Below are 43,829 nucleotides of genomic sequence, written 5' to 3' on the forward strand. Positions count from 1 at the left end.
CCAGAACGGGGCTGCCAAAAGCGAAAAACAACCACCCGGTGAGAGTGGCCTGGGAAGAGTTCGGGGGAGGCTGCGCCCAATCATGATCCGGCCATGCAGTCAGATCTGGCAGGTCAGAGCGCTCGGAATCGGCATGACGGGCTTGCCGGCCATTAACGAACAGGAGAGAAATCTCGTTTTCCGGGAAGGTCTCGCGCAGCGCGTGAAGGGCATGATGAGAGAACCGGGCGTCTTCTCCGCCAGGCTCTTGTGCAGTGTCTGCGCCGACACGCTCCCGCACTTCCATGTTGAACGCCCCCCGGCATGTCAGGCCGCCTGCCCATCAGGGCAGGCCAGGCGTCTCAGGCATCATGCAATGAGCCCGCTCGGTCCCTGAAGTTCATAGCGCCTGAAGCGTGAATGCGTAAACAGTCAATTAAGACGGGCTCAGACCGATGCCGTCAAACCTCCGTCAACCATCAGGATATGGCCATTCACGAAGCTTGACGCCTCCGAGGAGAGGAACACCGCTGCGCCTACAAGTTCACTGGCCTTGCCCCAGCGTGCCGCCGGTGTGCGCTTGCACAGCCATGAGGAAAATTCGGGATCGGCCACGAGCGCCGCATTCATCTCTGTCTCGAAATAGCCAGGGGCCAGACCGTTAATCTGCAATCCATGGCGTGCCCAATCCGTTGCCATGCCCTTGGTCAGCATCTTCACGGCACCCTTTGTTGCGGTATAGGGCGCAATCCCCGGGCGGGCGAGCTCACTCTGGACCGAGCAGATATTGACGATTTTGCCGCTCTGACGCGCAATCATGCCGCGCGAGACAGCCTGAGCCACGAAAAACACCGCATTCAGGTTTGTCGAGATCAGCCTGTCCCATTCCGCACGCGGGAACTGATCGAGCGGCGCGCGGGACTGGATGCCCGCGTTATTGATCAGGATATCGATCGGGCCTTCCTTCTCGATTGCCTCGACACCTGCCAGAACCTGATCCTGATCGGTGACATCGAACACGCTGCCACGGGTCGCGATCCCTTCGGCCTCGAGCCGTGCACGGGCTGAGTCGAGATGGGCGGCATTGCGGCCGTTGAGAATGATCTCGGCGCCGAAGCTGCCCAGGCCCTGAGCCAGTGTAAAGCCGATACCGCGCGAGGCGCCGGTGATCAGCGCGCGCTTGCCATGAAGCGAAAACAGGGAGGGGTCGGACATTGAGACTTCCTTCAGCGCGTGGACGGGGACGAAGAGCGCCAGGACGTTCTCTCCCTCATCCAGGGAAGTTTCCAGGGGCGGCTCATATGCTGGGCATGCTAACAGGCTGATCACACCTGCCCAGCCGACATTTTCGTGTGGTTTCTTACAAGCGCGCCTCGCGGCGATGGGCCTCGCCACCGTGAAACCTCGTCGAGCGCCCGATCCGGTGGTTTTTGGCAGGATCACAGCAGAGTCGTCTCTGATAAGGCCCGGATCTTGGCGCAGCCCTGAGCACACGCCATACAGAAGGCATGACTCAGGAAGCGACCTATCTCCCCATTGCCCTGCGCCTTGACGATGCGCGTGCCCTTGTTGTGGGAGGCGGGCAGGTCGCGGGCAACAAGTTGCGCCTGTTGCTGGAGCGCTGTCCTGATATCACGGTCTGCGGCGTTTTGAGCGATCCGGAGATTCTGCAGGCTGTCGAGACAGGCCGCATTCAGCATGACACGCGCCCGCTCGATCTCACTCTAATTCGCACTCTGCTTCCTGACATGCGCCTCGTTTTTGCCGCGACCGAGGATGAAGATTTCAACCGCGAGGTCGCGGCAGAGGCGCGCAAGGCCGGGGTGAATATCTGCGTGGTCGATGATCCTGCGCCCTCCACCTTCATCACCCCGGCGATCATCGACCGCACACCCGTGCAGATTGCGATCTCGACCAATGGTGCGGCACCGGTGCTTGCCCGCCGGCTGCGGACACAGATCGAAGCGCTGCTGCCGGACGGGTTGTCCCGTCTGGCGCGCTTCATGCAGGCCCAGCGCGGCTGGATACGCCAGGCCCAGCCCGACACACAGATTCGTCGTCGTGCCTGGGAGAACTTTGTAGATGGGATCGGGGCCGAGCGTGCCCTGCGCGGTGAGGATGAGGCTGCGACGGCAAGTCTCGAGGCAACGCTGAAGGGCGTGCCCAGAGAGGGCGAGGTCTGGCTCGTAGGGGCCGGGCCGGGCGATCCTGATCTGCTGACACTGGCCGCACTACGTCTCATGCAGAATGCGGATACCGTGCTTTATGACCAGCTCGTGCCGGCCGCGATCATGGACCGTGTGCGGCGTGATGCCGAACGCGTCTTTGTGGGCAAGAAACGCAGCAACCACTCCCTGCCGCAGGATGGCATCAACGAGGAACTGATCCGTCGCGCGAAAGCAGGTCAGCGCGTGCTGCGCCTGAAGGGCGGCGACCCTTTCATCTTCGGCCGTGGCGGCGAGGAAATGGAGGCGCTGGTCGATGCCGGGATTACGGTGCGTGTCATTCCCGGTATCACGGCGGCGAGTGGGTGCGGCGCGGCGGCGGGTATTCCACTCACCCATCGTGACTGCGCACAAAGCTGCGTGTTCGTGACCGGCCATGCACGCGCCGATGGCACGCTCAATCTCGACTGGCCGAGCCTCGCCAAGAAAGGCCAGACCCTGGCCATCTATATGGGCCTCGCCCCCATGGCGGATCTGTGTGCCCAGCTACAGGCCCATGGCCTGCCGCCCGACTGGCCTGCTGCGGTGATCGAGCATGGGACACGTCATGACCAGCGCGTGCATGTGGCAACGCTTGCCACGCTGCCGGCGTTGATCCTCGAGCGTCGCGTCGCGAGCCCCGCCCTGACGCTGGTCGGTGAGGTGGTGACGCATCGCCGTTCAATTCACCATCAAGAAACGTGAAGTTCGTAGATTGCCCATTGCACGTTGCGGTTCGAGGTATTATGTCGGGTCCCACGGCGCAATAAGCGATTTCCTAATGTGGATTATCCAGTCATGGCCCTGACACAGGCAGAACGGCATATCCTCGAACAGACCCCGGAAGCCTCCATTCTGGTGCGCTCCATGGAGCTGCTTGCCGGTCGCATGGCGCTGGTCTCGTCTTTTGGTGCGGAGTCCGCGCTACTCCTGGCGATGATCGCGGATATCGATACCGATTTCCCCATCTTCTTCCTCGATACGCGGCGTCATTTTCCTGAAACCCTGGCCTATCGCGATACGCTGATCGATCATCTCGGCCTGACGGGTGTGATCAACATTGCGCCAACCGCCAAGGCCCTGCAGGACCGCGACCCGCAGGACATGCTCGCTGATTTCGACCCCGATGCCTGTTGTGCGCTGCGCAAGGTCGAGCCCATGGACGCCGCATTGAACGATTACGATGCGTGGATAACGGGGCGCAAACGCGGCCAGGCCGCCACACGCGCGGCGATGAAGCTGGTTGAGCCGCTCGAAGACGGGCGCGCCAAGATCAATCCCCTTGCATCCTGGACACGCGAGCGCATCGAGGCGGAAATGACCCGCCGCGTCTTGCCGCGTCACCCCCTGACCAGTCTCGGCTTCGCCTCCATCGGCTGTGCGCCTTGCACGCGCGCCGTAGCCGAAGGCGAAGACCCAAGAGCCGGACGCTGGGCCGGACAGACCAAAACCGAATGCGGCATTCACCTGCCTGCGCGATAACGGAGCATAAAATGAGTTTGGTGCCCCCCAGCCCAGCTACCACCCTGGCCACCCCGCGCGCCATGGACGATCTCGACCAGCTCGAGGCGCAGAGCATCTTCATTCTGCGGGAGGCCTATCGCAAGCTGCGTCCGCTCTCTCTGCTCTGGTCTCTGGGCAAGGACAGCAATGTCATGGTCTGGCTGGCGCGCAAGGCCTTCATGGGGCGTGTGCCGTTCCCGGTCATGCATGTCGATACGGGCAAGAAATTCCCCGAAATGTATGCGTTCCGCGAGGAATACACCAAGAAGTGGAATCTCGATCTGATGCTTGGCGACTGCCCGCCGGTCGAGGAGATCGATCCGTCGCTCCCGCCTGCGGCGCGCTCTGCCGCGCGCAAGACCGCCGGACTGGCCAGCCTGATCGAGAAGCACAAGCTTCGCGGCGTTATCGCCGGTATCCGTCGTGACGAGCAGGCAACGCGCGCCAAGGAGCGTGTGTTCAGCCCGCGTGGTGCCGGGCATCGCTGGGATGTGCGCAACCAGCCGCCGGAATTCTGGGACCAGTACGCCACCCCTTATGAGGATGGCATGCATATCCGTGTGCATCCGCTGCTTTCATGGCGTGAAATCGATATCTGGCGCTATATAGAGCGCGAGAACATTCCCCTGGTCGATCTGTATTTCGCCAAGAACGGCAAGCGCTATCGCTCATTGGGCGATCAGGACATCACGAGCCCCATCGACAGCAATGCCTCGACTCTGGCCGAGGTGATTGCCGAGCTCGAAAGCAGCAAGACCTCCGAGCGCGCCGGTCGCGCCATGGATCATGAATCCGAAGACGCTTTCGAGCGTCTGCGCGTTGCGGGCTATCTCTGAGTTATGGGCGACAACATGACAACCAACGACCTTCCCGCCTCGCTGCGCGCGGCTGCTACCCCCATCGTGATTGTGGGCCATGTCGACCATGGCAAATCGACCCTGATCGGTCGTCTGCTCTATGACACGGATAGTCTGCAGGACGGCAAGCTGGCCCAGATCGTAGAAAGCAGCCGCAAGCGCGGTCTGGCTGTGGAGTGGAGCTTCCTGCTCGACTCGCTTCAGATTGAACGCGACCAGGGCGTGACGGTCGATTCCACGCGCATCCCCTTCCATCTGGGCGGGCGTGAATTCGTCATTGTCGACGCACCGGGCCACCGCCAGTTTCTGCGCAACATGATCACGGGCGCTGCCGATGCCGAGGCCGCCGTCCTGGTGGTGGACGCGCTTGAAGGCGCGCAGGAGCAGACGCGCCGCCATGCCATGTTGCTGCGTCTCATCGGCATTCGCCATGTGATCGTGCTGCTCAACAAATCCGATCTGCTCGATTTCGATCAGGCCAGGATTGGCCAGGCTGAAGCCGATGTGCGCGACCTGCTTGGCCGCCTGGAAATCACGGTTGAGGCTTTTGTGCCGGCTTCCGCGCGTGATGGCGATAATATCGCCACGCGCTCTGAGCGCGCGCCCTGGTATACCGGCCCGACGCTGGTTGAGGCGCTGGCTTCCGTGCCCGCTCCGGCGTCGCGCCTTGCGCTCGATTTCCGCATGCCTGTCCAGGATGTCTATCGCTTCGATGACGTGCGCTATGTCGCAGGACGTATCGAGCGCGGTGTCATCCGTGCAGGCGACCGGATCATGATCGGCTCGCAGGGGCAGCAGGCGACCGTGGCAGAGATCTGCCGCTGGCATGCGCCGGAAAATCCGGTGGCGGGAGCCGGAGAGTCGATCGCCCTGCGCCTTGAGCCCGATTTGGTGCCTGATCGTGGTGATCTGCTCTTTCCGGCGCAAGAGACGGGCGCGGCTCCTATTCGCACTGCGCGCCTGCGTACGCGTCTGTTCTGGCTGCGTGGCGAGCCGCTGCGCGTTGGCGAGAGCTTTACCCTGCGTCTGGCAACGGCCGAACATGACGTCACGGTCGCCTCGATCGACGCCGTGGTGAATCTTGACGATCTGACGTTGTCGCCCGGCGATGAGGTTCCGCCCGACGGCTTCGCCGAGATCACGCTCGTGGCGTCCCACGCCATTCTCTTCGACCCGTTCTCGCCCGGTTACAGCGATGGCAGGGGTGTCCTGGTCGATCGTTTCCAGCGCATTGTGGGCGGAGCGCCGCTTCTGGGCGTGGCAGAACTGCCAGATGGCGCCCATGCCATTCATCCGACGGCCAGCAAGGTCACCTCGGGCCAGCGTCGCGCGCTGCATGGCCATGATGGAGGCGTCTTCTGGCTCACGGGCCTGCCCGGCTCGGGCAAGAGCACTATCGCCCGTGCGGTGGAGAGCGAGCTTGTCGCAGAGGGACTGCGCACGACTGTACTCGATGGCGATACGCTGCGTGCCGGTCTGTGCAGTGATCTCGGCTTCTCTCCCGAGGATCGTCGAGAGAATATCCGCCGCACCGCACACGTGGCGCGCCTTCTCGCTGAAAGCGGTCAGGCCGTGATCGTCGCACTCGTGTCACCCCTGATCGAGGATCGCGCCCTTGCAGCCCAGATCATAGGAGAGGGATTCCACGAGGTGCATGTGGATACGGCTCTTGCGGTGTGTGAAACCCGCGATCCGAAGGGGCTTTACGCCGCAGCGCGCGCAGGCCGGATCAAGGATTTCACCGGGGTGAGCGCGCCTTATGAGGCGCCATTGACGCCAGGGCTGCGTCTGGAGACTGTTGGGGCTCTGGATGGCACAGTCACTGCTTTCCGTGAGTTCATCCAGGGGCGCCTGTCGCGCTGAAGGTCTGAATAATCTCGATGTGCGTTGAAAAGGGCGGGCCGCAAGGCACGCCCTTTTTCGTCGAGCTGCGTCGCCCTGTATTCTTTGCCGTGCTGGCGGCACGTCCGATCATCTCTTCCGGTATAGAGCACTGTATGTGTCTGTTGCAGTGACCGCGATCTCCCGAACAGGGGGCGAAGGCTATCGGCCCTCGATTGACGACAGCGGCTGGTCGGGAGTTGGAAACGCCATGGCCAGGATCAGTAAAGGGGGGAAAGACGCGATCGTATCGTTCCCCCCTATCCTGTGCGCCGTCAGTCGGATGCGCTGTTCCGCCGGACGGGCCGGGTGAGCCTTGGGGCAATCGGATCTGTCCGGTTGCCCTGAATAGGGTGCCTAGTCTTCCGAGAACGGCGAGTGCGCTGCGGCATCGGCCTCCAGCGCGCAGCGTTCTGTCTCGGGATGAACGCCTGTCGCTTTCATGGCGAGCAATTCTTCCCGGGCCTTTGGTAACAGCGCGCGTATTTCCGGGTTCTCCAGTGTCGCAACCGCGAACGCACCGGCCGCCTGATACCCTGACGCAACGTCAGACGCCCAGTGAACGCCACAAATAATGCGACTTTCTCCGATCACGCGGCCGCGCTGCAGCAGCTCCGCGCTGCGCTCGGGCAGGAGTGCCGATAGAACGAGGGCGGTGGAGTATCCGGCAATGGTATGTCCTGACGGATAGGATGGGCTCTTGCGCAGATCGCCCTCACGCGAGACGCAGATCGGCAGGTCATTGCCGATGAAGGGGCGCTGGCGCTTCCAGTAGTGCTTCTCTTCTGACGTGCGGCCCGTTTCGGCCCTAGCCATCAGGGTGAGGATCTGCTCGAGATGCGGGGCTTTGTCCAGATCGATCAGGAAGCCCGCCGCGCAGGAGAAGCCGCGCAGGAAAGGCTCTGGGCGCAAATCGGCATCGCTCTGCGCAAGTTTCCAGCGCGGCGTGTCCTTGAGGGCGCGCGTGACGGCGAAGATCCGGTCATCATTGGCCTGAGAGGCTGCTGAGGCGGGAGGTGCGGCCAGTGAAAGCCGCGCATCGGGGAGGGAAGAGGCCTTGAGCGGTGCGGTGGGCGCCGTCGAGCAACTGGCCAAAAGGCTGGCGAGCGCGATGGCCCAGGCGGAGCGGGTGCGCATGGCAGGATCGCGTGTCATGGAATCCGTTTCACTGGGGTGGGAAGACGGGCGACCATGGCATGGGTGCAGCGCAACGGGCAGGGGGCAGGCGGGAACGTTATATTAACTTGATGCAATGTCGATATGAAGAACCGCTCCTGCCCCACTGGCTGATGCATCCGTCTTCACGCAGGAAAGGCGCTGGCGCGCATCCGGCCTGGGCAAGATTTCGTTGCTCTCAGTCAGGCAGGATCGCCGCAAAATGTGCCCCGCCACGTGCGGGAAAACGGATTGCTGCGGGATTGACGTTTTGCGGCAGGGCCGGATCGAGCAGGGTGAGGATGATGATGGCCCGTGCACGCTCCGCGCTGGATGCGAAATCATAGATGACTTCGCGCGCTATGCGGGTCGAGGCGATGATGCCTGCCCGTCGCAATTCCCCGAGTTGCTGAGACAAGGCGGGCTGTCCGATACCGGTCTCGCGCTCGATGGCCGACACGCTGCAGGCTTCGCGGGCCAGAAGGGACAGGATGGCAAGGCGTTGTGGCTGACCATAGAGACGCAATCTCTCGATCAGCGTGTCCTGCTGGGAACGATCTGAGCGGCTCATGGGGCGCTGTCTTCCTCGAGGTCGTGATACCAGACGCCCCCCGGGGAAGCGCATAGCCCCTCCAGCGTCTGAGCGGGAGGGTGGAACAGCTTTCCCCCCGGTTGCCACCCTTCCGGTGTGAGGGCGTCGCCTTGCATGGCACGTTGCAGCGCCTGCACCGTACGCAGGATTTCTGCCACGGACCGACCGACGCTGAGGGGATAGGTCAGGATCGACTGGATCGTGCCATCGGGGGCGATGATGAATGTAGAACGCACGGTGCTGCTGTCCTGCGCATGCGCATCGAGCATGCCGTAGGCGCGCGCGATGGCCATCGAGGGATCTTCGATGATCGGGAAGCCGATTTCGACCCCAAGGTCACGTCTGATCGCCTCGATCCAGCCGAAATGCGAAGGCAGGCTGTCCACGGACAGGCCGAGCAGTTTGCAATCCAGCGCATCGAACCGGGATTGCGCCTTCGCGAAAGCGATGAATTCGCTGGTGCATACCGGGGTGAAATCCGCTGGATGAGAGAAGAGTACGATCCAGTGCCCGCGAAGCGTGCTCAGCGTCAGTTCTCCACGTGTGGTTCTGGCACGAAAATTCGGTGCCATCATCCCGAGGCGGAGCGGAGGCATCCCTTCTGGATCATTCATGAACGATCTTCCCGTCTAGCATGTCATTCTTGACGCGGGGCTCTATCACAATTACACAGAATGAGAAATAACACATTCGAGAAATATGAAAGTCATGGAGTGAGCAACATGGTCGACTCTCCGGTAGCGAAGGCCACTGCCCTGATTGACGCCACATATGCGGGTCGGGCGCCTCTGCCTGTCATACGCAGTTTCTTCGATGAGACGACGTTTACGGCATCGCATGTGGTTCATGATCCCGCCACGCGTGAGGCAGCGATCATCGACAGCGTGCTGGATTACGACCCCGCTTCGGGGCGGACCAACGCGACCAGCGCGCAGGCCATCCTGGATTACATAGAAAGCGAAAATCTTACCGTGGTGTGGCAGCTGGAAACCCACGCCCATGCGGACCATCTTTCCGCGGCACCATGGTTGCAGGAACATCTCGGCGGCAAGCTCGCCATAGGGGCCGAGATCACCCATGTGCAGGAGGTCTTCGGCAAGATCTTCAATGCGGGGACGCGCTTTGCGCGCGACGGGTCCCAGTTCGATCATCTGTTCAAGGATGGCGATGTCTTTCACATCGGCACGATTCAGGCCATCGCCTTGCATGTTCCGGGACACACCCCGGCCGATATGGCTTTCGTGATCGGGGATGCCGCTTTCATCGGCGATACGTTGTTCATGCCCGATTTCGGGACGGCGCGGGCTGATTTTCCGGGCGGGGATGCCCGACAGCTCTACCAGTCCATACGGCGTCTTCTTTCCCTGCCACGCGAGACGCGGCTTTTTCTGTGTCATGACTACAAGGCGCCGGGGCGCGATTACTATGCGTGGGAGACGACAATCGGCGCTCAGCGTGATCACAACCTCCATGTGCATGACGGTGTCAGTGAGGATGAGTTTGTGACCATGCGCACGAAACGTGATGCGACATTGTCACTGCCCAACCTCATCATGCCATCAGTCCAGATCAATATGCGTGGCGGGCGTCTGCCGGAACCGGAAGAAAACGGCACACGCTATATCAAGATACCCCTCGACACGCTCTGACCTCCAGGGACCGCGACCGGTGGGCTCATCAGGCCTCCGGCGCGCAACCAGCCCGCAAGCGGTCGAGAGCCGTGCGCCGGTTCGATGCTAGTCTGACGACAGAAAGGTACGCTCATGTCCCTTCGCTTCCTGACGGCCCATTTCGCCGTCTCGCCCCAGATCCGGGCGGAAGATCTGCCCGCGCTCAAGGAGCAGGGCTTCACCGGTATCATCTCGACTCGCCCGGATGGCGAGGAAAAGGATCAGCCCGGCGTGGCCGATCTGGGTGTGGCCGCCGAGAAATGCGGGCTCGCCTTTGCCTATATTCCCGTGCGTATGGGCGCGACACCCGATGCCCATAGCGTGTCGGTCATGCGGCGCACCCTGTCGGAAATGATCGGGCCGGATCATACGGGAAAGGTTCTGGCTTATTGCCGCTCGGGCCGTCGCGCGTCGGATCTGTTCGAACTGGCCTCCACCCAGCCGGAAGAGACCGCTCCGAAATCCCAGCACTACGATGTGGTGGTGGTGGGCGGCGGCGCGGGTGGTCTGGCCTGCGCGGCCAGCCTGTTACGACGCAGGCCGGAATTGCTGGTGGCCGTCATCGAGCCTTCGACCGAGCATTATTATCAGCCTGGCTGGACCCTTGTGGGGGGCGGCGTGTTTCAGGCGGGTCAGACGAGGCGTTCGGAAGTCGGGCTTATTCCTGCGCGTGCCAACTGGATCCGTCAGGCAGTGACGGGCTTCCAGCCGGACCAGAATCAGGTCGCGCTGGGCGACGGCAGCGTGGTGCATTACGAAGCACTGGTGGTCGCAACCGGCCTCAAGCTCGATTGGGCGGCCATTCCGGGCCTGACCGAGACGCTGGGCAAGAACGGCGTCACCTCGAATTACCGCTATGATCTGGCTCCCTATACCTGGGAGCTGGTGAATAGGTTGGAAGAGGGGACGGCTCTGTTTACCCAGCCGCCCATGCCCATCAAATGTGCGGGCGCACCGCAGAAGGCGATGTATCTCTCCTGCGATGCCTGGCGTCGACGTGGTGTGCTGGGTCGTGTTCAGGTGGGTTTTGATACGGCTACGCCAAGTCTTTTCGGCGTTGCCGATTTCGTGCCGGCGCTCATTGATTACATCAAGGGCTATGGTATCGATCTGCATCTCAAATCTCGCCTCGTGGCTGTGGATGGCGAGAAGAAGATCGCAACGTTCGAGCGCGTGACCGAGACAGGCACGGAGCGAGTCGAGCGTGCTTTTGACATGCTGCACGTCGTGCCACCTCAGACGGCGCCGGATGTCATTCGCACATCACCTCTTGCTGGTCAGGACGGCTTCGTGTCGGTGCATCCCGATACGATGCAGCATACGCAATTTGCGAATGTCTTCGCCGTGGGCGACGTGGCCGGAACAAGCAATGCCAAGACGGCAGCGGCCGCGCGCAAGCAGGCCCCAGTGGTGGTTGAAAATCTGATTGCGCAGCTTTCAGGGCGCAAGCTGGAGGCGGCTTATGACGGTTATGGTGGCTGCCCGCTGACGGTCGAGCGTGGCAAGATCGTGCTCGCCGAATTCGGCTATGGCGGAAAGCTGCTTCCGACCCTGCCGAGCTGGATTCTGGACGGCAAGAAACCAACCCGTCTGGCGTGGTTCCTCAAGGAAAAGATCATGCCTCTCCTGTACTGGGAGTTCATGCTCAAGGGGCGTGAGTTTCTCGTGCGCCCGGGAAAGAAGAGCGAGGGCTGAGCCTCTCTCATGGTCGCGTCCTCTCTCACGCCTGACCTGATTCTGTCAGGCGGCGTCCTGTCGGCCCCGATTGTGCCCGCTCTGGCCTCAGGCAGTCTGGTCGGGCTCGTTCTCGGGCTTATCGGCGGCGGCGGGTCGATTCTCGCGGTCCCGTTGCTCATCTATCTGGTGGGGGTACGCAACCCCCATGTCGCCATCGGCACGAGTGCCTTCGCCGTTGCCATCAATGCACTGGCGGGGCTCGTGACCCATGCGCGAGAGCACACTGTCAAATGGCGGTGCGCCGGATTTTTTGCGCCCGCCGGAATGATTGGCGCGGCCCTGGGGGCGCATCTGGGCAAGGCGATGGATGGTCAGCGCCTTTTGCTCCTCTTTGCGGCTCTGATGGTTCTTGTTGGTATCGCCATGATCCGTGGACGCCATGATCAGGGCATACCCGGGGCAGCCTGCAACCGGGATAATGTCTGGAAGGTCGGGCTGTTCGGCCTGTGCACCGGCGGGTTGTCCGGGTTTTTTGGCATTGGGGGCGGATTTCTGATCGTACCGGCCCTGATGGCGGCTACCCATATGCCGGTTCTGAATGCGGTCGGGACGTCTCTTGTTGCCGTCGCGGCCTTCGGGGTCACGACAGCGGCAAGCTATGCCCTATCGGGTCTGGTCGACTGGTCACTGGCATTATGGTTCATTCTTGGCGGCGTAGCTGGATGCGTGATCGGCACGAGGCTGGCGCGCGCGATGGGGCAGGGATCGGGGGCAACATTGAAGCTGGTCTTTGCAGCCCTTATCTTTGTCGTCGCGGGGTATATCGTCTTCAAGACGGTATGACAGGTTGCGGTCACGGTGCCGGATCTGGGAGGCCCGCCCTTAAATCTCAAGACCAGAAAGTGACCGTGCAATGAGCGCCCCTGACCTGAAACTGACCCAGGCCGATATTCTTTCCTCAGTCGAGGGGCTCGTGGCCGCAGAGAGCGATCTCATTGCCAATATGGCCAATATCGCTGCCGTTCTTTTCGAGGCTCTACCGCGTATCAACTGGGCCGGGTTCTACCTTATGAAAGAGGGTGAACTCGTGCTCGGCCCGTTTCAGGGGCGTGTGGCCTGCACGCGCATTGCATTGGGGCGTGGGGTGTGTGGTACGGCTGCAGTCGAGAAGCGTATCCAGCGGATCGATGACGTACATAGCTTCCCCGGGCATATTGCCTGCGATGCGGCGTCGGCGTCGGAAATCGTTCTGCCTCTGATCAAGGACGACGTTTTGCTGGGTGTGCTGGATATCGACAGTCCCGAGCCCGCCAGGTTCGGAGAGGCCGAGCAGGCCCTTCTGGAGCAGGTCGTCTCCTCTCTCCTCAAATCCTGAGATCTCGTTGAGGGTTTCCGAAGGGCGATGGCCCTTTGGCAGGGAATGGGGCAGCGTCCCATGATCAACCCGATCACGATCTTTGTCGCTGCAGGGTATGGATCCATTCATGGGCGGACGATAACCCGGCTTACTCAGGAGGCGGGCAGGGAAGGTTCCTCACTAGGGGACAATCTGCCAGTCATCCTCTCATACACTTGGTCCGCGCAAGGTCGATCCTCCTGGGATCGCGACCCTTACGCCTGACCCCCCGCCCATGCCTGTTCCATAGGGCGGAAGCGCCTTAATGATTCTCCTTCGCTTCTCCCAGCGTCTGAGCCGCGATGACAGACCAGTCCTTTTCTCCATGTCCGGCGGCGATAGCCTCTCCCATCCGTTTGAAGACCGCTGCCAGCATTGGCAGTTCATGCCCTACTGCGGAGCCTGCCTCTGTCGCTAATCTCAGATCCTTCAGGCCAAGGCTGGCCCGGAAGCCGGGTTCATAGACCCGTTTCGCAATATTCCCGGAATAGACCTGATAGGATCTGCTGCCGAACAACGTGTTGAGAATCAGGTCGAAAAATGCCTCACGCGAGACACCGCTGGCCTCGGTCAGCACGACAGCTTCGGCCATTGCCTCGATGGCCATGGTAATCATCATATTGCAGGCGATCTTGGCCGCGTAAGCTCCGGAGGGATCTTCCCCCATTGGCCAGACACGCCTGCCCAGAACCGCAAATACGGGTGCAAGCCTGTCCAGATGGACTGCGCCGCCAGCCGCAAGTATCTGCAATGCGCCTGCTGCCGCAACATCGGGCCTGCCAAGGACAGGGCTCGCTACGTAGGCCATTCCGTATAGGGCGTGAAGCTCTGTCAGTTCGCGTGCAAATGCGACCGATATCGTGGACATGACGACATGGATCACACCGGAGGGGGCGCGTGACACCAAACCCGGATCGACGATCACCGAGCGGATGGCCGCATCATCCGACAGGAGCGTCAGAACGACATCGGCGTTGAACGCCTCCTCCGGTGTCTGCAACGCAGCCACGCCTTCAACCGTGCGGCCCGAGCGCGTCCAGGCACAAACGTCATGGCCGTCATGCACCAGATTGGTGGCGATGGCGCGACCCATCGCACCAAGGCCGATCAGGGCAATTTTCATGCTGACACCTCTAAATTCGATGCAAGCCAGGCCAGCACAGGAGCCAGCGCTGCGTCGGAGTTTTTTTCGTAGATCAGCCCATGCCCGTTACCATGCACCCCATGATCCGGAAGATGCATCACTGTGGCAGAGGCCCCCGCGTCATTGAGAAATGCGGCGGTTGGCGGGCTTGCCGCTGCAAACGCGCTGGCCTCGGCGGTGACGATCAGGATCGGCTTCCCAGCCAGAGACGGTAGACGATATGTTCCAGGCTTTGTCGCGTGCAGCATTGTCGCATCCTGCACAGGCGGTTCGAAGGCGAGCGGCGCTGCGGCGATGCCCCAGGTCATCGGGCCGATATTGGGGATGGTTGCGAAAGGCGGTCCCATCGGCTCGATGGCGATAATGCCCCGTACGAGATCGGGTCTTCTATCGGCGACAAGCCAGCCATCCGGGCCCGAGGCAGAATGTGTGAGCAGGATCGCGGGACCGATCCTGTCCAGAAGTGCCGCGATCCGGTCGGCGTCCATCGTCTGGGAAGTACAGAGATCAGCGGGCAATGGGCCGTAGCCCGCAACAAATGCGTCAAGCGCACCCTCATCATCCGCGTCAAACGGCCATTGCGTATGGCGCGGGTCGGCTTGGGGAAAATAGATCTGACGCGCGGCTTCATAGGAAAACGGCGGTCCCATCGCACCGGTGATTTCCGTATGCAGGGGAGAGCGCCCATGTCCCGGCCGGTCGATCACGAGGGCGACGTAGCCTGCCTCGACCAGACGCTGCGCCCATCCCGGCCGACCATCAGGCGTGTCGAACCACTCCGTGCCCTGAAACCCGCCTCCATGCATCAGGATGATCGGATAGGGGTGAATGACGTGTTCGGGTGCCTCCCACTCCACATACATGGGCGCGCGCTGATAGCGCCGCCCGGAATGGGTCACGCGCTCTCCCGGGATCCAGAAATGCCCCCGGCGAATATTGCGCAATGGCGCATGCGACCATGGTTTCTCATCACTCATGTCAGGTCCTCAGAGAGAGATAGCGCGCAGGCGGGACGGTTGGAGATCAGTAAACCGCGGAATATCGGCCATGACGGCCGAAGCCTCCGGACTGCCGAATGCGCGCTCCATGCTCGACGCATCTGCGAAGCGACATTCGCACAGGGCGATCGTCCCGGGATTATCCTGCGCCGGATAGAATGCGGCGAGCGACACGAGCCCATGGGGCGCAAAGGCGCCCCTCACCAGAGGCAGGTGATGAGCGCTGTAATATTCCCGGTCGAAACGATCATCTGAAGCACCGCGATAGATTACAAAGAGCACCGCCTCGCTCATGCGCCGAAACCGCCATCGATCGTGTGCATGGCGCCCGTTATCCCGCGCGCATGCGGACCCGCGAGATAGGCGACCAGATAAGCTACGTCCTCTGCTGTGCCGTGGCGCTTGAGCGCCATTTCGTCATGCATTGCTTGTGCGAGGAGGCCATCATGGGGGTTCATATCCGTGTTCGTTGGCCCGGGCTGCACCACGTTTACCGTAATATCGCGCGCGCCAAGATCCCGGGCGAGACCGCGCGCAAGGCCCTGCAATGCCGATTTGCTCATTCCATACGCTGTGATCCCCTCGAATGGCATACGGTCCCCGTGCACCGAGCCGATCAGGATGATCCGTCCGCCCTTCTTCATCTGCCGCGCCGCCTCGACGGAGGCGAAATACGGGCCGCGGATATTCACGTCGATCAGATGGTCGACGGAATCGGGCTCCAGGGTCAGTGGATCGCCCGGCAGCAGTACGGCGGAATTATAGACGAGAACATCGAGCGGCCCCGTATTCTGCAACAGGGTAATCGTTGCATCACGGTCCGAGGCATCGCTGCGGATGGCGCGTGCGCCGGTTCCGGCCGCGACTGCTTCTGCCGCTTCCCGCGAGCCCGACCAGGTGAACGAGACGTCGTCGCCTTCCGCCGCAAACCTCCCGACGATCGCTGCCCCGATCCCTCGACTACCGCCGATGATCAGGACTTTACGTGCTGTCGAACCTGACATGAGGCGCTCCTTGAATTTATTGATCGAACGCTACATAATTAATGCAGGATTATCGTCAAGGGTTTTTGAGTGACCGATCAATTATCGTCGAAGGCCGTACGAGGTCGTCCCCGCCGGTTCGACCCGCAAGAGGCTCTCTCCGCTGGGCGCGCGCTGTTCCACACGCATGGCTATGAGGCGCTGGGCATTGCCGCCATCACTGAGGCACTCGGGATCAGACCGGCCAGCTTCTACGCCGCGTTTGGCAGCAAGGCCGCCTATTTCGAGAGGATCGCTGAGGCCTATGCCGCTGAGATCTTGCCTCTCAACATCTTCTTTCGCGACGACCGTCCTGTCATCGACAGTATTGCCGAGTTGCTGGGGGACGCTGCGCGTACTTACACAGCCTGCAGCGATCGGGCCGGGTGCCTGATCCTTGAGGCCTTACGTGCCGATCGCAGCAATGAGGGGAGAGGCATCGCTCTGCGCATCGCCCGGGCTCGTCGTGAAAAGCTTGAGGCCCTGATCGCCCGCACGGCGCCACAGGTAGCGCCGATGGTAACCGATGTCCTGACCGTGACGATGGCTGGTATGTCGGCTGCGGCCCGTGATGGCGCGAGCTGCTCAAGCCTGGAACAGGTCGCGGCGGTTGTCATGGTCGGGCTGCGCTCACTCATTGGGGGGAACACCTAGGCGAGAGCGCTCCACGGCCACGCGCCGTAACCGACACACCCTTCCAGCCAGGCAGGTTTTTCGCGCAAGCAGACCCGATCATATGGATGAACAGCGAGGCTTGTTCGTCACCGCATGCCGATACGTGTGCCATCCCTCTCCGACAAAGCCGATCATATGACCCGCAGCCCCCTCTTCCGTGCGCAGGCGTAGGTCATTGCGGTTCGAGAAGATGATCCCGCTCCTCTGGCAGGGGGCGATATATCGTAGTGAGATGTTTGAGAGAGGCCACCAGACGCGTCATGAGCAGGTGCGGCAGTCGACGCAGATCAACTCAATGCCAGTTATTGCCCAGCACCTCTGTCAGGGTGCCCATGCCGAAGCAACAAGGTTCGAGCCTCAGGGGCCGCCCTCTGTTCCGTCCGCTTCAGAGTGGCGCAGGTTTCTTCCATGCGACGATCGACAGGGGAAAAGTAAAGCGAACGACGTTATCGACCTCACTGGCACGCATACCAGACCGGTCCTGACCGCTTGCAATTTCCTCTCTGAAGAACGCGGTCAGAGCCGGCAGATCTTCCTGTGCCACCTGATCGGTCAGTTGCGACTCCAGGCGGTATTGATGAACCATCAAAGCCGACAGCCCCGCCTCGTTTCCGAGAGCCTCGAGCTCAGCCAGCGTCAGGGCGCGGGTATGAGAGGCGTCACGCAGTTTCTCGGCTTCGTCATAGCGCTCCCGACATTCGGGCGTGGGCGTGGCGTCGATCACGATCACCCGCCCACCGGGACGACAGACCCGAACCATCTCCTGCAGGCAGAGCGCCGGGGTCTCCATGTGATGGAAACTGTAGCGCGTCACGACACGATGGAACGCGCCGTCAGCGAAGGGGAGGGCGCGTGCATTGCCAATCTGGAAGCAGGCAGTCGTGCCGGTTTGCCGGGCACGCTGTTGGGCCTGGTCGATCATGGCGGGTGTGAGATCGATGCCGGTCACGACCCCGCCTTCTTTTGCCAGAGCACAGGCGACAATCCCGGGGCCGCATGCCACATCGAGCACGCTCATCCCCGGTTCAACAGCGCAGGCGGCTATCGTGTGCGCCATGCTCTCGGCCTCGGCATGGAGAGGGAGCGCAGCAAACGGGGAGGCCCAGCGCGTGAACTGGTCGATTATCCGTGTGTCATGAGGGGATGCCGCATCGGTCATGATTGTTCCTTTCCTTACCCCGGCAGGTTAAGGCACAGAACCCTGGCCGACTAACGATGCGCGGTCATAAAATAGCGGGAAACGGCCAGATGAAGACCCTGACAGACGAGGAAACGCGCGTCATTCTGACCGAGACTGGTCTAGATGCGCCGTGCAATGCAGCTTTCGCCCTGCGCAAGGTGACGGAGCCGGTGGCTTATGGCTGGCATGAACACCCCTACCACCAGATCATCTATGCACGGAAAGGGACGACTCAGGTCGAGGGGCGGGACGGGGTGCATCTTCTGCCTGCGGGGCACGCCGTCTGGATATCAGCCCATGTCCCGCACAGGACGATGATCCGCGATCTCGATGGCGTATCCCTTTTTTTCAGGGTCTCTCAGGGGGATGAGAAGCGTGGCAGGATCGAGATTTTTCCCGTCACGCCCGTGCTGCGCGAGATGGTGTTCTATGCCCTGCGCTGGCCTGGGGGCGAAAGGGAGGAATGCCCGATCGCAGCGGTTTTTTTCAGGACCTTGCTGCTTCTGGTGCGGGAGCAGTGCGACGCGGTCCGCGCCGGCAATTTTGTCCTGCCCCGGGCGCGTCATTCCGGGCTCGTCAGGGCCATGGATGCAGCGCGCGCTGATCCCGGCTCGGTTGGACTGGACGCAGTTTTGCGGGTGGCAGGGATGTCGGAACGCAGCTTTCGAAGGCATTTCCGAGAGGAAACCGGCATGAGCTGGCAGCACTGGATCATGCAGGCGCGGTTATTTCATGCGGCGATTCTGCTCGGTCAGGGGGAAAGGGTTACGTATGTCGCGGCTGAAGCCGGCTATGCGTCCATGAGCGCTTTCGCCAAATCCTTCACGCGAGTCATCGGCCTCGCTCCGCTGCAGTATCAGAAGCGAAGCCGGGGAATGGATGAAGTGCCGCCTCCGGGAGGAGGGGAGTCATTCTGACGCCCGGATCAGCCAATTTCCCGGAGTTTAGGTCCGGGATGGGGTTTCCAGAGGGCGACGCCCTCTCGCCTAGCCCGCATCCCGGCCTCTCCTGTTCGGCTTACTTCCCTGCAGAAGGAATCGTATTCTCGTAGCGGTCCCAATGGGTGGCAAGTTCACGCACGACGACGCTGCCGATCTGATAGGCGGCGTTTACCGAGGGGATGAACGCTGAATAGCCCTTCTCATTCGCTTCATCCGAGAGAAGCTGCGCGGCGGTCTGACCCGGAGGCGGCATGTCGAAATTGCTTGCGGTGCGCAGGAGCAGGGCGCGATCGGGATCGACGCGTCCGGCCTTGGCCTGAAGCGCCAGGGCCTGGCAGAAAGCGATATCCTCTTCGGCGGTCGTGGCCATGACGCCCTTGTTATCGGTCCAGTAGCGCACCCAGCGTTCGGCCCAGCGGTTCATGAGCTTGCCAACCCAGAAGGTTTCTCCCGAGATCGTGTCGCCGATCATGACAGAAGGGGGCTTCTGGGCGGGGGCATAGCCGCGATAGCGGGCGCGGCTCTGTTTCATGCCATCGCTGTCGGGCAGGGAAATCGATCTGGTGAGGGCATAGGCCCAGTTCGTAAGGCCGGGATTGAGCGTGTAGACCATGTCGCCTGACAGCGAGTGCAGGGGCGGGCGGGGCGACTGATCGGGGCGGCTGCCCTGTACGGGTGTAAAGCCATCCGGCCAGTCTTTCGGGATCTCGCGTGGGTCGACCAGATGTGCGAGGCCGCCATTGATCACTCGGGGGGCCCAGACGGCAGAGCCGATCGTTCCGAAATTGGGGTCGATCCCTGCAATGCCGGCGAGGACGAAATAGCTGTGACGCAGGTCGAAGCGAGGGTCGAGAATAAGTGCCGTCATGGCAGAGGCCATGTGCTGTGGACCTTCACCGGAAGCGATGGCGAGGACCTGCAACTCCGGGTTGTAGTGCATCACCTCATGATCGGTGCCCGGTGCGGGTAGCGTCTGGCTCAAGGGGAGCTTTTCAATCCAGTTCTGATACTCGCCCGGGGTGTCGCCAGTGTCCTTGCCAATCTCGAACGTGGTTACAACCACAACGCGAACTGGAATTCTGGCGGGGCTGGACTCGGCGGCGGCTGAGGGGGAAAAAGCGGGCGCGATGAGCGCCGTGCCGCAAAGGGAGAGGGCCGAGAGGGCAAGAAGGCGCTTGAGCATCGGGCGGAGGGTCCTCACTGGAAAAGGGGCTCGTGGCTGACAGTGTTTTCAAAAGCGGCGAAGTTCTGCTCGAGCTGAAGCTGGAGGCGGGCTTTCTGGCTTTTTTTCAGGAAATCCGCACAGGCGAAGCTCTGCGGCGCCTTGCAGAGTGTGGTCACATGATCCCCGTCCCAGAGCGATGTGCCGGGAATGAAGGCGTAGGTCAGACTGTTGCGAGACAGGGTTTTCAGATCGGCATAGCTCAGTGATGTGGTGGTAAGCGCCCTGAGGTAATCCTCGGTCAGATTGCTGCGCGATACGCCTTCATCGTCGGTCGAAAGCACGACGGGTACATGGGCGCGGCGATAGAGACTGAGCGGATGCTCTGCGCCGCTCACTCCCAGGATCTGGGCATTGCTGACCAGATTGACCTCAACCGCGATACGGCGCTGCGCCATCTCGTTGAGAAGGCGTATGGCGTCTTTCTCCCAGGTGATATCCACGCCATGGCCGATGCGCTCGGCACCCGCGATCTCGACTGCGTCACGAATGTGGCTTTGCAGGCCGCTGGCGGGAACGAGGGAGGGGGTCAGTTCGCCTGCGTGAAGGCTGAGCCGGACATCGGGGTAGAGCGCGCCCAGCTTGGCGAACATCTGCATATGCAGTTCGTAATCGGCCATGGCGGTACTGTTGTCTTCGGGGGCGACGAAATTGAGCCCGACAAAGCGCGGATCTTCATGGGCCAGAGCATAGCCTGCATCGAGCTGGGCGAAGACCTGGGCCGGGGTCATCGTGCGGATGGCCTGGAACAGATACCGCACCGTCACCGAGCACCCCGGATGCGCGGCAGGGGTATCGCATTGCAGGATGTCGCGGGCCTGATGCTCCATGTCGTCCGTATCGCGTCTGGCTTCAGCCACCAGACGGGGACGCTCGTCCTTGAGTGCCTGATGCGCGGCATCAAGGTCGAGATCATGTAGGGGGTGCTGGTCGCCCGTCTTGACCATGCTGCCCAGAGCCGGGGAGATCATCAGTTCGAGATAGACCACGTGATCGGCGGCAGCCTGATCGCGAGCCTGGGCGAGCATCTCGCCTTGGTGGGCTGCGAGCACAGGAGCGAAGCGTCCGAAACTCGAGAAAAAGTGATCGTGACCGGAGTGATCGGCGGGCGTCGGAACGAAATCATGCATCGATAAGGAATCGATCATGACCGCGCGGGCGTCGTCACGCGCATGCAACTGGGCGGCGGGAATATCGCCGGGCGTTGCCAGACGGCACTTTGTTGGCAGGATGCGTCCCTGCGAAAGCGAGACGCATAATCCGTCTCCTGACGCCCATTCGAGAAAGCTTTCGGCCGAGATGGCCCCTGCGAGATGGTTATGAAGATCCCCACCTTTGGGAAAATTGCGCATGAACAGGGTCATGCGCGCGGGGTCGCTGCGCAGATGATCGAAGATGCGGGCCGTCGCCTGTCCCTCCGGCGTTTCGGCCTGGGCGGAGAAGAGCGGAATAGCGAGGGCTAGGGCGGGCAGGAGGCGAGGCAACATGCCGCGAAACGTGACGAAACCCGTTTGCTTTTGCAAGCGGGCGGGCGAGAGCCGAGAACGTTTTTTAACGGAGAAGGCGCCGCATGATCGCGGGGAGGTGCAGGTCGGGCGCAGGCTTTGGCGACGAGTGCGAGCCGGATGGGCAGGATTGCCCCGGATCCGCCAGGGAAGATGGCCGTGCCAGGAGAGTTTTGGGTGAGGCGGGATTATATTTCCATGCACGGGGGCATGGGCGGCCTCGGGTCGGACGGATGGTCCGGAGGGAGGGGCACCTGACGATTACGCTGGGGCAGAAGTCAGGGCATCCCATGACAGGCCATGCCACTGCGGGATCCCGCAGTGGCATGGCCTGTTGATCGGCTTACTTGCCGGCCAGAGCGTCCTTGACGTTCTTGGCAGGGGAGTAGCTGAGCTTCTTGGACGCAGCGATTTCGATCGTTTCGCCGGTCTTGGGGTTGCGGCCCTGGCGAGCAGCGGTGGAACGCACCTGGAACTTGCCGAAGCCCGGGATCGACACTTCGTCACCCTTGGTGGCAGCGTCGATGATGCTGGCCCAGACGGTGTCGAGGGCGGTCTTGGCGTCGGCCTTGGTGCCACCGGTGGCGGCGGCGATGCGGTCGATCAGATCAGTGGACTTCATGGTGATCCTCTTGCGTTTGAAATGGCCGTGGAGCCTTAGGCGCAGTTCGAAGCGATAACAAGGCAGGAAATGCAATATTCCTGATTGTTCTCTGCCGTCGAATCTCCCAATCATACAAGAGTTTCCGGAAATGGCGAAGGGGCCACCCCCATTCATTCAACCAGTTTCCATCATGCGGGGGGTCATTCATGCGCGAGACGATACGCTTCTTTCTGGGGGACCGCCTCGTCACGCTCGATGATGTTGCGCCTGACCGTACCCTGCTGGACTGGCTGCGTCATGAGGGGCGCACCGGCACCAAGGAGGGCTGTAACGAAGGGGATTGCGGCGCGTGCATGGTGATCGTGGCGCGACGCCGCTCCAGCAGCGAAATCTCTGGCGCGGGAGGGGAAACGGGCCGTGGACGCGCCATGCCATCCGGGGTGAGCCTGCGCGCGGTCAATGCCTGTATCCAGCTTCTGCCCATGCTCGATGGCGCGGCAGTTTTCACCATTGAGGATGTCGGCTCCGCAGAGGCATTGCACCCGGTCCAGCAGGCCATGATTGCTCTCAATGGCGCGCAATGCGGCTTCTGCACGCCGGGATTTGTGATGTCGATGGTGGCGTATCGCAATACCGATACCCCTTCAGATGACGATAGCGCGATCGATTCCGCTCTTGCGGGCAATCTGTGTCGCTGCACCGGCTACGCGCCCATCGTAAGGGCCATGAAGCAGGCGCTTGCGGCCCCGGACTCAGCCTTCGAAGAGCGTATCCGCACACTGGACGATCGGCTGGCGGCGCTTGAGGACAGGGCAGATGTGGAGATCGAGACCGCACAGGGCAATGTGTTTCTGCCAGCCTCGGCGGAGTCTCTGGCGCATCGGCTCATGGCATATCCCCAGACGCTCATCGTCGCCGGGGCGACGGATATCGGGCTGTGGGTGACCAAGGCGATGCGCCCCCTGCCGCGTGTGGCCTTCATCGGGCAGTGCGCCGATCTCGCGACGATCGAAGAGACGCAAGATGGGCTGCGTATCGGAGCAGCGGTCACCTATGAGGCTGCGCGTGCAGCACTGGCGCGCATCCTGCCCGATTTCGGCGTCCTGATCGGTCGTATCGGCTCGACGCCGATACGCAACAGCGCCACGCTCTGCGGCAATATCGCCAATGGTTCGCCTATCGGCGATGGGCCGCCAGCCCTGATCGCGGCCGGAGCGACGCTTCATCTTCGGTGTGGTGCAACGCGACGGAGTCTGCCTCTGGAGCAGTATTTCCTCGCCTATGGAAAGCAGGATCGTCGGGAAGGAGAGTTTGTCGAAGCGGTGAGCGTGCCTCGTCAGAAGGAGGGGACATTCTACCGCAGCTACAAGATCTCCAAACGCTTCGACCAGGATATCTCCGCGGTTCTTGCGGCCTTTGCCCTTTGCCGCGATGGCTCCGGGCGGATCATCGAGGCGCGTCTCGCCTTTGGCGGTATGGCGGCGACACCGTGTCGTGCGCCCAGAGCCGAGCAGGCGCTGCTAGGTCAGCTATGGAACGAGACGACGCTCGAAGCCGCCCGAGATGCCCTGGCCGAGGATTTCACGCCTCTGAGCGATATGCGGGCCAGTGCCTGGTATCGTCAGACAGTGGCTGCCAATCTGCTGACGCGATTTTATGAAGAAAGCCAGGGGGAAACCATGCGTCTCGCCAAGGCCGGGAGCCTCACCCATGTCTGACCGCACCAACACGTCTGACTGCATCGGGACCCTTCCGGCCGAGACAGAGAGTGCTGAAGACGGGAAGCGCCGCCCGGAAGTGGCGGCTGACGCCTCAGCGCCCAAGGCTGGGGAAATCCCGTCCATGAAGCATGAGAGCGCAATGCTGCATGTGACCGGGCGCGCGCTCTATATTGACGACATACCTGAGCCCAAAGGCTTGTTGCATGTCGTGCCGGGGCTCAGCGCAAAGCCGCATGCGCGTCTGATCTCGATTGATCTCGATGCGGTCCGCGCCGTGCCCGGTGTGGTCCGGGTGATCACCGCTCAGGATATTCCGGGCGAGAATCAGACAAGTCCCGTTCATGCCCACGATGAGCCGCTTCTTGCGACCGATCTCGTGCAGCATGTCGGCCAGCCGATCTTCGCCGTTGTCGCGACCGAGCGCGCGATTGCCCGGCGCGCGGTGCGTCTGGCGCGTATCGTTTATGAGGAACTCCCGGCGGTTCTCGATATCGACTCTGCGATCGAGAATGGCGGCGCGCTGGTATGGCGCCCCCTCACCATGGAGCGTGGCGCAGTAGGACCCGCGCTCGAGGCCGCGCCGCGCCGCCTGAAAGGACGCATGACCATAGGCGGGCAGGAGCATTTTTACCTGGAGGGTCAGGTCGCCATGGCCCAGCCTGGCGAGGCGGGGGAGATGCGTGTCTGGTCCTCCACCCAGCATCCTTCCGAAACGCAGCATCTTGTCGCGAGCGTGCTGGGGCGCCCGCATCACCTTGTCACGACCGAGATCAGGCGTATGGGGGGCGGCTTTGGCGGAAAGGAGTCCCAGGCCAATGGATGTGCCTGTCTTGCGGCGCTCGCGGCGGAACTGACCGGTCAGGCAGCCAAGATGCGCCTTGATCGCGATGATGACATGGTCATCACGGGCAAACGTCATGATTTCAGGGTTGATTACGAGGTCGGTTTTACCGATCAGGGCGATATCGTTGCCGTGGACATGCAGCTTGCGGCGCGTTGCGGCTGGTCGGCCGATCTCTCGGGCCCGGTGACCGATCGCGCCCTGTTTCACGCAGATAACGCCTATTTCTACCCCGACGTGCGGTTTCGTTCCCTCGCCCTGAAGACCAACACCCAGTCCAATACGGCCTTTCGTGGTTTTGGCGGCCCTCAGGGGATTGTGGCGGCAGAGCGTGTCATCGAGGAAATCGCTTTCGCGACCGGGCGTGATCCGCTCGATATCCGTCTGCGCAATGTGTATGGCACAGGCACACGAGACGTGACGCCCTATCACATGGTGGTTGAGGACTCGATCAGCGATCTCGTCATGACCCAGCTGGCCGAACGCTGTGCGTACCGCGCCCGGCGCGACGCGCTGCGTGGGTTCAACGCGACCAGCCGCACCTTGCGCAAGGGCATTGCGCTCACGCCGGTCAAGTTCGGTATTTCGTTTACCGCAACCCACTATAATCAGGCCGGTGCCTTGGTTCATGTCTATACCGACGGTTCGGTACAGGTGAATCACGGCGGCACGGAAATGGGTCAGGGTCTGCACACGAAGATGGTGCAGATCGTGATGAACGAGTTTGGTCTCGACGCGCAGAATGTGCGTATCACGGCGACCACAACCGGCAAGGTGCCCAATACCTCGGCCACCGCTGCCTCATCGGGGGCCGATCTGAATGGCATGGCGGTGCTTGACGCGGTCAGTCAGATCAAAGCGCGTATGGTCACCTTCGCTGCCGAGAAATGGCAGGTTGCACCAGAAGCGATCCGCTTTACCTCGGAAGGGGTACGCATGGGCGAGGCCCTCGTACCATTCCGTGATCTGGTCTGGCAGGTCTATTTCGCCCGTATCTCGCTCTCGGCCAGCGGGTTTTACAAGACGCCCAAGATCTCCTGGGATGCGGCAACCGGGCGCGGCCGGCCCTTTTATTATTTCGCCTACGGCGCGGCCTGCGCTGAAGTCACGCTGGATCTGCTGACTGGTGAAAACAGCATCGACCGGGTCGATATCCTGCATGATGCTGGGCAATCCCTGAATGCGGATATCGATATCGGCCAGATCGAGGGGGCCTTCGTTCAGGGCGCAGGCTGGCTCACCACCGAGGAACTGGTCTGGGACAAGGAGGGCGGGCTGCGTACTCATGCTCCGAGCACGTACAAGATCCCTGCCTGCTCCGACCGCCCTGCCATTTTCAACGTGACCCTGCTCGATGATGCCCCCAATCGCGAGGCGACAATCTACCGCTCCAAGGCGGTCGGAGAGCCGCCTCTCGTTCATGGCGTGGCCGTGCTGCACGCATTATCCGATGCCATCGCCAGTCTGGACGGGTATCGGCGCTGCCCCGGGCTCGACGCACCGGCAACCCCTGAACGGCTGTTGCGCACGATCATGCAGGTGCAGGCCCGCGCCGCGCAGGGAGAGCCCTCCTGATCGACCTGGATCTGGTCCGAAGCTGGCAAGGCTCGGCCGTGGCGGTACTGCGCGTGGTGGTGGCCGAGACAAGAGGCTCGACCCCCCGCGAGACAGGCGCCTTCATGCTCGTGACCGAGACTACCCAGACTGGCACGATCGGCGGCGGAGATCTGGAATTCCAGTGTCTGGAACATGCCCGGCTGATCCTGAGGGGAGAGGCTGTGCGCGAGGATCGTCGCTTCACTTTGGGGCCTGAATCGGGGCAGTGTTGCGGCGGCGTTGCGGTGATCCGGTACGAGCCCGTCTTTGATCTCGATGAGGAACTGCGCCGACTTGAGCAACGTCGCCTCGATTGGCCGACGCTAAGTGTTTTCGGCGCGGGGCATGTTGGACGTGCTCTGGTCAGGGCGGCCGCGCTCCTGCCCCTGTCACTCCGCTGGATCGACCCGAGGCCGGAGGAGTTCGGCCCGGTGCCCGAAGGCGTCATGGTACAGGTGAGCACAGCCTGGGAGAGCGAGATTGCTTCATTGCGTCCGGGGGATGGCGTTCTGGTCATGACACCGAGCCATGCTCTGGATGCGCTGATCACCGCGGCAGCCCTCGAGCGGGGCGATCTGGCCTATGTCGGGTTGATCGGATCACACACCAAGAGACGGCGTTTCGAGTCCGGGTTCAGAGAGATCGGCCTCGCCCAAAGCAGGATCGATGCCCTGGTCTGTCCGATCGGAGATCAAGGCCTGCGCGACAAGCGACCCGAGATCATCGCGGCTTTGGTGGCGTCGGAGCTGGCAAGGCGATTGGTGCCGCGCATTGATCATGGCAGACAGACAAGCGACAGCAATGGCGCGCAGCGTGATGCGGCTGCAGCACTGGATCAAGGAGAGAGACGATGACGGGACCTGGGCCCATCAAGGGTATTCTGTTCGACATGGATGGCGTGTTGCTCGATAGCGAGACCCTGTCTCTCGAGGCGTTCGTTAGCGCGGCGCGTGAACTGGGGCATGATATGCCTCTCGACTTTGCCCGCCAGATGATCGGTTTGCCGGGCGATGCCTGTGCGAAGCTGGTGACGGATACCTATGGTCCCGATATCGATCTGGGTCGCCTGTTCCGGACCCAGGATGTGCATATGCACAAGCTGGTTGAGGCAGGCGGTCTGGTGATGAAGGAGGGGGTGGTCCCCCTGCTCGATTATCTTGACGCACGCGGCTTGCCACGTGCCATAGCGACATCGTCAGGACGGTCCCGCACCGAGACCCATCTGCGCCATGTCGGTATTTATGATCGCTTCGATACGATCATCACGCGGGATGATGTCAGCCGCGGCAAGCCCGACCCCGAACCCTACCTCAAAGCGGCACAGGCGATCGGCGTCGAGCCCGCATTCTGCCTGGCGATCGAGGATTCCCATAACGGCGCGCGCGCTGCCCATGCAGCAGGGATCAGGGTGATTGTGGTGCCCGATCTGATGACGCCCAACGAAGAGATCATCGGCAAGGCGCACGAAATCATGGACGACCTGCATCAGGTGCGTGAATTCATCGAGCGTGCGGATCATACCACCTGACTCTTGCTCGAGTGCGGGGTCGTTACCCCGCGCTCCTATCGGCTGGAATCAGTGGCAGCCGCCGCCCTTACAGCCCGAGCAACCGTTGCAGCCTTTTTTTTCCCCTGAGGCAGGAAGGGCCTTGGCGAGGCCAAGCCGCGCCCTGAAAGAAGCCGCATGGGCCGGGAACAGCCTGTTCAGCCAGAACAGGAGGGCAACGGTCACAAGGGCGATGACAATAAGACTCTGCATCATGGCGATCATCCGGTCAGGGCGCGTGCCACATGATAGGTAAGAAAGGCCGCGGCATAAGCAAGGCCGAAGAGATAGGCCGCAGCTCCCAGAACCACTTTGAGCGAGCGGGTCTCGCGACGCATGACTGCAAGTGTCGAGATGCATTGCGGCGCGTACACATACCAGGCCAGCAATGCAAAGGCGGTTGCCATGCTCCAATGCGCGCTGAGAAGCGGCATGAGCTGGTTCGCGGCATTGTCATCCGAGGCTCCCAGAGCATAGACTGTGGCCAATGCGCTGACGGCAACCTCGCGTGCGGCCAGACCGGGAATGAGCGAGACGCAGATCTGCCAGTTGAAGCCCAGCGGCGCAAAGATGGGCAGCATGAAATGGCCGATATGGCCAGCGAGACTGTAATCGATTGCGGCGCCCGTAGCATTGGCCGGCGGCGCGGGGAAGCTGGAAAGTGCCCAGAGAAGCACATTGAGCGAGACGATGATCGTGCCGACGCGCGACAGGAACATGATGGCCCGCTGCCAGAGCCCCAGCGCCACGCTTTTCAGATTGGGGGTGCGATAGGGAGGCAATTCGAGCATCAGGGGATGCTCGTCTGATGCAACGCCACGCGTCATGAGTCGGGCTGCGATGATGCCGCTGATAATTGCAACAAGATACAGCCCGAACAGGACCAGCCCCTGGAGCCCAAGAAAGCCGAGCACGGTGCGATGAGGCACGAAAGCCGCGATCAGCAGCGTGTAGACGGGAAGCCGCGCCGAGCACGTCATGAGCGGTGCGATCAGGATCGTCACCAGCCGGTCGCGGGGATTCTGGATCGTGCGCGCTGCCATGATGCCTGGAATGGCGCAGGCAAAGCTCGAGAGCAGCGGAATGAAGGAGCGCCCGCTCAACCCTGCAAGCGCCATGATCCTGTCGAGCAGGAAGGCTGCGCGTGGCAGGTACCCTGTTTCCTCCAGGGTGAGGATCCACAGGAACAGGATCAGGATCTGGGGCAGGAAGACGATTACCGTTCCTGCACCCGCGATCACGCCGTCGGCCAGAAGGCTGCGCAGCAGCCCCGGAGGAAGCGGAGAGACGACGATCTGCCCGAGCGAGGTGATGCCTGCTTCCAGCGCGTCCATGATGGGCTGGGCCCAGGCGAAGACCGTCTGGAACATGAAGAAGAGAACGACCAGAAGGATGATCGGGCCCCAGACCGGATGGAGGAACCAGCGATCGAGGCGATCGGCCATCCGGTCGCCCCTGAGCGTGCCTTCATTGGTGAAGCGGGTGATGAGCTGGCCGACTTCACCATGGACGTCGAGGTCCGTCTTCATGGCAGGTGGCGGCAGGAATTCGGGCTGATCGAGCGCGTTCAGCAGATTGGCAATGCCGCTCTTGCGCAGGCTGATGGCGGGAATGATAGGCAGGCCAAGCGCTGCGGCGAGGCCCGGTACGTCAATGGTGAGCCCGAGTCGTTCGGCCTCGTCCATCATGTTGAGCACCACGATCATGGGGCGGCCGAGTTGCATGAGTTCCAGCAGGAAGCGCAGATGCAGCCGCAGATTGCTGGCCGAGACGACACAGATGATCAGATCCGGCTGCTTTTCGACCGGATGCTGCCCCATGCACACGTCACGTGTGACGTCTTCATCCGGGCTTGTGGCACTCAGACTGTAAGCACCGGGCAGGTCGAGCAGGCGAATGGCTCTGCCATTGGGGGTCGTGAGATACCCCTCCTTGCGCTCGACCGTGACGCCCGCATAGTTCGCGACTTTCTGGCGACTACCTGTCAGCTGGTTGAACAACGAGGTCTTGCCGCAATTGGGATTGCCCACGAGGGCGGCGCGCAAGGGTCTGGTGGCCGTCTCCGGCAGTGTGACGGCGTCCATATACAGATCAGAGATCGTGTTTGAGCGTGATACGCGAGGCCTCACCACGGCGGAGGGCAAAACAGGTCGAGCCCAGCCGCACGGCAATGGGATCGTGGCCCACGGGGCCTGTCGCCACGATTTCGACCGGAGCACCCGGAATGAACCCTAACTCGCCCAGTCGCGTCGCGATCGGATCATTGGCCATACGCGCGACGACCTGGCTGATGACCGCGTGAGCGCCTTTGGGCAGGGTGTCGAGTGTCATGAGGAAAGCCCATCTATAGCCGGAAAATGGCGTTCTGTGAGAACGCTTCTCAATTGCCTAGATAGTCCTTCATGTTTTCTTAGGGAAGGGGGCGGGGGTGAAATCCTTTTTGACAGAACCCGGTCATGGGCGGGTGGCCGTTCCATCAGAAGGTCTCATCGGGTTTCTCACTGCTGATAAAGGGAAAGGGGCTGGGGGGCGAACTCTCCTTCCGCGCAATCGCGATCGCCGTTGCGATGACATCGCGCGCGCGAGGGCTGTTTCGCCAGCAACGTGACCCGAGATGTGCCGCGATGCGCAGGCATAAATCTTCCGGCTCATGGCGGGAGAGGGCGGACAGAGAAGCGATACCAACCTGCTCAAGACGCAGGATAACCGTGGGACCAATATGCTTTCCCCGCAGGAGTTGCAGTCTCTCATCTGCGCTGAACTGCGGTGCGGATGGTGTATCACTGCTCATGATGACTCTCCCCTGCACCTGCAAAGCCAATGGACCATTCGGGAAAACCACAAAAGAAGCCATATTCCGTTTGAATTTGATGCTTTTGAGCGGCTTGCCAAGAAGGATTTCTGGTTTGTGGGCATAAAACAATACGTTTGGAGAATAACATGGCGATGATCGCGAAATACAGGAGCTGTGTCGTCGATTATATCAATGTGTTGTGACGTTGATTTGATGTTGATTAACGGTGTTTGGTCAATTAGGTACCCATGATCCGAACCTGGCACGGTTTTCGTGCTTGCGCATCGCAATTCACCTTTGAAATCGAGTAGATGTGTCTTGTCTGAACACGCACCGCACGATGTCCTGATCATTGGCGCAGGACTGGCTGGCCTTACTCTGGCGAAGCAGTTGCTCGACGCCGATCCGGCGCTTGGGATCTGTATCGTTCACAACCGCAAATTCCCGTACCCCGAGCGTATCCACAAGGTGGGAGAGTCTACCGTGGAAATCGGGGCCTATTATCTGGCGGAAATCGTGGGGTGCAAAAGACATCTCGAGACTGAGCATCTGCGCAAAATGGGGCTGCGCTTCATCCAGACGCAGGGCCTGACCGGCGATGCCCCGTATCGCGAGATCGGGCTCGGCTATTATCCGCATCAGCCAACCTATCAGATCGATCGCGGCAAGCTGGAAAACCACCTGCGCGACGCGTTGGGGGAGCGTGTCACCCTGATCGAAAACAGCCGCGTCATGGATATCGAGCGCGAAGGCGACCTGAATAATGTGGCGGTGCGCGACCATGACGGTGTCGTGGCACCGGTCGCAGCGCGCTGGGTCGTGGACGCCTCGGGGCGCGGGCGTGTGCTGATGAAGAAATTCGAATTGCAGCGCCCTGCGGGGATCAATCACTCAGCCATCTGGTTCCGTGTTGCGGGCAAGGTAGATATCAACGACTTCCTGAATTCGCAGGATGAGGCGAACCCGTTCGGTCATGCGCGCGAGCGTGGGCGGAGCACGACCCATCTGATCGGGCGAGGCTATTGGGTCTGGATCATTCCCATCAGCGAGCAGACCACCAGCATCGGCATTGTTTTCGATAATGGCATCCACAGTCTCTCAGAACTGAGTTCGCATCCCCTCGCGACTTCCTGGCTCGCCAGGCATGAGCCGCGTTTCCATGCCTATATGCAGCGTGAGGCATTCGAAGTGATCGACTTCGTGATGCTGCGCAATTACTCCTACCTGTCTGCACAGTTTCTGTCGAAAGAGGGATGGGCGCTGACCGGAGAGGCCGCAGGATTCGTCGATCCCATGTATTCCAACGGCACGGATATGATCGGGCTGGCGAATACCATGATCACCAACGCGATTACCCAGCCCGACGGGCTGGAGCAGATCGAGCGGATGAACGGCGTCATGGCGGAGGCCTATGCCGGTTTTGTCGATACCCACAGGGAGTCCTATGCAGGTTTCGACGACTGGAACTATGTGTTCGTGAAGACGAACTGGGATGCGACCTTCTATTTCCTTTTCATGAGTGTGCTCTTCATGAACGGCAAATTCGCCGATATCGGGTTTATCGAGAGCATCCACAGCGAGATCTCGGCTTTCTACAAGCTGCATCATCAGGTCATGACCTATCTCAGGCAGCCGGGCGCCGTTTCCGATGATTATGCATTGCCGGAATTCATCAATCTTGTCGGTTCGATACAGGACTATGCCAATCGCTCGATTTTCCTTGCCGACAAATCGAATGACGCGGTCAGGGCCCTGCTTGAGAAAAACATGGTGATTCTGCGCGAACTGGCTGACTCGATCATGCAGAACAAGAGCTTCGACGAGAAGTTCTTCACCATGGCGGCGAGACTCGACGCTGCCTGATACCTCCCGAAGTCTGTCTGCCGGCGCTTTCCGGCATCGCGAGCCCAGGCGGGCGCGTTGAAAGGCGCGCTCGCTTCGTTTCGCCCTGGGGCCTTCCGATATCGGCCCGTTCCATCCTGAGGCCTATCCTATATAGTGAGCTCATGATGCCGGGCCGGATCGGTCGGCCTGTGCCGTCGGGGAGACAAGGATGCGGGATGAAATCGTGCGGCGCGTGCGTCAGGGAGCCGGAGCCGAGCCTGCTGATCTCGTCATACGCAATGTCAGACTTTTCGATCTGGTCACGGGGGAGCTGATCCCGACCGATATCGCCATCACGGGTGACCGGGTGGTGGGCGTTCTGGATTGCTATGAGGGGCGCGAAGTCATTGACGGTCAGGGCCGCATTGCGGTGCCTGGCTTCATCGATACGCATCTGCATGTCGAATCCTCGTTGATCACGCCCTTCGAGTTCGATCGCTGTGTGCTGCCGCATGGCGTGACCACGGCTATTTGCGACCCGCATGAAATGGCCAATGTCCTGGGGCGGGCGGCGTTCGATTATTTCCTGAACTGCGCCAATCGGACGGTGATGGATCTGCGCATCAATCTCTCGAGTTGCGTGCCCGCTACGGGGCTCGAAACCTCGGGCGCCGTGCTGGATGCCGCCATGCTGGAGATCTACCGGCATAATCCGAAAGTCATCGGCCTGGCCGAGTTCATGAATTTCCCCGGTGTCCTGTCAGGGCAGCCGGATTGCCTCGACAAGCTCGTGGCGTTCGCCAATGGGCATATCGATGGTCATGCGCCTCTGCTGCGTGGCAAGAGACTGAGCGGCTATATTGCCGCCGGTATTCATACCGATCATGAGGCGACCACCGCAGCAGAGGCGCTTGAGAAGATCCGCAAGGGGATGACGATCCTTATCCGCGAGGGGTCGGTATGCAAGGATCTGACGGCGCTTGCGCCTCTCCTTACTCCGGAAACCTCGGCTTTTCTGGCATTTTGCACCGATGACCGGAATCCGATGGAAATTGCCCATGAAGGGCATATCGACTTCCTTATTCGCAAGGCCATCTCGCTCGGAGTTGCGCCGCTCGCAGCGTATCGGGCGGCGTCCCTTACGGCAGCAAGGGCCTTTGGCCTGCGTGATCGGGGTCAGATCGCCCCGGGGCTTCGCGCCGATATCGTGCTGCTTGATGATCTGGAGCGCTGTGCCGTTGCTCAGGTCTTTTCGGCCGGGCGTCTCGTGAATGATGCGCTGTTTGCCAGCCGGGATATCGTACCACCGCAAGGCTATGGTTCTGTGAAGCTCGCCGCCCCGATCGCGGCCACGGATTTTCATGTGCCGGGGACCGGGCAGAACCAGGCTGTGATCGGTATCATTCCGGATCAGATCATCACGGAGTTTCGCCGGGCGACTCTCGACGTGACAGAGAACGGCGTCCAGCCAGACCCGCAACGTGATATTGCCAAGATCTGCGTGGTCGCGCGCCATGGCAAGAACGGCAATATCGGGCGCGGTTTCGTGCAGGGCTTCGGTCTTTCCACGGGTGCGCTCGCCTCTTCCGTCGGCCATGACAGCCACAATCTTTGCGTGGTGGGCATGAATGATGTCGATATGGCTCTGGCGATCGCACGATTGACCGAAATGGGGGGTGGGTTCGTCGCTGTTCGGCAAGGCAAGATCGTGGCTGAGCTGGCGCTGCCCATAGCAGGGCTGATGAGCGATCAGCCCTTCGAGACCGTCAGACGAGATCTGGAATCCCTCCGTGAAGCGGTGCGTGACATGGGCGGAAGCCTGGAAGAACCTTTCCTGCAACTGGCTTTCCTGCCGTTGCCGGTCATTCCCCATCTGAAGATCACCGATCTCGGGATGATCGATGTGGACACGATGAGCCTCGTTTCCTGACGCGCCTCACAGGAAGCGTATCGGGGCCTTCTCTTTGAGCACCCGAAGCGGAATACGACCCCGCGCCCGAGAGGCGCGGGGATATGGGCTCAGAAATTGGTCGTGAACTGCCCGCCGATGATGGCAGCGTCGTTGAAGGTGGTTGTGGCTCCGGGATGCTGCAGATACTGGAAGTCGAATTGCAGCGCTGTCGCCGCGGCCAGATGCAGGCTGTAGAAGGCTTCATAGACCTGCTCCCAACGTTGCACCCCGTAGACATTCCCCCATTGATTGGAGACGAAAGGCAGACCGAGCGCGACGGAGGATTCCTGTTGCAGACGCACGGAGCGGCTCATGGTCATATGCTGGAACATGACACCAATCTGGTCGAGCGGGCGATGCCAGGGCGTGCCACTCTGCAACAAGCCGATCCATTCATGATCACGCATGGCAACGACATTGCCTTGTGCGTAGCCGAGTCCGCCGATCACGATCAGACCATCCGCCAGGCCCTTGCCGCTGCGTACTAGCATCTGGTCGAACATGAGCCAGCTGGACCACATGCCCGAGGCATTGCGGGCGGGCAGACCGCTCGCCTGATAGGAGCCGCCGTAACGATCCTCGTAAAGATGAGGATAGCGCGAATTGTCGTAATAAAAGCCGATCTTGTAATGGCCGAGCAGCTTGTCCTTGCCGAAAGCCGGGTCCCAGCCTGCCTCGAATTGCGAGCTCAGCTTCCCTAACCCGTCCTGCGCGAGTGCCCAGCCTGACACGCCGCCATTGAAGGCGTGGGGGCTGACGGCAAAGAGCCCGCCCATCAGATAGGTGCGCTCGGTGGGGCGGACACGCAGCACGGCGCCAATATTGGCAGACGGCCAGTCGCGGCCGCCGGGCGCATATTTGCCGGGTGCAAAATTACCGCAAACGCTGACATTCATGAAGGAGCAGGCGAGCGCATCGAAATCGAAGAATGTTCCGGTCGGGATGACACCGGCCGAGACCACGATCCGATCATGCAGAAAGGTCTTGTCGGCATACATCGAGACGAGATGCGCGACGACATTGCCGCGCGAGCCGTAGATCTGCTCAGGGTTTGAGACATAATCTCCCAGGGAATAGCTGAAATTCCGCCCATGGCCGTTCACGACCAGAAGATGGGTCCAGAAGCCCTGAAAGCCTGCGAGCTTCTGCCAGTCGATGTCCAGTTCTGCGGCGACCTGACCGGCCAGGACGTTGTCGCGTGTCCGCCCGCCTGTGACATTGCCCATATATTCCTCGTTAAGGGCAATATTGAGGAAGATACCGCGGTTTTGCATCCAGCTCTGGGCGCCGCCCCAATCACCGAAAAGATGCGGATTGCCGTAGAGCGACGGCACGAGAGGGCCGATGGGCACAGCGCCCTGGCCCGCGATCGGAAAACCGATGGCCTTATAGTCATCGCCCTCAAGCGTTTTGGCGGTTTCGGACTGAGCCTGAGCGTAGGACGTTATGGTCCCCCCGCAAAAGGCGGCAAGGGCGAGGGCGGTCCACACCCCGCGCCCACCGCCCTTGCGCGGAATTCTTCCCGCTCGGGTTTTGGGGCGGCAGGCGGAATGCAGGTCCCGATCGTTGGCGATCTCTCTTGTCACTATCGTTTCGTCCAGATTTCTTGCGTGAGTGCCCGGATGGGCCAGTGACAGAGGGATTAACAGAAAGTCATAATGGAGCAACACCACGGGCAACTACAAAACTACGTGTGATATTGTTACAAAAGGGTGATAGGATTGAGCCCTATTTAACGAGACTGCGGCGTTCTCTCATGGACCTTGCGCCCGTTCACCCATACTTGCTCGATATCCAGATCCCGATTGAGGACGACGAGATCGGCCAGACGCCCCGGCGTCAGGCTGCCGCGATCGGCGAGGCCGAGATAGCGGGCCGGGTTGGTGCTCACCAGCCTGCTGGCCTCGCTCAGCGACGCACCATGCGTCACCGCGTTGCGCACTGCCTGGTCGAGGGTGAGGATGCTGCCCGCCAGCGAGCCATTGGGCAGGCGTACGACGCCCTCACGAATGAGGACCTCCTGGCCGCCGAGTGTGCTTGGCCCGTCGGGTTGCCCGGCCCCCCTCATGGCATCGGTCACAAAGAGCAGCCGCTCCCTCATGATACGTGAAGCGAGTCGAAAACTGGCCGGATGCACGTGATGTGTATCGAAGATCATCTCGGCATAGCTGGTGTCATGGCACATCAGCGCGGTCACGGGGCCGGGATTGCGGCCTTCGATGGCCGACATGGCATTGAACAGATGGGTGCCCCCCGCCACGCCACCACAGCTACAGATGCGATTCAGGGCGGCCCAACTCACCTCGAAATCGGCGGTGGTATGGCCGATACTGACCCGGACGCCCGCGTCCGCAAAAATCCTCATGGCTTCGTCGGCGTGATCGATCTCGGGGGCGAGGGTGACGACACGGACGCAGTCACGCGCCAGAATTTCGGCAAGGCGCTCTGGTGTGGGGGCGATCGTGAATGGCGGCTGGGCGCCGAGTTTATGCGGGCTGACGAAGGGGCCCTCAAGATGCACCCCATGGATGCGGGGGCCATCCTCATCGGGGGTATTCATCACTGAGGCGGCGCTGTCGAGCGCGTAAAGCACGTCCTCCCAGGGGCGGGTGATGGTCGTGGGCAGAATGGTCGTGGTCCCGTGCTTCATGTGGAACCGCGCCATGTGGCGTATGGCTTCGGGGCCATCCATGGTGTCGGCGTCATCGCCGCCATGCACATGTCCGTCGATGAAGCCAGGGAGAATGAAGAAAGGGGCATCGGCCCCGCTCTCGTCGATGGCCCTGACATGCGTATCGAAATGAAGCGTGCCGGCCACGATCCGATCAGGGAGTACGATCTGGCCAGCAAGTTTTTCGGTCATGAATTCAGTCCTGCGTTGTCAGTCCGACCCGGCCGTAGCGACGGGCATAAGCCAGGATTACCAGATAGGCCGGAATGACGATCATGGCGAACATGCCCTGAAAGCCGAAGACCGGCTTGAGCCATACATAGAACTGCGGAACGATCGCCCCCCCGCTATAGGACATGACCATGATGGCCGAGGCCATGGCGGTCATATGTGCCGCACCGCGAATGGCGATCGGGAAGATGGTGGGCATGATCATGGCATTGGTCACGCCAAGCAGGGCAACACAGAACACGGAGGTGTAGCCTTGCGTCAGCACGGCCATGATTGTCAGTGCGCATCCGACCAGGCAGGAAATCTGGATGTAATTCTCCTGACTGATGAAGCGCGGTACGATGATGAAACCCATGATATAACCGATGAGCATGCCGGTCAGAGTCAGGGCCGTGAAGAACTTGGTTTCATCGAGAGGAAGACCGAATCCCTGGCCGTAAGTGCCGATGGCGTCACCCGCAATGACCTCGATTCCAACATAGAGAAACATCGCGACGAAGCCGAAGACGAGATGCGGCTTGAAAAAGCTTGGCTGCGAGCCTTCGCCCGTCGTGATCGCGGGAGCTTCCAGATTGGGAAGCGGGGCGAGGGCGACAATCACGGCAATCAATACAAGGATGCCGGCCATGCCCATATAGGGCGCATACAGGGCCTGGACGAAATTATTGAGCAGCGTCTCACGTACGGCGGGGTCGGTTGCCGATTGGGCTTTTTCTGCTACGGCGCCGATATTGCGCATGACGAGCAGCCCCAGTACGATCGGGGCGAGAATTCCGGCCGTCTTGTTGCAGATCCCCATGATGGAGATACGCTGTGCGGCGCGATCAGCGGGACCGAGCAGGCTTACGAGCGGGTTGATGACAACCTGCATGAGGGAAATGCCCGCACCCAGGATGAGCAGCCCGGTCAGCGCGCCAGGATAGATCCGCCATGAGACGAATTGCCCGAAAACGGCGACGCCGAGCGCAGAGACCAGCACAGAGAGGGTGAGGCCGGTCTTGAGACCAAGCCGTCTGGCGATCAGAGAGGTCGGGATGGAAAACAGGAAAAACGAGAAATAGAACGCAAGCGGAATGAAGAACGCGCTGAACTCGCTCAGGGAAAAAGCGACGCGTACGAAGGAAATCAGCGGGCCATTGAGCCAGGTGACAAATCCCATGGCAAAAAAGATGAGCGCTGCGACAGCCAGCGCGCCATAACCGTAAGAACCAACCAGCCTGTCCTGGGGGGAGGGGACCTTGGTCATTTTCTGGGATATCCTCAAAGGGATTCGGGGAATTGTTTATTTCAATTTCTGAACTATGTGGATTATAAGCTGGGTTTCCGCGTCGAAGCCAGCGGGATTTTGAAGTTTCGCTTTCACAATAATCGGAACCCCTCCCAGGCGCAGGCGAGGCCCTTCACCAACGGGTGTACCCTTAGCCACGATGACAGATGGTCATGGGGGTGACCAGGTCTTCTCGGGGCGCGAGGGGTAGTTGTTTTTGCGCCAACCAATCGGACTCAGTGGCGCCGGTTGCGGTCAGGCGCTGCGCGTTGCAGCGACCTCATTACTCTGATTTTTCAACCGGTGGTCGTGGGTTGTCTGGTGCAGAACCGGTCCATCTCGATGGTGTGACAATGTTTGCCAATATCCAACATTGAGGACGCCTACCACATTCGCAGAAATCGTCATCGATGGCTATAGGTTCTATTTAGTTTATAGATATGTATTATTGGGTATAATCTCGATATATTATTGATTGCGAAAACTAAGCAACGAGTCTCAGAAAACATTCACTATTTTTTCAAAAATTAGTAGAATTTTAATACCTGAGGTAGACAATCGGATAGACTTGTCGCTACTATGATTTCTGTCCGTAAAGTCAAAAAGGAGGCGCGTGAGTGAGCGTCATTCCTTCTCTTTGGCGTTGTGAGTTCAATAAGCAAAATTATACAATTACTTCAGAGAATGAATAAAGAATGTTCTCGACAGGTCATCATCGCATTCTGAGTGCGCTCAGTCGTTCCGGGCCGCAAAGCCGTACCGATCTTGCCCGCGCGCTCAATCTCAGCAAGGCGAGCGTTACGGCGCTGGTTCGCGAGCTGATCGAGCAGAATATCCTCGACGAGCGCGAACGCGTATTCGGTTTCGGTCGTCCGGCAGTCATGCTAGGCCTCAGGCAGGACGCAGCCAGTTTCATCGGGGTTTCCCTCCAGTCCGATCCGGCCCATGTGGTCCTGACCGATCCGCATGGCCACGTGCATATCGAGATGACCATTCCGCTCATCTCCGATGTCGACGCCTGTATTGCGGCCATCGTCGATGCCGTCGGGGCTATCCGCCGGGATTATCCATCGGGCATCGGCGCTCTGGCTGGTATCGGGGTCGTGATCGCCGGGATCGTGTCCGGAGACGGCCAGACCTGTCTGGCCTCCGCCACGCTCGGCTGGCATGGGGTCAATATCGGACAGCGCCTTGCGGATATGACGGGGCTGCCCGTTTTCGTCGAGAACGATGCCAATGCCCTGATCATCGGTGAACAGCTTTTTGGCGATTCCGGCGATCTGAGCGATTTCAGCCTGGTATTCGTGAGCGAGGGGATTGGCGGAGCGCATATGGTCAACGGGCGTCTGCACAGGGGGCGGCATGGCGGGGCAGGTGAATTATCGCATGCACCGATCGCCATTGACGGTGAAGCCCTGCCTTGTCGATGCGGCAATCGGGGCTGTCTCGAGACGCTCGCGGCTTTGCCGGCCATTCTGGGGGCGGCCCGACGCGCCGGTCTCCCGGATGAAATCGGGCGGGTAGTAGAAATGGCCGGGGACGGACAACCCGAAGCGCTCTCCATTCTGCATCGCGCAGGCACGGCGCTTGGACTGGCGCTCTCCCAGGTCATCCAGTTCGTCGATCCGTCGCGCATTGTTGTGAGGCTCGACCCCAATCTGGTGGAAAGTGTCTTCGCGCGTGCGCTCCGTCAGGCCGTTGAGGCTCATGTGCTTCGCCGTGACAGTTATCAGACGGAACTCGTCCTTGGTTCGCTGCACCCGCGCGATTTCGCGACGGGCGCGGCAAGCCTTGCTGCGCAACATTTCCTGTTCGGTAATTCCAGTCTGTAACTCCCGGTTTGTGTTATCCGAGGGGTATCAGGTCAGGAGACAAGCATGGGTGTTCTCGCGCGTTATCGCATGACACGTCGTCCTGACGGCACGATATGAACCCTATCATCGGGATGCACGGCATCGGGATGCAGGGCATGCCGACGCTCGAGATCTGCGTCGACGATGCGGAAGGTCTGCATAGCGCCGCGATGACAGGGCCGGCCCGTATCGAGTTATGCAGCGCGCTTGATCTGGGTGGGCTGACGCCTGGATACGGGCTTGTTCAGCAGGCGCGCTCATGCGCGGTGCCAGTCTTCGCGATGATCCGACCGCGGCCGGGCAATTTTTGCTTCACCGCGCGTGAGGAAGCGCAAATGCTGGCCGATATCGCATTGATGCGTGATTCCGGGCTGGCTGGCGTTGTTCTCGGCGCCGCTCACCCGGATCACACCCTCGATCTCCGCATGCTGGAGCGGCTCTCTGCTGCCTGCGGGCCGATGCGCCGACAACTCCATCGTGTTGTCGATCTCGCGCCCGATCCTTTCGCTGCACTCGATGCGGCGATTGCGCTCGGTTTCGAGCGTGTGCTCAGCTCAGGGCAGGCCTCTGATGCGGTCAAAGGTGCGGCGCGGCTCAAGGCTATGCATGACTATGCTGAGGAACGCATCGAAATCATGGCCGGGAGTGGGGTTCGGCCTGGTAACGTTGTCGCTCTGATGCGGGAAACAGGAGTGAGAGCCGTTCATGCCTCTTGCCGGAAACGAATTGCGATGCAGGATGAAAGACTCGTTCATTTCGGATTCGCAGCGTCGAATGCTGTGACATCCGCTGCGGAGATCAACCAGTTGCTTGTGGCGATGGCGTCTATGCAGCGGGGGTGAGCCGTTACAGAAAAGGATTGGGCCCGATGTTTCTTCCCGGAAGGGCGATGAGCTGTGGCGTGGCGCTGGCTGCGCTCTCGCTCGGTCTCGCCGATGCAAGGCAGGCCCAGGCCGCTGCGCTTATTCCCGTTTTCATGCCGCAGCCGGCCCAGATGGTGTTGAACGGTCAGTCCCTGGCGCTCACCGGACTCCCCAGAATTGTGTGGTCGCAGCCGCCTTCGCCGTTGCTCAAGCGCGCGCTCGCGCGTTTCGAGGCCCGTTTGCGTCAGGCGGGTGTATCGCCGCGTCGTGGCGCTGGACCGGTTTTGACCATACGCACCGGGCGTGACCCCAATTATCTTACGCTGGACGCCAAGGAGTCCTACAGCCTGGATGTTTCATCCAGAGGCATAGCGCTCGAGGCTGATGGCCCGGCGGGCGTGCTGCATGGATTGGCGACCCTGTTGCAGATGCTGGATACACGAGAGGCCGTCCCGGCGCTTGAGCAGGGAGAGGTGCATGATGCGCCACGCTTCAAGTGGCGCGGGCTTATGTTCGATGTCTCACGGCATTTTCAGTCAACGGACACGATCAAGCGGCAGCTTGATGCAATGGAACTGACCAAGCTCAATGTGATGCATTGGCATCTGAGCGATGGGACGGGCTTCAGGGTCGAAAGTAAGCGCCTGCCGCGCCTGCAGGAGGTCGGCGGCCATAGTCGCTACTACACGCAGGCGCAGATACGGGAGATCGTGGCCTATGCCGCCGATCGTGGCATACGCGTCGTGCCGGAATTTGATGTGCCCGGCCACACCCTGGCCATTCTCACAGCCTATCCCGCTCTGGCCGCGCGTCAGCCAGTGCCGACGGTCAAGGACTGGCAGCAGGATTGCCAGGTCGCTTCGAGCAATGGCGAAACCACCACGCATTGCACCAAGCATCCCGATCTGAATACCCCGGCCATGGATCCGACAAATCCGAACGTCCTGGCCTTTGCGAAAGTGCTGTTTGCCGAAATGGCCGAGCTCTTTCCGGATCGCTATTTCCATACGGGCGGGGATGAAGTCGTCTCAGCGCAATGGAACGATAATCCGCAGATCGCCAACTATATGAAGGTACATGGCTACAAGGATGCGCCCGCCCTTCAGGCGGCCTTCACAGCGGAAATCGAGAAGGTGCTCGCTGCGAATGGCAAGGTCATGATGGGATGGGACGAGGTGAGCGAAGCGCCGATCCCGAAGAATGTGGTGGTGGAGGCCTGGCGCGGCTCCAAATGGGTTGGCACGGCAACGGCGCTCGGCCATCCGGTCGTAGTTTCCTCCGGCTATTATCTGGATCTGCTGAACCCGTCAGCCACGCATTATGCGGTTGATCCGTTCGATACACGGGCCGATGGGCTTGACCCCAACCCGCCCGGTCAGGCGCCCAGGCCGCTCGATAATGCCTTCACGCGCGATCCGAATGCTCCACCGCTCAGCGCGGCGCAGGAGGCGCTCGTCCTGGGGGGAGAGGCGCCGCTCTGGACCGAAATCGTGTCTGATGAAATGGTCGATTCCCGTCTGTGGCCGCGCTCTGCGGCCCTCGCTGAGCGGTACTGGTCGTCCCAATCGGTCAGGGATATCGCAGGGCTTAATAAGCGCTTGCCAGGGGTTCAGAATTTTCTCGAAACCTTCGGGCTCAAGGCCTCTGACCATCAGGCACGCATGATTGCCCGACTGACGCCCGAAAATGTGGCCCCACTTACCCAGTTGGTCGCCATTACCGTTCCGGTAAGGAATTACGCGATCAATCGTCTTGCCGAGCGCAAGGGGGAAGATATCCTTCTTTCTCCCGCGGCCATAGCGGCTCCAGACAGTTTCGAGGCCAATGAGTTCAATGCTCAGGCCGCGCGCTATGCGGCGGGGGATCGAAGCCTGCTCGTACCGCTGCAACAGCGTCTCGTGCGGTATATCGGCAATGACGAAGCATTCCAGAAACTGGCAGCGCCGCCCTGTGTGGAGGAGGTCAAACCCGTTTCAGCCCAGATTGCGGCGCTGTCACGTGCCGGGCTGGACGCTCTTCAGGGCCGGCCTCTGGGCAAGAGCTGGCATGATCACGCTTCCATGCTCCTGACCGAGCAGGATCAGGCCTTTGCAGCGAGCGCCGATCATGATGCGTCCAACCATATGAAGCAGCCCGCAGGTGGGTTGCTGATCGCCATCCTGCCCGGACTAAAATCCCTGATCGCTACCGCACGGTGATGGGCATGGCTCCGGGCCTGAAAACCCGGAGCCGCCATACCAATTGCCCCTGAACTTGGGGCGTCGGGGGGGGGGGGGGGGGGTTTCCACCCCCCCGTTTAATCCGCTTTTTCCCCCGTTTCCCCCCTGGGCGGGGCCCCCCCTTTTTCTTTGGAAATGACGGGGCATCGTCGGGCACGGGGGGGGGGTTCTGGCCGTGCTTCAAGAGTTGGAAGGGCGCGGGTGGGGGAGAGGGTGTGGGCTATAGTTGATTAGTGGTGGTCGGGGG

39 protein-coding genes (1 of these 39 cut by a window edge) are annotated in these 43,829 nt (G+C 61.0%); 19 read left to right on the forward strand and 20 right to left on the reverse strand.

Annotation, left to right across the window (positions count from 1 at the left end; all coding sequences use genetic code 11):
* Positions 1 to 286: the start of a PAS domain-containing protein gene (locus tag WFJ47_RS09655; protein WP_336762620.1), read on the reverse strand. The gene continues 3,284 nt to the left of window position 1, outside the view; only the first 286 of its 3,570 coding nucleotides appear in the window; the start codon lies at positions 284 to 286; its stop codon lies off the left edge, out of view.
* Between the two features lie 140 nt (positions 287 to 426).
* Complete coding sequence (locus tag WFJ47_RS09660; protein ID WP_127103489.1) at positions 427 to 1,194, reverse strand: SDR family NAD(P)-dependent oxidoreductase; 768 nt, start codon at positions 1,192 to 1,194, stop codon at positions 427 to 429.
* A 293-nt stretch (positions 1,195 to 1,487) separates the two neighbouring features.
* Here WFJ47_RS09660 and cysG point away from each other — a divergent pair, with 293 nt between their 5' ends.
* From cysG to cysC, 4 genes are all read left to right on the forward strand, one after another.
* Entirely contained in the window at positions 1,488 to 2,888 is a 1,401-nt protein-coding gene (cysG, locus tag WFJ47_RS09665) for a siroheme synthase CysG (protein ID WP_336762621.1), read from the forward strand.
* Positions 2,889 to 2,981: 93 nt separating this feature from the next.
* Positions 2,982 to 3,665 carry a phosphoadenylyl-sulfate reductase gene (locus tag WFJ47_RS09670; RefSeq protein WP_127103491.1) on the forward strand — a complete coding sequence of 228 codons (684 nt, stop codon included), beginning with the start codon at positions 2,982 to 2,984 and terminating at the stop codon, positions 3,663 to 3,665.
* 62 nt (positions 3,666 to 3,727) lie between these two features.
* Positions 3,728 to 4,522, forward strand: coding sequence for a sulfate adenylyltransferase subunit CysD (gene cysD, locus WFJ47_RS09675; RefSeq protein WP_336762678.1), 795 nt, complete (start codon positions 3,728 to 3,730; stop codon positions 4,520 to 4,522).
* A 15-nt stretch (positions 4,523 to 4,537) separates the two neighbouring features.
* On the forward strand, positions 4,538 to 6,406 hold the full coding sequence (cysC, locus tag WFJ47_RS09680) for an adenylyl-sulfate kinase (protein WP_408868643.1): 1,869 nt from the start codon (positions 4,538 to 4,540) through the stop codon (positions 6,404 to 6,406).
* Positions 6,407 to 6,781: 375 nt separating this feature from the next.
* Here the strand turns inward: cysC and WFJ47_RS09685 are convergent, their stop codons facing one another.
* The 3 genes from WFJ47_RS09685 to WFJ47_RS09695 form a co-directional block, all read right to left on the reverse strand.
* Positions 6,782 to 7,579 carry a phosphatase PAP2 family protein gene (locus WFJ47_RS09685; protein ID WP_233582236.1) on the reverse strand — a complete coding sequence of 266 codons (798 nt, stop codon included), beginning with the start codon at positions 7,577 to 7,579 and terminating at the stop codon, positions 6,782 to 6,784.
* A gap of 199 nt (positions 7,580 to 7,778) precedes the next feature.
* Positions 7,779 to 8,150, reverse strand: coding sequence for a metalloregulator ArsR/SmtB family transcription factor (locus WFJ47_RS09690; RefSeq protein ID WP_336762624.1), 372 nt, complete (start codon positions 8,148 to 8,150; stop codon positions 7,779 to 7,781).
* Positions 8,147 to 8,785 (reverse strand): peroxiredoxin, encoded by a 639-nt coding sequence (locus tag WFJ47_RS09695; RefSeq protein WP_127103630.1) that lies wholly within the window; start codon positions 8,783 to 8,785, stop codon positions 8,147 to 8,149. The genes WFJ47_RS09690 and WFJ47_RS09695 overlap by 4 nt, the downstream gene beginning before the upstream one ends.
* Positions 8,786 to 8,893: 108 nt before the next feature.
* Between WFJ47_RS09695 and WFJ47_RS09700 the strand changes: the two genes are divergently transcribed.
* The 4 genes from WFJ47_RS09700 (at position 8,894) to WFJ47_RS09715 (ending at position 12,893) form a co-directional block, all read left to right on the forward strand.
* Positions 8,894 to 9,820, forward strand: a complete 927-nt coding sequence (locus WFJ47_RS09700) for an MBL fold metallo-hydrolase (RefSeq protein WP_336762626.1) — start codon at positions 8,894 to 8,896, stop codon at positions 9,818 to 9,820.
* Positions 9,821 to 9,934: 114 nt separating this feature from the next.
* The gene (locus tag WFJ47_RS09705) at positions 9,935 to 11,536 is read left to right on the forward strand and encodes a beta-lactamase hydrolase domain-containing protein (protein ID WP_336762628.1); all 1,602 of its coding nucleotides are present in this window, start codon (positions 9,935 to 9,937) and stop codon (positions 11,534 to 11,536) included.
* Positions 11,537 to 11,545: 9 nt separating this feature from the next.
* Positions 11,546 to 12,361 carry a sulfite exporter TauE/SafE family protein gene (locus WFJ47_RS09710; protein WP_127103633.1) on the forward strand — a complete coding sequence of 272 codons (816 nt, stop codon included), beginning with the start codon at positions 11,546 to 11,548 and terminating at the stop codon, positions 12,359 to 12,361.
* Between the two features lie 70 nt (positions 12,362 to 12,431).
* Positions 12,432 to 12,893, forward strand: coding sequence for a GAF domain-containing protein (locus tag WFJ47_RS09715; RefSeq protein ID WP_336762630.1), 462 nt, complete (start codon positions 12,432 to 12,434; stop codon positions 12,891 to 12,893).
* 283 nt (positions 12,894 to 13,176) lie between these two features.
* Here WFJ47_RS09715 and WFJ47_RS09720 read toward each other — a convergent pair whose 3' ends face one another.
* The 4 genes from WFJ47_RS09720 to bdcA are packed head-to-tail and all read right to left on the reverse strand — an operon-like array spanning position 13,177 to position 16,060.
* Positions 13,177 to 14,037, reverse strand: coding sequence for an NAD(P)-dependent oxidoreductase (locus WFJ47_RS09720; protein ID WP_336762632.1), 861 nt, complete (start codon positions 14,035 to 14,037; stop codon positions 13,177 to 13,179).
* A complete protein-coding gene (locus tag WFJ47_RS09725) occupies positions 14,034 to 15,035 on the reverse strand; it encodes an alpha/beta hydrolase (RefSeq protein ID WP_336762634.1) in 1,002 nt (333 codons plus the stop codon). The genes WFJ47_RS09720 and WFJ47_RS09725 overlap by 4 nt, the downstream gene beginning before the upstream one ends.
* Before the next feature lie 9 nt (positions 15,036 to 15,044).
* On the reverse strand, positions 15,045 to 15,350 hold the full coding sequence (locus WFJ47_RS09730) for an EthD family reductase (RefSeq protein WP_336762636.1): 306 nt from the start codon (positions 15,348 to 15,350) through the stop codon (positions 15,045 to 15,047).
* Complete coding sequence (gene bdcA, locus WFJ47_RS09735) at positions 15,347 to 16,060, reverse strand: SDR family oxidoreductase (protein WP_336762638.1); 714 nt, start codon at positions 16,058 to 16,060, stop codon at positions 15,347 to 15,349. The genes WFJ47_RS09730 and bdcA overlap by 4 nt, the downstream gene beginning before the upstream one ends.
* A gap of 69 nt (positions 16,061 to 16,129) precedes the next feature.
* Between bdcA and WFJ47_RS09740 the strand changes: the two genes are divergently transcribed.
* Entirely contained in the window at positions 16,130 to 16,732 is a 603-nt protein-coding gene (locus WFJ47_RS09740) for a helix-turn-helix domain-containing protein (RefSeq protein ID WP_336762639.1), read from the forward strand.
* Positions 16,733 to 17,138: 406 nt separating this feature from the next.
* Here WFJ47_RS09740 and WFJ47_RS09745 read toward each other — a convergent pair whose 3' ends face one another.
* A complete protein-coding gene (locus WFJ47_RS09745; protein WP_336762640.1) occupies positions 17,139 to 17,912 on the reverse strand; it encodes a class I SAM-dependent methyltransferase in 774 nt (257 codons plus the stop codon).
* Between the two features lie 89 nt (positions 17,913 to 18,001).
* On the opposite strand from WFJ47_RS09745, the gene WFJ47_RS09750 reads away from it, so the two are divergent.
* Entirely contained in the window at positions 18,002 to 18,850 is an 849-nt protein-coding gene (locus WFJ47_RS09750) for a helix-turn-helix transcriptional regulator (RefSeq protein ID WP_336762641.1), read from the forward strand.
* 100 nt (positions 18,851 to 18,950) lie between these two features.
* Here the strand turns inward: WFJ47_RS09750 and WFJ47_RS09755 are convergent, their stop codons facing one another.
* The 3 genes from WFJ47_RS09755 to WFJ47_RS09765 form a co-directional block, all read right to left on the reverse strand.
* Positions 18,951 to 20,057: a purine nucleoside permease gene (locus WFJ47_RS09755; RefSeq protein WP_336762642.1), complete on the reverse strand. Its 1,107-nt coding sequence runs from the start codon at positions 20,055 to 20,057 to the stop codon at positions 18,951 to 18,953.
* Positions 20,058 to 20,071: 14 nt separating this feature from the next.
* Positions 20,072 to 21,583 (reverse strand): adenosine deaminase, encoded by a 1,512-nt coding sequence (locus WFJ47_RS09760; protein WP_127102689.1) that lies wholly within the window; start codon positions 21,581 to 21,583, stop codon positions 20,072 to 20,074.
* A gap of 361 nt (positions 21,584 to 21,944) precedes the next feature.
* Positions 21,945 to 22,223, reverse strand: a complete 279-nt coding sequence (locus WFJ47_RS09765; protein ID WP_025884597.1) for an HU family DNA-binding protein — start codon at positions 22,221 to 22,223, stop codon at positions 21,945 to 21,947.
* A gap of 188 nt (positions 22,224 to 22,411) precedes the next feature.
* Between WFJ47_RS09765 and xdhA the strand changes: the two genes are divergently transcribed.
* From xdhA to WFJ47_RS09785, 4 genes are all read left to right on the forward strand, one after another.
* Positions 22,412 to 23,923: a xanthine dehydrogenase small subunit gene (gene xdhA / locus WFJ47_RS09770; protein ID WP_336762646.1), complete on the forward strand. Its 1,512-nt coding sequence runs from the start codon at positions 22,412 to 22,414 to the stop codon at positions 23,921 to 23,923.
* A gap of 124 nt (positions 23,924 to 24,047) precedes the next feature.
* Positions 24,048 to 26,342, forward strand: coding sequence for a xanthine dehydrogenase molybdopterin binding subunit (gene xdhB / locus WFJ47_RS09775; protein ID WP_336762680.1), 2,295 nt, complete (start codon positions 24,048 to 24,050; stop codon positions 26,340 to 26,342).
* A 38-nt stretch (positions 26,343 to 26,380) separates the two neighbouring features.
* Positions 26,381 to 27,217, forward strand: coding sequence for a xanthine dehydrogenase accessory protein XdhC (xdhC, locus tag WFJ47_RS09780; protein ID WP_336762648.1), 837 nt, complete (start codon positions 26,381 to 26,383; stop codon positions 27,215 to 27,217).
* Positions 27,214 to 27,891, forward strand: a complete 678-nt coding sequence (locus WFJ47_RS09785; protein WP_336762650.1) for an HAD family phosphatase — start codon at positions 27,214 to 27,216, stop codon at positions 27,889 to 27,891. Before xdhC ends, WFJ47_RS09785 begins: the two co-directional genes overlap by 4 nt.
* A gap of 48 nt (positions 27,892 to 27,939) precedes the next feature.
* Here WFJ47_RS09785 and WFJ47_RS09790 read toward each other — a convergent pair whose 3' ends face one another.
* The 4 genes from WFJ47_RS09790 to WFJ47_RS09805 form a co-directional block, all read right to left on the reverse strand.
* On the reverse strand, positions 27,940 to 28,125 hold the full coding sequence (locus tag WFJ47_RS09790) for a hypothetical protein (protein WP_336762652.1): 186 nt from the start codon (positions 28,123 to 28,125) through the stop codon (positions 27,940 to 27,942).
* Between the two features lie 5 nt (positions 28,126 to 28,130).
* A complete protein-coding gene (locus tag WFJ47_RS09795; RefSeq protein ID WP_336762653.1) occupies positions 28,131 to 29,993 on the reverse strand; it encodes a ferrous iron transporter B in 1,863 nt (620 codons plus the stop codon).
* A gap of 7 nt (positions 29,994 to 30,000) precedes the next feature.
* Complete coding sequence (locus tag WFJ47_RS09800; RefSeq protein ID WP_127102696.1) at positions 30,001 to 30,240, reverse strand: FeoA family protein; 240 nt, start codon at positions 30,238 to 30,240, stop codon at positions 30,001 to 30,003.
* Positions 30,241 to 30,385: 145 nt separating this feature from the next.
* On the reverse strand, positions 30,386 to 30,832 hold the full coding sequence (locus WFJ47_RS09805; RefSeq protein ID WP_336762655.1) for a hypothetical protein: 447 nt from the start codon (positions 30,830 to 30,832) through the stop codon (positions 30,386 to 30,388).
* Between the two features lie 189 nt (positions 30,833 to 31,021).
* Here WFJ47_RS09805 and WFJ47_RS09810 point away from each other — a divergent pair, with 189 nt between their 5' ends.
* Positions 31,022 to 32,566 (forward strand): tryptophan 7-halogenase, encoded by a 1,545-nt coding sequence (locus WFJ47_RS09810; RefSeq protein WP_336762657.1) that lies wholly within the window; start codon positions 31,022 to 31,024, stop codon positions 32,564 to 32,566.
* Between the two features lie 190 nt (positions 32,567 to 32,756).
* Positions 32,757 to 34,457, forward strand: coding sequence for an adenine deaminase (gene ade / locus WFJ47_RS09815; RefSeq protein WP_336762659.1), 1,701 nt, complete (start codon positions 32,757 to 32,759; stop codon positions 34,455 to 34,457).
* Positions 34,458 to 34,546: 89 nt separating this feature from the next.
* Here ade and WFJ47_RS09820 read toward each other — a convergent pair whose 3' ends face one another.
* The 3 genes from WFJ47_RS09820 to gluP all read right to left on the reverse strand — a co-directional run bounded on the left by WFJ47_RS09820 (position 34,547) and on the right by gluP (position 38,626).
* On the reverse strand, positions 34,547 to 36,064 hold the full coding sequence (locus tag WFJ47_RS09820; RefSeq protein ID WP_336762661.1) for a carbohydrate porin: 1,518 nt from the start codon (positions 36,062 to 36,064) through the stop codon (positions 34,547 to 34,549).
* Positions 36,065 to 36,210: 146 nt separating this feature from the next.
* Positions 36,211 to 37,341 carry an N-acetylglucosamine-6-phosphate deacetylase gene (nagA, locus tag WFJ47_RS09825; protein ID WP_336762663.1) on the reverse strand — a complete coding sequence of 377 codons (1,131 nt, stop codon included), beginning with the start codon at positions 37,339 to 37,341 and terminating at the stop codon, positions 36,211 to 36,213.
* Between the two features lie 4 nt (positions 37,342 to 37,345).
* Complete coding sequence (gene gluP / locus WFJ47_RS09830) at positions 37,346 to 38,626, reverse strand: glucose/galactose MFS transporter (RefSeq protein WP_127102701.1); 1,281 nt, start codon at positions 38,624 to 38,626, stop codon at positions 37,346 to 37,348.
* 716 nt (positions 38,627 to 39,342) lie between these two features.
* Between gluP and WFJ47_RS09835 the strand changes: the two genes are divergently transcribed.
* From WFJ47_RS09835 to WFJ47_RS09845, 3 genes are all read left to right on the forward strand, one after another.
* Positions 39,343 to 40,479, forward strand: coding sequence for an ROK family transcriptional regulator (locus tag WFJ47_RS09835; protein ID WP_127102702.1), 1,137 nt, complete (start codon positions 39,343 to 39,345; stop codon positions 40,477 to 40,479).
* 95 nt (positions 40,480 to 40,574) lie between these two features.
* On the forward strand, positions 40,575 to 41,342 hold the full coding sequence (locus WFJ47_RS09840; protein WP_336762664.1) for a copper homeostasis protein CutC: 768 nt from the start codon (positions 40,575 to 40,577) through the stop codon (positions 41,340 to 41,342).
* A 26-nt stretch (positions 41,343 to 41,368) separates the two neighbouring features.
* Positions 41,369 to 43,561 (forward strand): family 20 glycosylhydrolase, encoded by a 2,193-nt coding sequence (locus WFJ47_RS09845; RefSeq protein WP_336762666.1) that lies wholly within the window; start codon positions 41,369 to 41,371, stop codon positions 43,559 to 43,561.
* Positions 43,562 to 43,829: the final 268 nt, after the last annotated feature.

The sequence above is a fragment of the Asaia sp. VD9 genome, assembly GCF_037150015.1.
Classification (GTDB): domain Bacteria; phylum Pseudomonadota; class Alphaproteobacteria; order Acetobacterales; family Acetobacteraceae; genus Asaia.

Bases quoted from the DNA above. Each gene is read 5' to 3' on its own strand.
- WFJ47_RS09660 (WP_127103489.1), bottom strand. From the start codon at position 1,194: ATGTCCGACCCCTCCCTGTTTTCGCTTCATGGCAAGCGCGCGCTGATC.
- cysG (WP_336762621.1), top strand. From the start codon at position 1,488: ATGACTCAGGAAGCGACCTATCTCCCCATTGCCCTGCGCCTTGACGAT.
- WFJ47_RS09670 (WP_127103491.1), top strand. From the start codon at position 2,982: ATGGCCCTGACACAGGCAGAACGGCATATCCTCGAACAGACCCCGGAA.
- cysD (WP_336762678.1), top strand. From the start codon at position 3,728: ATGGACGATCTCGACCAGCTCGAGGCGCAGAGCATCTTCATTCTGCGG.
- cysC (WP_408868643.1), top strand. From the start codon at position 4,538: ATGACAACCAACGACCTTCCCGCCTCGCTGCGCGCGGCTGCTACCCCC.
- WFJ47_RS09685 (WP_233582236.1), bottom strand. From the start codon at position 7,579: ATGACACGCGATCCTGCCATGCGCACCCGCTCCGCCTGGGCCATCGCG.
- WFJ47_RS09690 (WP_336762624.1), bottom strand. From the start codon at position 8,150: ATGAGCCGCTCAGATCGTTCCCAGCAGGACACGCTGATCGAGAGATTG.
- WFJ47_RS09695 (WP_127103630.1), bottom strand. From the start codon at position 8,785: ATGAATGATCCAGAAGGGATGCCTCCGCTCCGCCTCGGGATGATGGCA.
- WFJ47_RS09700 (WP_336762626.1), top strand. From the start codon at position 8,894: ATGGTCGACTCTCCGGTAGCGAAGGCCACTGCCCTGATTGACGCCACA.
- WFJ47_RS09705 (WP_336762628.1), top strand. From the start codon at position 9,935: ATGTCCCTTCGCTTCCTGACGGCCCATTTCGCCGTCTCGCCCCAGATC.
- WFJ47_RS09710 (WP_127103633.1), top strand. From the start codon at position 11,546: ATGGTCGCGTCCTCTCTCACGCCTGACCTGATTCTGTCAGGCGGCGTC.
- WFJ47_RS09715 (WP_336762630.1), top strand. From the start codon at position 12,432: ATGAGCGCCCCTGACCTGAAACTGACCCAGGCCGATATTCTTTCCTCA.
- WFJ47_RS09720 (WP_336762632.1), bottom strand. From the start codon at position 14,037: ATGAAAATTGCCCTGATCGGCCTTGGTGCGATGGGTCGCGCCATCGCC.
- WFJ47_RS09725 (WP_336762634.1), bottom strand. From the start codon at position 15,035: ATGAGTGATGAGAAACCATGGTCGCATGCGCCATTGCGCAATATTCGC.
- WFJ47_RS09730 (WP_336762636.1), bottom strand. From the start codon at position 15,350: ATGAGCGAGGCGGTGCTCTTTGTAATCTATCGCGGTGCTTCAGATGAT.
- bdcA (WP_336762638.1), bottom strand. From the start codon at position 16,060: ATGTCAGGTTCGACAGCACGTAAAGTCCTGATCATCGGCGGTAGTCGA.
- WFJ47_RS09745 (WP_336762640.1), bottom strand. From the start codon at position 17,912: ATGACCGATGCGGCATCCCCTCATGACACACGGATAATCGACCAGTTC.
- WFJ47_RS09750 (WP_336762641.1), top strand. From the start codon at position 18,002: ATGAAGACCCTGACAGACGAGGAAACGCGCGTCATTCTGACCGAGACT.
- WFJ47_RS09755 (WP_336762642.1), bottom strand. From the start codon at position 20,057: ATGCTCAAGCGCCTTCTTGCCCTCTCGGCCCTCTCCCTTTGCGGCACG.
- WFJ47_RS09760 (WP_127102689.1), bottom strand. From the start codon at position 21,583: ATGTTGCCTCGCCTCCTGCCCGCCCTAGCCCTCGCTATTCCGCTCTTC.
- WFJ47_RS09765 (WP_025884597.1), bottom strand. From the start codon at position 22,223: ATGAAGTCCACTGATCTGATCGACCGCATCGCCGCCGCCACCGGTGGC.
- xdhA (WP_336762646.1), top strand. From the start codon at position 22,412: ATGCGCGAGACGATACGCTTCTTTCTGGGGGACCGCCTCGTCACGCTC.
- xdhB (WP_336762680.1), top strand. From the start codon at position 24,048: ATGAAGCATGAGAGCGCAATGCTGCATGTGACCGGGCGCGCGCTCTAT.
- WFJ47_RS09785 (WP_336762650.1), top strand. From the start codon at position 27,214: ATGACGGGACCTGGGCCCATCAAGGGTATTCTGTTCGACATGGATGGC.
- WFJ47_RS09790 (WP_336762652.1), bottom strand. From the start codon at position 28,125: ATGATGCAGAGTCTTATTGTCATCGCCCTTGTGACCGTTGCCCTCCTG.
- WFJ47_RS09795 (WP_336762653.1), bottom strand. From the start codon at position 29,993: ATGGACGCCGTCACACTGCCGGAGACGGCCACCAGACCCTTGCGCGCC.
- WFJ47_RS09800 (WP_127102696.1), bottom strand. From the start codon at position 30,240: ATGACACTCGACACCCTGCCCAAAGGCGCTCACGCGGTCATCAGCCAG.
- ade (WP_336762659.1), top strand. From the start codon at position 32,757: ATGCGGGATGAAATCGTGCGGCGCGTGCGTCAGGGAGCCGGAGCCGAG.
- nagA (WP_336762663.1), bottom strand. From the start codon at position 37,341: ATGACCGAAAAACTTGCTGGCCAGATCGTACTCCCTGATCGGATCGTG.
- gluP (WP_127102701.1), bottom strand. From the start codon at position 38,626: ATGACCAAGGTCCCCTCCCCCCAGGACAGGCTGGTTGGTTCTTACGGT.
- WFJ47_RS09835 (WP_127102702.1), top strand. From the start codon at position 39,343: ATGTTCTCGACAGGTCATCATCGCATTCTGAGTGCGCTCAGTCGTTCC.
- WFJ47_RS09840 (WP_336762664.1), top strand. From the start codon at position 40,575: ATGAACCCTATCATCGGGATGCACGGCATCGGGATGCAGGGCATGCCG.
- WFJ47_RS09845 (WP_336762666.1), top strand. From the start codon at position 41,369: ATGTTTCTTCCCGGAAGGGCGATGAGCTGTGGCGTGGCGCTGGCTGCG.